The 47,474-nt window shown below is 39.1% G+C and carries 39 protein-coding genes; 11 read left to right on the top strand and 28 right to left on the bottom strand.

All coding sequences use genetic code 11. The features are described 5' to 3' along the window. From PHV30_03275 to PHV30_03245, 7 genes are all read right to left on the bottom strand, one after another. Window positions 1-1,205: fibronectin type III domain-containing protein (locus PHV30_03275; GenBank protein ID MDD5456037.1), on the bottom strand; the 1,205-nt coding region annotated here is incomplete at its 3' end. A gap of 10 nt (window positions 1,206-1,215) precedes the next feature. Then, a complete protein-coding gene (locus PHV30_03270; GenBank protein MDD5456036.1) occupies window positions 1,216-4,338 on the bottom strand; it encodes a thrombospondin type 3 repeat-containing protein in 3,123 nt (1,040 codons plus the stop codon). A gap of 295 nt (window positions 4,339-4,633) precedes the next feature. Beyond that, window positions 4,634-5,749 carry an exodeoxyribonuclease VII large subunit gene (gene xseA / locus PHV30_03265; protein ID MDD5456035.1) on the bottom strand — a complete coding sequence of 372 codons (1,116 nt, stop codon included), beginning with the start codon at window positions 5,747-5,749 and terminating at the stop codon, window positions 4,634-4,636. Beyond that, window positions 5,746-6,876 carry a glutamine-hydrolyzing carbamoyl-phosphate synthase small subunit gene (gene carA, locus PHV30_03260; protein ID MDD5456034.1) on the bottom strand — a complete coding sequence of 377 codons (1,131 nt, stop codon included), beginning with the start codon at window positions 6,874-6,876 and terminating at the stop codon, window positions 5,746-5,748. The genes xseA and carA overlap by 4 nt, the downstream gene beginning before the upstream one ends. Beyond that, window positions 6,876-8,147: a dihydroorotase gene (locus PHV30_03255; protein MDD5456033.1), complete on the bottom strand. Its 1,272-nt coding sequence runs from the start codon at window positions 8,145-8,147 to the stop codon at window positions 6,876-6,878. Before PHV30_03255 ends, carA begins: the two co-directional genes overlap by 1 nt. Window positions 8,148-8,149: 2 nt before the next feature. After that, on the bottom strand, window positions 8,150-9,085 hold the full coding sequence (locus tag PHV30_03250) for an aspartate carbamoyltransferase catalytic subunit (GenBank protein ID MDD5456032.1): 936 nt from the start codon (window positions 9,083-9,085) through the stop codon (window positions 8,150-8,152). A 49-nt stretch (window positions 9,086-9,134) separates the two neighbouring features. Continuing rightward, window positions 9,135-11,105, bottom strand: a complete 1,971-nt coding sequence (locus PHV30_03245) for an RAP domain-containing protein (GenBank protein ID MDD5456031.1) — start codon at window positions 11,103-11,105, stop codon at window positions 9,135-9,137. Window positions 11,106-11,367: 262 nt separating this feature from the next. Here PHV30_03245 and recO point away from each other — a divergent pair, with 262 nt between their 5' ends. The 3 genes from recO (at window position 11,368) to PHV30_03230 (ending at window position 13,719) form a co-directional block, all read left to right on the top strand. Further along, on the top strand, window positions 11,368-11,886 hold the full coding sequence (recO, locus tag PHV30_03240) for a DNA repair protein RecO (protein MDD5456030.1): 519 nt from the start codon (window positions 11,368-11,370) through the stop codon (window positions 11,884-11,886). 2 nt (window positions 11,887-11,888) lie between these two features. Beyond that, a complete protein-coding gene (locus PHV30_03235; protein ID MDD5456029.1) occupies window positions 11,889-13,034 on the top strand; it encodes a glycosyltransferase family 4 protein in 1,146 nt (381 codons plus the stop codon). 70 nt (window positions 13,035-13,104) lie between these two features. Then, complete coding sequence (locus tag PHV30_03230; GenBank protein MDD5456028.1) at window positions 13,105-13,719, top strand: hypothetical protein; 615 nt, start codon at window positions 13,105-13,107, stop codon at window positions 13,717-13,719. Window positions 13,720-13,845: 126 nt separating this feature from the next. Here the strand turns inward: PHV30_03230 and PHV30_03225 are convergent, their stop codons facing one another. Then, window positions 13,846-14,115 (bottom strand): cupin domain-containing protein, encoded by a 270-nt coding sequence (locus tag PHV30_03225; GenBank protein MDD5456027.1) that lies wholly within the window; start codon window positions 14,113-14,115, stop codon window positions 13,846-13,848. Window positions 14,116-14,168: 53 nt separating this feature from the next. Between PHV30_03225 and PHV30_03220 the strand changes: the two genes are divergently transcribed. Genes PHV30_03220 through PHV30_03205 form a run of 4 tightly spaced genes read left to right on the top strand, consistent with a single transcriptional unit; the run spans window position 14,169 to window position 17,033 of the window. Further along, window positions 14,169-15,215: a hypothetical protein gene (locus PHV30_03220; protein MDD5456026.1), complete on the top strand. Its 1,047-nt coding sequence runs from the start codon at window positions 14,169-14,171 to the stop codon at window positions 15,213-15,215. A 10-nt stretch (window positions 15,216-15,225) separates the two neighbouring features. Beyond that, the gene (amrA, locus tag PHV30_03215; GenBank protein ID MDD5456025.1) at window positions 15,226-15,777 is read left to right on the top strand and encodes an AmmeMemoRadiSam system protein A; all 552 of its coding nucleotides are present in this window, start codon (window positions 15,226-15,228) and stop codon (window positions 15,775-15,777) included. A gap of 2 nt (window positions 15,778-15,779) precedes the next feature. Then, on the top strand, window positions 15,780-16,004 hold the full coding sequence (locus PHV30_03210; protein MDD5456024.1) for a hypothetical protein: 225 nt from the start codon (window positions 15,780-15,782) through the stop codon (window positions 16,002-16,004). Between the two features lie 6 nt (window positions 16,005-16,010). Further along, window positions 16,011-17,033 carry an NAD-binding protein gene (locus PHV30_03205; protein MDD5456023.1) on the top strand — a complete coding sequence of 341 codons (1,023 nt, stop codon included), beginning with the start codon at window positions 16,011-16,013 and terminating at the stop codon, window positions 17,031-17,033. A 39-nt stretch (window positions 17,034-17,072) separates the two neighbouring features. Here PHV30_03205 and PHV30_03200 read toward each other — a convergent pair whose 3' ends face one another. The 19 genes from PHV30_03200 to PHV30_03110 form a co-directional block, all read right to left on the bottom strand. Then, complete coding sequence (locus tag PHV30_03200; protein MDD5456022.1) at window positions 17,073-18,881, bottom strand: hypothetical protein; 1,809 nt, start codon at window positions 18,879-18,881, stop codon at window positions 17,073-17,075. A 1-nt stretch (window position 18,882) separates the two neighbouring features. Next, on the bottom strand, window positions 18,883-20,130 hold the full coding sequence (locus tag PHV30_03195; protein ID MDD5456021.1) for a hypothetical protein: 1,248 nt from the start codon (window positions 20,128-20,130) through the stop codon (window positions 18,883-18,885). 3 nt (window positions 20,131-20,133) lie between these two features. Beyond that, entirely contained in the window at window positions 20,134-21,177 is a 1,044-nt protein-coding gene (locus PHV30_03190) for a hypothetical protein (protein MDD5456020.1), read from the bottom strand. 137 nt (window positions 21,178-21,314) lie between these two features. Beyond that, a complete protein-coding gene (locus PHV30_03185) occupies window positions 21,315-24,038 on the bottom strand; it encodes a hypothetical protein (GenBank protein MDD5456019.1) in 2,724 nt (907 codons plus the stop codon). Beyond that, window positions 24,022-24,618: a DNA-3-methyladenine glycosylase gene (locus PHV30_03180; protein MDD5456018.1), complete on the bottom strand. Its 597-nt coding sequence runs from the start codon at window positions 24,616-24,618 to the stop codon at window positions 24,022-24,024. The genes PHV30_03185 and PHV30_03180 overlap by 17 nt, the downstream gene beginning before the upstream one ends. Before the next feature lie 27 nt (window positions 24,619-24,645). Further along, on the bottom strand, window positions 24,646-26,166 hold the full coding sequence (locus tag PHV30_03175) for a 2-isopropylmalate synthase (protein MDD5456017.1): 1,521 nt from the start codon (window positions 26,164-26,166) through the stop codon (window positions 24,646-24,648). A gap of 26 nt (window positions 26,167-26,192) precedes the next feature. Further along, entirely contained in the window at window positions 26,193-27,188 is a 996-nt protein-coding gene (gene ilvC, locus PHV30_03170) for a ketol-acid reductoisomerase (GenBank protein ID MDD5456016.1), read from the bottom strand. A gap of 75 nt (window positions 27,189-27,263) precedes the next feature. Further along, on the bottom strand, window positions 27,264-27,737 hold the full coding sequence (gene ilvN, locus PHV30_03165) for an acetolactate synthase small subunit (protein ID MDD5456015.1): 474 nt from the start codon (window positions 27,735-27,737) through the stop codon (window positions 27,264-27,266). Window positions 27,738-27,742: 5 nt separating this feature from the next. Continuing rightward, window positions 27,743-29,437 carry a biosynthetic-type acetolactate synthase large subunit gene (gene ilvB / locus PHV30_03160; protein MDD5456014.1) on the bottom strand — a complete coding sequence of 565 codons (1,695 nt, stop codon included), beginning with the start codon at window positions 29,435-29,437 and terminating at the stop codon, window positions 27,743-27,745. Between the two features lie 285 nt (window positions 29,438-29,722). Next, a complete protein-coding gene (gene ilvD, locus PHV30_03155) occupies window positions 29,723-31,378 on the bottom strand; it encodes a dihydroxy-acid dehydratase (GenBank protein ID MDD5456013.1) in 1,656 nt (551 codons plus the stop codon). A gap of 72 nt (window positions 31,379-31,450) precedes the next feature. After that, window positions 31,451-32,086: a hypothetical protein gene (locus tag PHV30_03150; protein ID MDD5456012.1), complete on the bottom strand. Its 636-nt coding sequence runs from the start codon at window positions 32,084-32,086 to the stop codon at window positions 31,451-31,453. A gap of 65 nt (window positions 32,087-32,151) precedes the next feature. After that, a complete protein-coding gene (locus PHV30_03145) occupies window positions 32,152-32,952 on the bottom strand; it encodes a hypothetical protein (protein MDD5456011.1) in 801 nt (266 codons plus the stop codon). Window positions 32,953-33,365: 413 nt separating this feature from the next. Further along, the gene (gene gcvPB / locus PHV30_03140; protein MDD5456010.1) at window positions 33,366-34,802 is read right to left on the bottom strand and encodes an aminomethyl-transferring glycine dehydrogenase subunit GcvPB; all 1,437 of its coding nucleotides are present in this window, start codon (window positions 34,800-34,802) and stop codon (window positions 33,366-33,368) included. Then, entirely contained in the window at window positions 34,792-36,126 is a 1,335-nt protein-coding gene (gene gcvPA, locus PHV30_03135) for an aminomethyl-transferring glycine dehydrogenase subunit GcvPA (protein MDD5456009.1), read from the bottom strand. The genes gcvPB and gcvPA overlap by 11 nt, the downstream gene beginning before the upstream one ends. Then, window positions 36,127-36,516 carry a glycine cleavage system protein GcvH gene (gene gcvH, locus PHV30_03130; GenBank protein ID MDD5456008.1) on the bottom strand — a complete coding sequence of 130 codons (390 nt, stop codon included), beginning with the start codon at window positions 36,514-36,516 and terminating at the stop codon, window positions 36,127-36,129. Between the two features lie 220 nt (window positions 36,517-36,736). Then, the gene (gene gcvT, locus PHV30_03125; GenBank protein ID MDD5456007.1) at window positions 36,737-37,795 is read right to left on the bottom strand and encodes a glycine cleavage system aminomethyltransferase GcvT; all 1,059 of its coding nucleotides are present in this window, start codon (window positions 37,793-37,795) and stop codon (window positions 36,737-36,739) included. A gap of 133 nt (window positions 37,796-37,928) precedes the next feature. Further along, window positions 37,929-39,026: a histidinol-phosphate transaminase gene (gene hisC, locus PHV30_03120; GenBank protein ID MDD5456006.1), complete on the bottom strand. Its 1,098-nt coding sequence runs from the start codon at window positions 39,024-39,026 to the stop codon at window positions 37,929-37,931. A gap of 81 nt (window positions 39,027-39,107) precedes the next feature. Beyond that, a complete protein-coding gene (locus PHV30_03115) occupies window positions 39,108-39,740 on the bottom strand; it encodes a hypothetical protein (GenBank protein MDD5456005.1) in 633 nt (210 codons plus the stop codon). A gap of 57 nt (window positions 39,741-39,797) precedes the next feature. Beyond that, window positions 39,798-40,829, bottom strand: coding sequence for a hypothetical protein (locus PHV30_03110; protein MDD5456004.1), 1,032 nt, complete (start codon window positions 40,827-40,829; stop codon window positions 39,798-39,800). Between the two features lie 431 nt (window positions 40,830-41,260). Between PHV30_03110 and PHV30_03105 the strand changes: the two genes are divergently transcribed. Further along, a complete protein-coding gene (locus tag PHV30_03105) occupies window positions 41,261-44,086 on the top strand; it encodes a hypothetical protein (GenBank protein MDD5456003.1) in 2,826 nt (941 codons plus the stop codon). Window positions 44,087-44,095: 9 nt separating this feature from the next. Here PHV30_03105 and PHV30_03100 read toward each other — a convergent pair whose 3' ends face one another. Further along, the gene (locus PHV30_03100; GenBank protein MDD5456002.1) at window positions 44,096-44,671 is read right to left on the bottom strand and encodes a hypothetical protein; all 576 of its coding nucleotides are present in this window, start codon (window positions 44,669-44,671) and stop codon (window positions 44,096-44,098) included. A 239-nt stretch (window positions 44,672-44,910) separates the two neighbouring features. Between PHV30_03100 and PHV30_03095 the strand changes: the two genes are divergently transcribed. The 3 genes from PHV30_03095 to PHV30_03085 form a co-directional block, all read left to right on the top strand. Then, window positions 44,911-45,759: a hypothetical protein gene (locus PHV30_03095; GenBank protein MDD5456001.1), complete on the top strand. Its 849-nt coding sequence runs from the start codon at window positions 44,911-44,913 to the stop codon at window positions 45,757-45,759. Between the two features lie 4 nt (window positions 45,760-45,763). Further along, entirely contained in the window at window positions 45,764-45,970 is a 207-nt protein-coding gene (locus PHV30_03090) for a hypothetical protein (protein MDD5456000.1), read from the top strand. Window positions 45,971-46,099: 129 nt separating this feature from the next. Further along, window positions 46,100-47,474 (top strand): hypothetical protein (locus PHV30_03085; GenBank protein MDD5455999.1); only part of this gene is annotated, 1,375 nt, incomplete at its 3' end.

Genomic DNA, 47,474 nt, shown 5'->3' with positions numbered 1-47,474 from the left:
TAGTTCAGATAGGCGGAATATGTAGTTCCGTTTGCAGCGTCAACATTATTAATACTCATATTAATTGTAGAATTTCCAAAATTCGGAGCTAATGTATCGTCGTATGTCCAATCATAAAATCCCCAGAGATTTATATTATTACCGTCTTCAAAATTTTCCAGCATGGCTCCGCTGTTTGTGGTAACAGGGGGCAGGGCTACAGCTGATGCCGTAACACCCGGAGCATAAACAGGCGGAATTCCGCCGTTAAAAGCAAACAAGGCATAATAATAAGTAATACCCGCAGTAAGACTGGTATCGATAAAGCTGCTGCCGTTCCCCTGATAAATTGTCGCTCCATCGGTTACTGAGGCCGGGAAACCGGTTACACTTCTCCTGATCAATGTTCCTGCATTGTTAGTGCTATTTGATGGCGTCCAGCTAAGGGTTATCTGCCCTACTCCGGATACCGCGCTAACACCTGTAACGCTATTAGGAGTCGTAGTATCGTTGCCTGACGGACTGATGGTCGATCTGCTTAAAGAAATATCCGCGGTAGATTTGTATACTGCCGTTTTGGACATGTCTCCGCCGAACCCGTCGTTTGCCGACCAGCCGTAAAAGGTAATCATATCTGAGTTTAACGCTACGTTAAAAGCTGCGCCGGAAGAATCTACAAAGTTATTATTGGTAAAATATTGCATATCATAAGGTGTTGTAGAAATACCCTGATTATATAAACTGACCAGCGGCATGCTGACCGAGCCGTTGCTGGTCTTGGTAGCTTTAGCAAAAACAATTACATCATGGGTAACTTGTAGCGCTGTCTGATAAGCAAGCACATTACCCAGATATGTAACACCGTTAGGGGCCGAAAAGTTGGCCTGCGATGTCATGACCGGGTAAAAATTGCCACCGTTATTGTCTAAGGTTGAACCTGACTTGACCGCTATATAATAGGTAGTAGCAGGATTAAGTCCGGTTATAGTAACATAATGAATCTTATCCGCGTAGGAAGATCCTCTAACATCTGTATTTTCCGTAACAACATTGGTTGTTGTTGTTCCAATATAAACACTACCTGTTTCCACGGTATTGGAATACCAAACTACTGTAAAGCCGTTCTGATTATGGTTAGCCGTAGTAATAGAAACGGGAGTGCTCGCGAGAGCACCCCCGACTAGGATTACCAGAACAAAAGCAATACTAGATAGTTTTTTTAACACTTTTTACCTCTTATTTCGCCGGATGCCAGTTCAGGCTGTTGGTAAGTTTCAACATATATCCGGTAAGTTTTTCAATGTTAAAGTTGGTACCAGTATTGGTAGTGAAATCATAGAATATCATTGTTCCGTTTTGCAGGGTCATAACTCTTTCGAGTATGATACCACTACTATTAATTTCCTGTCCAAGCTCTTTTACTGTATATGGCTGACCATGTGCTTTACCTATACCATTCCAACCTGAAGCCAAGTTGTAGATTTTATCGGTAGCCATAGGCCCTTGAGGTACATAAAAGCTGACCACACTGCTGTTCACCCATAATGCCTCACCATAATTTACATTAAAGTTCGTTCCAGGATAAACTTGCCATAAACCGTTCGTCATTTTCCAAACTTCGGCAACGTTACCACCCTGAGCGTTAATAGAACTTACTATCTGGCTAACTGTGTAATTACCGGTTAAACCTGTATGGATTATATTCCAACCGATCTGCAGATTGATTGTAGACTGCTGCGGCTGAACTCCTGTTACATAATAGTCGCCATATTTAAAGGCATTGGCTGCAATATTCTTTGTCAGTAATATGGAAGCCATTCTGATATCAACGTTACCTGTCGCTATTTGACTGATTACATCAAACAGGATCATAGCTACACCCGGATAGTTGGGCGCTATAGGCTGGAAATCCTGAACACCGTTACCGACCTGGCTGGTGCTGAGCTTCATAGCAGATACAGGAATATAGTATGTATGCCAGTTACCTGTGTCGGGGAAATTCAGGTCCATAGAATACTTGTCTGCTCCACCGGCTATAATTGCGAAGGTAGGAGTATCCTGATCAATAATTGACAAGGACAGTTTGTCGCCTGGTTTGCCATCGTTACGCAAATCAACCTGAATATACGCATATGGTGTCCAATCGAACAGATAGCTGCCTACATATTTGTTGTAGTTGCCAACATAGTAATTTACAGCATTGCCTAAAAGATTTACGTTACCGGTAGTATATACAGCTCTTAACGTATTGGTTGTGCTCCAGCCGTTAACTGTGGGCATAAAGTCTTCAATGGTTGGGAATGGATATCTTACATTGGCTGAAAGGCCGGCAAAATACTTGTCAATATTGGTAATACCATCGCCCGCGGGCATGCCGTTAGCGCCATTATTACCTGACGCGCTATTGGGGTCCAACCCCTGGGCAATTTCCCAGACGTTTGGTAAACCATCACCGTCAGTATCGTTAGAAATATTTTCTGTAGAAGCCTGCAGATTGTCAAAGTACAAGCTTATGGACCCGGTAGATGTACGGCTTATCAAGGAAACTCCTACTAAATTTAAACGGCCGTTATCACCATTGGAAGCCATATTCATCAGGCCATCACCTGTGCTGTCGGCAGTACGGGTGAATTTGTTCAAAAGTACTGTAAAGTAAGACCACTGATTTTTGTTGTTAAAAACCTGTTCAAATTCCCATTTATCAATTCCGGTATTGCAGGAAACCTGCAGCTGAATTTTAATTCTGTCGCCGATCTGACCCAGGTTCTGCGCAACAAACTTTAAGCTGTTATAGCTTTTATTGAAGTCTATTGACCCGTCTTTTACCCAAGCGCTGGCAAAACCGGCATAGTAATTTACCGCGTTACCCATAAACTGGATAGATTTGGCTCCGTTAGCCGGTACTGATGTATCGGTTGTGTTTACATATGCAGTTCTTAAGGAATCTGCTGTAACCCATGTATATCCGTGACCTTCAAAATTATCTATTACTGGAAACAGATTGGCGACCAGAGGACTGGTACCATAGGTCATTTCTGCATAGTTACTAATTCCATCAAGGTCTGTATCCGTCAAAATATAATTGGTTGTAGCTGTGCTGAATCCGTAAGAAGTTTCTACAGCATCCACAACACCGTCGTTATTCACATCTGTCCCATAGGACAAATTGTTTACAAGATGAATCTCGTCAACCAGTATGTTCATACTACCGGCAACGGAGCTAGCAATAAAAGACATTCCTAACATAAGAACTCCGGGATAAATGTTGTTGGTTACAATCTGGTTTGGATTAAATATACCATCCACATTGCCACTGACTTTCTTCAAAATAATATTATTGATCGGGATATATACTTCTTTCCATACATCCTTTTTAGTTAAGTTCATGGTTACTTCATAAATTTCAGCTGTATCAGCCGAATATGTTTCTTTGTCATTGTCATAAACATCAATTTTTACAAGACCGCCAATATTGCCGATATTTTTTAAGGCAACACGTACATACTTGTATTGACCCCAGTCCATAAACTGACCGTCATAAATATATCTGGAAGCATAGCCTCCGAAATAGTTGCTGGCGTTATTGATCTTAACCTGCATACCATTTGCGCCCCAGAAAGCGTTGGTAGTAGGAATTAAATTCAATGCACCGGATGCTGTCCATTTGTTTACTCCAGTTGAAAAATCTTCAATAACCGGGAAAATATTGGGAGTAATAGCATAATTTGCTGTTGCTCTGCTTAAAGGAAATCTTAACTGATCTGAAGTCCCGTCCTGTTTAACACTGTTGATAACAAGAAAATCGGCGTTAGTATAAGTAAAAATAGCGCTTAAATCCTGTACGCGAAACTGACCGATTTCTGCCTGCCAGCCATCTACCTGTATTCCATTGCTTTTAACTGTGTTGGCAAGTCCGCTGCGCAGTTGCGATCTGTTTTTATTAACGTCTTCAAGATACATAGTATAAAGTACATCAGAAGTTACAGTCCAATTTCTATCAAAAACACCGCCAGCTTTTAAAGTCCAATCACTGTAAAAAAGAGTGGGCCCTGTTTTTACAGTATAATTTCCAGAAGAAGTGGCTCCGGAAATTATCGCGAAATTATAAGTAGTGTTTGGGTTGGAAACAGGGACTTCCACGTAATGCAAGGTATAGTTGCCTTGCCCCCTGAGATCACCAACTCTTGTACCCAGAGCTACTGTGGTACCATAGTTAATAGTCCCCGGCTCAGAGGTACTGCTGGTCCAGGACACACAAAACTTGGTGTCCGTGACATTTGTAATCTGTACATTGGAAACTGTTGACGCATAAAGTATCGAAAACAAGAGAACGCTAGCGATGATCCATAACTTCTTCATTTTAACTTTCCTCCTTAATATTGTCTGTCGGAAAGGCATCTGTTTATTTTATCATGGTTTATTTTTTTTACCATTCACAAAATGCCTACTTAAAAATATCGTGCGATTTTTTGTATGTATTCAGATATTTAACACCTTATTACATTCTTTTTTTTTAATGTGTTGCTGCCCTGAAAACTTTACGACCATCCAATTTTCCCGGGCAAAAAAATTATAAGTTGTAATGATTACACCAAAAAAAAAATCAAAAACAAAGTGCCAATAGTTGGTGAAAATTGGTGTAAACAGTCTGGAATTAACGAATAATGGCGCTAATATCACCGTCATGAAAGCTAAGAATGACGGAATCGTCAGGATTAATATCCTTTACCGATTTGATTATCTTGTTGCCTTTACGAACTAAGACATAACCTTTATTAATGGAAATCATCGGATCCAGGCCTTTTAATCTTGTGCTTAATATCAGCAATGTTTCTTTTCTTCTTTGAATAATAAGTGATATTGCGGAAGAAAGATCATAATTCAAGTCAGCAAGGAACATTTGCTTTTCCTGCAATTTATTTATCAAAATATGCTTTATTTTTTCTTTATAACCTGTAAAGTATTGTATATATTCATCCTTGGATAAAGAAACCATTACAGCCGCGGCAGTGGGTGTAGCGGCCCTGACATCAGCAACAAAATCGGCTATTGTAAAATCTACCTCATGCCCGATAGCCGATATAACCGGAAGTTTTGAATTAAAAATAGCCCGCGCGACAACTTCTTCATTAAATGCCCAGAGCTCCTCTATGCTGCCTCCACCCCTGGCCAGAATGAGCACATCCAGGTCGCCATAACTATTAGCGATTTCAATACCGCGAACAATACTGGCAGCGGCTCCATCACCCTGCACTACAGCGGGAATAATAAAAATCTGTACAGACTGATTGCGCGACCGTATAGTGGCTACTACATCATGCAAAGCCGCTCCGGTAGGTGATGTAACAATAGCAACACGTCTGGGATACAGTGGAATGGCTTTTTTGTATTCCTCGTTAAATAAACCCTCTTTCCCCAGTTTTTGTTTTAACTGTTCAAAGGCTATAGCCAGCGCACCAATGCCTGAAGGTTCGAGGTAATAAACCTGAAAAGTATATACTCCCCGCTTTTCATAAACAGATACTTTTCCCCGGGCTATGACCTGCATATTATCTTTAAGTTCGAAGGAAGGGTGATATGATGAAAAAATAACGCAACTGATCTGTGCCGATTCATCTTTTAAAGTGAAATATAGCTGATTACCAAACTGATATGATCTGACATTGGATACTTCACCGAGTATCCAGAGGCTTTGCAGCTGAGCGTCTTTTTCAATTGAATTTTTTAAATAACGGGTAATTTCCGAAACCGTAAAAACTTTTTCGGTCATCTGGTTTTCATAAGTTCGATAAACTCGTCAAAAAGATAGTCACTGTCATGAGGCCCGGGAGACGCTTCAGGATGGTACTGCACAGAAAACAAAGGATATTTTTTATGATATAACCCTTCCACTGTCTGATCATTCAGATTGATATGCGAAATAACAGTGTCTTTATCTACTGTATCGGGATCAATCGCGAAACCATGGTTTTGTGAAGCTATTTCGACTCTGCCGGTTGCCATATTTTTTACAGGTTGATTGCCGCCGCGGTGACCGAATTTCAACTTGAATGTTTTCGCGCCCAGCGCCAGACCTATGATCTGATGCCCCAAACATATTCCAAAGGTAGGGATACTCTCTTTGATCAACTCTTTAACATTTTCAATGGCATAAGAAACTGCCGCCGGGTCGCCTGGGCCGTTCGACAGGAAAAAACCGTCCGGTTTGTATTCTTTAATAATATCCTGAACTTTTTTCTGCGCTGGGAAAATTCTTAGCTCACAGCCTCTGTCATTAAGCTTTCTTAATATATTTCGTTTGCAACCATAATCATAAACCGCTACTTTAAATTTGCCTTTAGTTTTAACATCAGGATAAGCCAACAAATTACAGTCAGACCTATCGGAAAAACTATATTCCTTGCTCACGGTTACATCTTTGACCAGATCCATACCGGTCATCTTGGGAGCATGTTGCAACTTTTTTTGTAATACTTTAGGGTCAGTTTCCAGAGTGGATATTATTCCCAACATGGCGCCTTTATCACGGATATGGCTGGTTAGCGCCCGTGTATCTATACCCTGAATGCCCATTACTTTTTGCGATTTTAAATAATCGTCCAAATTTCCGTCAGCACGATAGTTAGAAAATGATTTGCTGTATTCTTTGACAACAAAACCGCTAACCTGCACTCCGTTTGATTCCACATCTTCCTTATTAACACCGTAATTTCCAATAAGCGGATAGGTCATGCAAACTATCTGATATTTATAGGATGGGTCAGTAAGCACTTCCTGATATCCTGACATACAGGTATTAAATACGACTTCTCCGATTACTTCTCCGGTTGCGCCAAAACTGCTACCCTCAAAGTATCTGCCGTCTTCCAGCACCAGTATAGTCTTTTCCTGTTTCATTATTCTCTCCAAACTATGTTCCCGTTAACTACGGTCATTACAGCCTTTCCTGTTCCTTTCATTTTAATAAAAGGAGAGTTTTTACTTTTGGAGTAAAACATACTTTCTTTTATTTCCCATTTTTTATTGGGAGAAATAATTGTTAAATCGGCTACACTTCCTTGTTTTATATACCCGCTGTTGATACCGATTATATTTGCCGGGTTAGTGGAAAAGCATCTGACAACTGTTTCCAAAGGAATTTTTCCTTCCCCTACCAGAACCTGCATGGCTAGCATGACAGCTGTTTCCAGCCCGATGATCCCGAAAGCGGCAATATTAAACTCTTTATTTTTGTCATCCAGTGTATGCGGAGCATGATCAGTAGCAATTACATCGATTGTACCATCCTTAATACCCTCAATAATAGCAATACGATCAGCTTCCGTACGCAGGGGCGGGTTCATTTTGCAATTGGTATTATAGTCTTTTACCGCTTCTTCGGTGAGTGTAAAATAATGCGGCGCTGTCTCAGCTGTTACCTGAATACCACGCTGTTTGGCCTGACGGATTAATTCTACAGACCCTTGGGTACTCACATGAGCGATATGAATCCGACCGAAATATTTTGCCACTTCCATACTCTGAGCAATTGCTGCTTCTTCGGATGACCGGTGAATACCTGGCAAACCTAAAATTGTGGAGTACTTTCCTTCATTCATGGCACCTTCATAACTGAGCAGTTTGTTCTCGCAATGTAGAACCAATACTTTATTATAAGGTTTAATATATTGCAGGGCCCTTCTCAGAACCAGCATATTTTCAACAGGCTGACCGTCATCGGAAAAAGCCACCGCTCCGGCTTTGACCATAGAAGCCATCTCGCTCAGTTCCTGACCTTCCAGCTTTTTGGTTATGCTGCCGATCGGGTAAAGCTTGGCCTTATTAATCTCCCAGGCTTTATCAATCAAAAATTTTATAAAATGTTCATTATCTATAACCGGATTGGTATTGGGCATAGTGCAGACAGCCGTAATGCCACCATGTACTGCCGCGGACAGACCGGTTGCCAGAGATTCTTTTTCTTCATGACCGGGTTCGCGCAAATGCACATGCATATCTATAAAACCGGGGCAAAGATAAGCACCTTCAAGATTTATAACTTCGTAGTTCTTTTTGACAGCAATTTCGTCGGCAATTTCCAGCACTTTACCTGCGGAAACAAGTACATCTTTTTTGCTTTGGCCGTCAGGATTGACTATAACAGCGTTCTTAAACAGTATATCTGACATTTTTATAATCCTCCCATGAGCAGCAAATATAAAACCGCCATACGAACGGAAACCCCGTTTTTAACCTGTTCCAATATTACATTATAGGGACCGTCTGCCACTTCTGTACTGATCTCAATACCTCTGTTCATAGGCCCGGGATGCATCAGTATAACGTCATCTTTGGCTTTTTTCAAACGCTGGGGGGTTATTCCATATTCCCTGTAGTATTCACGTACGCTGGGGAAGAAATTACCTTTCTGCCGTTCGAACTGTACCCTGAGTACATTGATGAAATCAGCGCCATCAATGGCTTCTTCCACTTTATGTGTAACCGTAACTCCCATGGTTTCAATACCTTCGGGAATTAGCGAAGGCGGACCGCAAACTACTACTTTAGCACCCAATTTGGTAAGGCCCCAGATATTGGACCTGGCTACACGGCTGTGATAAATATCGCCTATAATCGCTACTTTTTTCCCCTCAATATAACCTTTTTCTTCGATCATGGTAAACATGTCCAGCAAGGCCTGTGTGGGATGTTCGTTAAAACCGTCACCGGCATTTATAACCGAAATGTTAACATTATTGGCGATCAGTTGAGCGGCTCCGGCCATATTATGCCGGACTATAATTCCGTCAATACCCATGGATTCGAGGTTCTTAACTGTATCGATAAGTGTTTCGCCTTTGGAGATGCTGCTGGTCTGTACTGCAAAACCCAGCGAACCTGCCCCCAACATTTTCATAGCCATGTCAAAGCTGGCCTTTGTCCTGGTGCTGGCCTCATAAAACAGCGGAACAAGAACCTTGTTTTGTAAGGTAGGGAGCTTTTTAACTGGCCGATTAAAAATTTCTTTGAAAAGAGTTGCCTGTTGAAGAATATTTTCTATGTCCTGACGGGATAAATCTTTAAGACCGAGTAAGTTTTTCTTTTTGTTGGTTTTACCGTAATTCACGCCAGAACATTATTTTAATCCGTAATTTATGGAATGGCAAGCGGGATTTCTAGGGTTTATCTATTTCATAAAAAGGAGCCATCAAGTTCAATAAAAAAAATTCCTTATCTTCAGCCTCCAGCCAGTCGGTAACATTAATTCGCGCTACTTTCCAGCCCATAAGGTTCAACATCCTGTCCCTGAACAAATCCCTACCTACTATATCACCGTTCTGCATATGATGGTAGACGCCGTCTATCTCGATGGCAATTTTAGAATTTATATCCGCGCAATCAATATAGAAACCGTGCATAAAATATTCATCATTATGCACAATGCCAAGATTAGTGAGGCTCTGCGAAATAACCTTATGTATTGCGGATGATTGCGGAGCATCCAACTCCTGCGCTATCATCAGTTCATCGATTTCTTTTACTATTTCCGTACGCAGACTGCCACGCCAGTCAAATCCGTTTAATTCCAGATAATGCAAAAAATAATATACTCTCAATAATTCTTTGCTTTTGAAATGTCCCAGTTCATTTATACGTCCGATTATTTTTTCAGTAAGCCGGGGGTCAAATTCATCGTTTAACAGATTGGCCTGGGCTAATATAGACAAAGACTGGGAATTAAATTCTTTAATTGTCTTCAGGGCGTACCTGTTTATTTTTTGTATCAATTCTTTATTAACTACACCCAATGTACCATAAGCCAAGCTCAAATTAGCCAGTTCTTGAGGATTAAAGTCTGCCATCTTCAAATCTGACTCCCGACCTATTAAGGTTAATAAATTCTCGTCTTTAATCCTGAATTTGGCCATGGACCAGGCGATCAAAGAAAGTCCCTGCGAATTAAATTCTTTTATTTTCAGTCTACTTTGTTCTCTGATCAAATCAAAGAGCTGTTCATTATAGATATCGGCCCTGGCAAATGCCCAGGCCAGCAAAGTCAATTGACGTGCCTCATATAAGTAAATCTGCTTGCAGGCGATATCAGCCGATCTATAAAACAATTTTGTGTGTTTGGTCCCCAAAGTAACAAAAGATTTCAATATTCCGATGGTACTATAGGGATTAAGTTCATGAATCCTCTCGCATAGATCATCACCTGCTATACGGAACAACTCTTTGTCCACTATACCGGCTAGCGCAAAACCTGTTAAAAGCGCGGAGATACTATGGGTTATAAATCCCTGAATATTTTTTTTTGCGTAATCGCTGATTTTCTGGAACAGGTCCGGATCATTACATTGAGATTTCGCGAAAGCCCAGGCAATATTGGACAAACCATGAGTTGAAAATTCATTTATTATTTTTACCGCTTGTCTGCCGATCTGGTTAAAAAGTTTGTTATCTTGTATTTCTAATTTGGCAAAAGCCCAGGCCATAGCAGCCAAACTTTGTGCCCTGAATGTATTGATGGTATTTTTTGATTCTTTACTTATAGCCCTAAATAATAAATCATTATGTATATCAAGATTGGCATATGCCCAGGCTATATTGGACAAGCCATGGTCATCGAAGCTCTTTATCTGCCTGATAATTTCATTGCCGACTGTCTGAAAAAATGGCTCATCTCTAAACCCCAGCTTGCCAAATGACCAGGTAATCATTGATAAATCGCGCGCATTATAAATTTTGATATCTTTTCGTATCAAATTGCGCAACATTTGCAAAAATTTAATATCCTGTATCTCAAGCCTGGCGCAGGACCAGGATAACAAAGAAATGCTATAACTTGTCAGCCACCATTTATTATTGTGTATTTCCTTGAGCATATAATCTATTAAATCCTTATTTTTAACAGCGGGATTTTCGTTCCGATTTCCATTCTGCTGACCGGCAAGCAAAGCCAACTGGTAGAGAAAAGCGACTACATTATATGGTCCGAACTGTGTATAATATTTATTAGCAATATCCAGCAATTTCTGAATATCGCGGGTGTCTTTAAGAAGAAAATTTATCTTTTTCTGAAACTTTAAAGAATCTTTTCCGTTATTTGATTGCCTGACTATACTAACTATTTTTTTTGACAACATAGAGAACTTATCGGTTTGGTCTTCTGATAATCTCTGAATTTTTACCTCACCCCCCTAATTCTTTCTCGAATTGTTCGAAAATAGTAATTGGTCATTGTGAGGAGCGTTAGCGACGTGGCAATCCACATATCTAGAAAAGCAGATTGCCGCGCTTCGCTCGTAATGACATTGAAGTCTCCTTTTTAGGATAATACTGCCGATGAAAACATCAAGACAGAACCCTTAGCGTATGGTTTCTATATAAAAGTGATATAATATAAAGGTGCTTATTAAACTTGATGCAATAAATCTGAAAACCGTACCCTATAGTGACAGCAGCCTGATCGTGATCGTGTTTTCCAAAGAGCTGGGTAAACAATCGCTGCTGGCTAAAGGGGTAAAAAAATCCAAACGCAGCTATGGTGGCAAATTACAGTCTTTTATGCATAATATTTATACAGTTTCAAAAAAGACAGGTATGGCATTCATAACATCTGTGGATACGATAAACCCCTATATCCAGATTTCCACCAACATCAATAAACTTTCCTGCGCTTATGAATGCCTTGCCATTACATATCATACAGGGCAATTCAATAACCCTAACCCGGGAATATTTGACCTGACCCTGAAAACACTGGAACAAATAGAAAAAGCCGAAAAAGCACAACTGGCTTTGATACTGGAAAATTTCAAAAAACAAATTTTATTCATAGAAGGTATCTTGCCTCGTGATGAGAAAAAATATAATATGGATAATCTGATTAACCAATATATTGAACATGATCTGGTAAAATTTTAATCATGAATATAGCATTTTTTACTGACACATACCTGCCTCAGATAAACGGAGTCGTTACTTCCATAGAAATCTTTCGAGAAGCACTGGAAAAAAAGGGCCATAATGTTTATATCTACGCCCCGTATATAGGAGGCAAATCGGCCTCTGCTGAGAAAAACGTTTTTCGCTTTAAATCAGCAAAATTCATATTCCAGCCGGAATATCGTATATCCCTGCCCTATTCGCGATCTTTGAACAAATTTTCCAAACTGGATATAGATATAGTTCATTGCCACACTCCTTTTTCTATGGGCCTTCTGGGTATTTTTATGGCAAAAAAATACAACAAACCTCTTGTCCATACCTATCACACAATGTTTTCGGAATATGTTCATTATCTACCCATACCAGGAGATTACGCTAAAAATTTCGCCATCTGGGCCAGCAAATCTTTCTGTAACAGCAATCACCTGGTGATCGTACCCTCGATTAAAGTTAAAGAAGAACTTATCAATTATAATGTGACGACACCCATTGAAGTAATTCCTACGGGTATTGTGCTGACAGACTATCATAAGATATTCACTACAGAAGCTGAAAAAACATATAATCTTAGTAAAGACCTGATTTACATCACAACAATTTCCAGGTTGGGAAAAGAAAAAAATATACCTTTTCTTCTGAAAACCTTTGCTGTTATCAACTCCAGTCTGCCGCAGACACGCTTCATTATTATCGGTGACGGCCCGGAAAAGAAAAACCTTTTAAAAGAAGCTGAAAAATTAGGCATTCTGGATAAAATAATTTTTACCGGCTATATTGAGCGGAACCTGATCTTCCCCTTACTGAAAATGTCGAGGGCCTTTATCTTCGCATCCAAAACAGAAACCCAGGGCCTGGTAATTTTAGAGGCCTTATCCATGAAGGTCCCGGCCGTGGCTATCGATGCCATGGGAGTGAGCAGCATTCTGGAAGACAATTTGGGAGGTATGCTGAGCACTGAAAACGAACAGGAATTTGCCGACAAAGTGCTTAAGCTGATCAGCGACGAAAAACTTCATGAACAAAAATCCAATGAAGCTTATAAAAAAGCTTTGTCTTTGTCCGCGAACAAAATGGCCAGAAAACTTATTGAATGCTATCGAATTTTATCGCCAGATGGATGCTAATTTTTTTCCTATAACGTCCAAATGTTTCTGGAATTGTCTGAAATGCAAATTCCCCGAACCTCTGAGCGAAATGGCCATAAAAAAAATAATAACAGCAGGTAAAAAAAATACGTTAAATATTTTTTCTCATTATACAAATAGTACCAAATCTTTATCAGAATTTATTCAGTATTCAAAAGCAAGAAAACAAAAAAATGCCATAATCTGTCATGGAAATAATTTTAAAGAGCTCAGTAATCTCGACCCGGACTTCCTAATCTTCCCGCTCTTTTCATTAAATAAAGAAACACATAACGAATATTCTGGTAGCGATTCATTTTACACAATCATCAGTGCCATAAACCACTTGCCGCAAAAGACCCAAAAAATCGTGATGTTTTTCATAAATAAAGATAATTTCTCAGAATGTACCGAACTAGATTCTTTTGCTTACAGCCAGAAGCTGAAAATCTGGATTATTCCCCTGCAAATTTTTTCCGATAAGGATTTTAATAATGAAGACATAAGTTATCTGAAACGTCTACGGGCCTATAAAACCCTGCATATTAATCCACTGGATTTATATATCCTCAAACATAACTTAAAACAAACAGGGAACTGCCATTTATTAAGTTCTAATTTGAATGCGGATTCTTTGCTATTAAAATTTCAGGTAAAGAGATTTTATCAGAGGTTGTTTAGGTAATAGCAAATGTCATCCCGACTGGAGCGAAGCGCAATGGAGGGATCTTTTATATAGAAAATGCTATCATTTGTTAACTAAAGATTCCTCGACTTCGCTCGGAATGACATCATTTAATAATGTGAGGTGCTAAATAAACTTATAATGTTTCTTTATGGCTTCCAACACTTTCCATTTGCAACTTAAACCGGCAGGAAAAGTTACATAATCACCTTTTTTAATTTCGATTTCTCCCTGAGGTGTGACCACAATAACCCTTCCTTCCAATATGTATGCCAGTTCTGTGCTGTCATAATGCCAATCAAACTCACATACCGGTGATTGCCAGGTAGGCCAGCCCGGCACGCCCAGAGCATTTAATTCTTCAGGCTGAGATGGGTGTTCGATTTTTATTTCCATGAACAAATCCTCCTTTGACTTTTTATCCTTCATCTTATTATAATTGAAATACAATGCGGGCGAAATATTTCTTCTGTTTTTTTATCCTTTTTTCTTTTGTTTTTCCCCTGGATTTATGGTTAACCCTGGATAAAGGACAGGAAGATAAAATTACACCTATTTTGCAGCAATACTTTCCGCAGGCAAAAATCCGGATAATCTACTGGGATAATGCCTTTAAAGAGATTACTAAAAGTTTCAAAAACAAAAAGCTGCCGGATATACTGCTGACCGGGCACACATACATTCCTTTTGTAGCGCAGTATTATTCCAACTTTTACAAAGTAAAACCGTTATTCTGGGATATACGAGCTTTCTATGTATGGGGTGATAATCCTGCCATACCTGTGCGGACATGGACCGATACATTGAATTATTTACAAAATCATACAAATTTGATGTCCTTTCCCAATAAGTGGCTTGCCAATGATTTTTATAATTTTCTTTCGTTTTTTAATGATCAACTTCCATTCTGGGTAAGCCAGTCACCCTTTTCCACACAAAACATGCTCTATACTGTTAAATTGCTGGCTACTCTTAAGAAAATATATCCCGGTATGTTTAAAGATAATCCGGTTGAGGCTTTTTTGAAACGTGAGGATTATTCAATAATTTCAGGTCTATGGATGTACAATATCCTGAAAAAACAGGAATTCGCGTTTTCGGTTTACCCGGTACCCCAATCTCAAAACGGTATTCAGGAATTTAAAGGAGCATACGTAGGTATTTATTTTAACCAGAGGAATGAAACCATGAAGGCTGCGAACGTTCTGAACTCCTACAACTTTCAAAAAGACACCTGGGAAATACTTAATCTTCTACCATCCAATACCCAACTGCAAACGGAATTAAAAGAAGACCCGGTTCTGGAGCAGTTAATACAAATCAGCGAACAGTCCAGGTACGCCAGCGCCATTGATCCGGCTGTATTGCAGAACCGAATAGATGTATTGAATTATCTCCTGAACAAAAAGGGCTTACTGGATAAATTTGATGATAAAAAAATTACCAGATTATTTAATAATAAGTTGTACTTTTCAATAATGAAATGGTTTAATTAATAATAAGATTATGGAAATAAAATTAAGTCACGAAGAGAAACAATTTTTATTATCTATAGCCCGTGAAACCATTGAAAATCATCTATTAAGCGACAAAATTCATTTGATTGAAAACAATTATCCGGCATTGGATCAGGTAACCGGAGTATTTGTGACCTTAACTGTTAACCATCAATTAAGGGGTTGTATCGGCAATATAATAGGACAATATCCGTTATATATAGGAGTTCAAAAAATGGCAATTCAGTCTGCTTTTCACGATCCGAGGTTCAATGCGTTAACCAAAGAAGAACTACCGAATATTCACATAGAAATAAGTGTCCTTTCACCTTTGCTTCCCATTAACTATAAAAATGTAGTGGTAGGCAAACACGGACTGCTGGTGAGTTACAAATATTCATCCGGAGTATTATTGCCGCAAGTGCCGGTTGAACAAAAATGGAACCAGACGCAATATTTGGAAGGAGTCTGCAACAAAGCAGGTCTTCCCTCTAATTGTTACCTGCAAAAAGACTGTGAATTAAAAGCTTTTACTGCCCTGGTTTTCTCTGAAGAGCAGTAGCTATGGTAGAAAGCATCCAAGGTTTCCAGCCAGTAAATTTTGCCGCTTATTATAGTAATGAAACAAACACCAAACCACTGGTAAAACCTTCGGAAATGTTTTCGCTGGACATTGTATCCGCCACGCCTGAAATTGGTAAAAATAATTTTCATGATGAATATGTTACAGAAACTGCTGTGCAGGAACAGCTGAATAATATTGGAAAAATCCTGGACCGGTACGCATAGAATAGTATGACTTTAAGCCTGCAACAAAGGATCCTTTTCGCCATCTTCCTGCTGCTCATCACCATAAGTATAGGTGTAAGCGGTTATCATATTTTCGCTCCAGGTTCTTCATTTCTTGATGCTTTATATATGACAGTAATAACGCTGACAACTATCGGCTATGGGGAAATAATTGACCTCAGTCATAATCCTCAGGGACGTATTTTTACCATGATCCTGATCATGTTCGGTATGGGCAATATCATGTATGTTGCTTCTACTATAACTTCGGTTATCACAGACGGCGAATTAAAGGAGATACTAAGGAGGAGAAAGATGCAAAGAATGATCAATAAACTAAAAAACCATATTATACTCTGCGGGGGAGGAGTAATGATCAAAAAAATCATTGATGAACTGTACAGCACCAAAAATGACTTTGTTATCATCTCCTCTGATATGAATGAAATAAATCAGCTTACCCATCAATACAGAGATTTAATGTATATTTACGGCGACGCTTATCATAATGACAATTTGCTTGCCGCGGGTATAGAAACCGCTTCGGGTATCATCACCACTTTGGATGATAAAGATAATCTGTTTGTTATCGTCTCGGCCAAAAAGCTCAATCCCGGTATTCGTATAGTATCCAGCGCTAATGATCCGGAAGCCATAGACAAGCTGAAAACAGTAGGAGTAAATTCCATAATTTCACCGAACCTGATCGGCGGTTTGCGTATGGTCTCGGAAATGATCCGGCCTTCTGTCACAACATTTCTGGATATTATGATGCGCGATACTTCCAGTAATACCCGTTTCTCTGAAGTAACAGTGCGTAAGGGTTCGGATCTTATCAAGCATACCATAGGCAGTTCCAAAATCAGGGATTTTACCGGCCTGCTTATCCTTTCGCTGAAAAAACCAAATTCGGACAGCTTTGTTTACAATCCTTTCCCGGATGAAGAATTGCCCGAAGGCACAGTGATGATTGTTATTGGCAGTACGGAAAATGTGGGGAAACTGAAAAAGCTGGCCAATGATCTATAGTTGTTGAAATGTTGAGCCGTGTAATCGTATTGTGGAAGGTCAGATCTTTTTTAGGCAGTCAACAAATTCCTGCTCAGCTTCTATCTTTAGCCGCAAACAGTTAAGCCTGGCGCCTTCATCACATGAAGACAAAGCTAAATCGGCAGCCTTTAGTGATGAAACGAAACTCGAAAGAACCTCTATGGCTTCATCAAAATATAAACTTTTAGAATAGATCTGGTCGTTATGTTTATATTTGATTTGGACCTGATTATTCTCGAACTGTAATTCCAGTTCATTTGCTTTAATCAAATCTTTTAATTTTTGATTATTCATCAGAAAATTATTCCAGTCTGCGGCCCTAATTACAGAATATCTGCTGATATTGCTTAACAATACAGTAAAAACCGCCGAGACCTGGTTGCTGTTACATGGAGAAGACGGCCCACGATCATATCTGTCCAAAACCAAAGCCACCTCGCTTAATATTCGGATTGCTTTATCCACTGAGACTTTACAATTTTGAGTAGAATAACCAATGGTTATCCATTCTCCATCGGCTTCCAGTCGGAAACGATTAATATTACTTAATAAATCTCTAAAAGAAATTTTTGAATGCGGACCTATCTGGTCCAGAAAGCGTCTCCATTTCGGAGATTCAACGGATGTTATGTTTGGCGTACTTCCCAAGTGCGTTTTAATGGTTTCAAAAAGATGCATATTTGCGGTCATTACCAGACCACGGCAGAGAGGATCATCTTTAAAACCGAATTGATCAATGATTCCAATGTATTCACTTAAAATCTCAACGGCTTCATCTGTATCAACTCTACAGGCCTGATCATTAAACCCTATAGTTACCACATCATTATTAATCTCAACTACAAGGCTGTTGGCTCTGCTTGTCAGGGTTACCAAATCGCTCACTGTTTTCTTGGAGACAGGCATTACCTGATTTAAAAAATTCTCCCATTTTTCCAATTCAGAACTTTTAATCTGATCTGTCGATCTTAAATGATTTACCAAGTAATCATATCCGGCGCCAAACTCTTCCGAATATACAGCATCATCTTGAGCGTTATCCGCTTCGTACATATATTCCGCGTATTTTGCTAAAATATTCGCCGCGGTGTTAACATCAAATGTTTTTGAATAATTACTATATTTAATGGTGACCCGGCCATCTGCATACTCAAGTTGCAGGTTTGATTGCTTTTTTAAGATATCCTTATATTTGACATTGGAATTACTATATGTTTGCCGTAAAAAAGTATTCCAAAAACTTTCTTTACACTCATGACGACCAATATTTCTTTCCAACTGAGTTAAATTTTTAGTTGATATATATTCAGATAATATTCGGATAGCTTCATCAACAGATAAGGAGGAACAGCGATGATTAATATGGGCCAAACTTACCAGGTCGTCATGGAACTCGATGCGCAGCGCAGGATGACCATCAAGCGCATCCTTATTTGAAACATTGCTATCGGACGCTTTTTGGTTTAAAAATGCTTCCCATTTTTTCTGCGGAGTTGACCTCAATAACTCTAAGTCACGTACCATCCGAGGCTGAATAAACCTATACTTCTCATCACTCAGGTTAAGCAGACAACTCTGGATTGACCTCAAAGCTCTGGCTTTTACGTCATCATCAACATTTGAATTGACCATTCTTGATATGATCTTAATCAATTTATCTACGATAATCGGCCACTCCTCTGCTGAAGAGCTTTTTTTATAATCATAAATTTTAGCCAGGACCTCGGGCACCGGCAACTTTAGCTGCCCGGATTCCAAGTCCAGACAGAAGATTATGTCTGTTGGAATATTTATTTGATTATCTGTTGCTATTACTTTGTTAAGCATATTAACCTTTCAGTTGATTTATTAATTCTTCAATTGCTTCTCGCTGCAACCTGAAACCGCTCATAACCTGGCCCTCATCATACGAGCCAAGTGCTTCATCTATATTATCAATTTGCCATGCCAGTTTTGATATTATTAGTCTGGCTTCATCTATCGGAAAAGAAGCTGAATATGTTTGCTCATTTTGAGTATATTTAATCTCCACCTGATCATTAAGTAAACAAGTATGTAAATCTTTTAGGCGCCCTAATATTTCACTAATCTTTCTATTTGTCCCCGCACTACTGCTGTTTAGAAAATTTTCCCATATTTTAGTATAGTCAGAACCCTTTCGAATACCATCAAGCAAACCCGAATGAGCTCTGCCCCATTCTGTCTCCGCATAACTGTCACCAGACATATTGAACTCATTCATATTTAATGCGTATTCACCCAATATCTCTATTGCTTTATCAATGTCCACTATGCATTCTTCACCTGAATATCGAATAGTTACCCGGTTATCTTTAATTTCAATATTCAGACCGGGAGTTTTTAGTAAGTCTCTGAAAAGGGCATTGGATTTGCGGGCTTTTTGATTTAAGAATTCCTCCCACTTAAAAGATATGGCATCTGTTGGTTTTAGATAGCTCATTAGAAAATCATATCCTTTTGCAAATTCAAGCATAGAAGTGCTTTCACTTGAAGATTTATCGGATTCATTCATATGATAAGCAAACATTGAAAGCGCACCGATTGCCTGCTCAGGGCTCAGATTACCTTCAAAATTCCGATATTTTATTTTTATCAGGTTTTTATTGACCTCAACCAGCAAGTCGCCGACGTTACTTAAAATACTTTTTATAGCAATGTTGGAGCCATGACATGGACTGTTTAAAAATTCTTCCCATTTTTCCTGAATCTCCGTATTAATATCCTTAATATTCAGTTTGTTTAAATCCCGGTGCAGCTTATCTTTAACTGTCTCATAATTCTTATCGTTCAGGTTCAACAAACATGATTTTATGGACTTAAAGCAGATAGCTTTTACCCCCTTGTCTACATCCTCCCCAACTCCCATCGAGATTAAATTCAATAAATTTTCGACAATGAACGGCCAGTCTTTGTCAGGTGTTTTTTGCTTATAAATAAATATCTTACTTAATATCTCCTCCGCAGAACTTCCCATGCGCCCATCTATGAACTCCAAACATTTCTGAATATCCGCCGGGACAATATATTCTTGTTCTGAGATGATTTTATTTTTCATACTCTAACCTAGCTCCGGCAAGATGCCATGACCTTCAAACATCGGATAGAATTTTCCATCTCCCAGCATTTCGGAATATGAGTAATTGCCAATCTTGAATCTCAATTTTTTGTTCTTTTCGTCTATTTGCAAAGATAAATAATAATGGTTTGAACCTCCACTGCCGAAATTCTGAGCATCTATAGTATGTTTGATATCTATTTCTCCTTTTTCAGAAATGGTTATATTATCATTTATACTTATTTCTCCATCGTATTTTTTTTCACCGTTAGAATAATTCCACTTAATAACCCCTTGTTCGTAGCATAACGTAAAAGTGGCAGTGTCGACAGCAAATTTAAGCACATTATTTGAATTTTTATATTGTTTGAGCAAATCCACAAGCAGTTTCAGGGCTTTATTTTTAGTAATGAAAATTTCGAACGACTTGTCATCGTTTATACTACCCAGTAAAACTCGCGCCCTGGCTTGTACCCATGTTGTTTGTCTTTCAATAATCATGTTTAATATAGGTAAGAGTTTATCCTTATTACTAAAATCAATATTTTTTTCTATCAATTCTGTTATGGAACTAACCGGAGCCCCTTCATGCTCATTAATTACTTTTTCCAAATAAGCCATCGCCTGCTCAACGTTTTCATTTGCTATAATATTGGCAACTGCTATATGGTTTGCATCATAAGAAATTTTATCGTTCGCAGAAACAGCTCGCTTAATAAAACCGAGGATTGTAATATCCCTTAAAAATTTCTTTTGAACAGCATCAAAATTATTCGCTCCGATATTTAATAAACAAGCCGTAATAGATTTTAAAGGATTCATTTTATCCTCAGCGGGAACAGAAGAGCTTATTCGTATGAACTCCACAACCTGATTTACATATGCCGCCCATTTGACTTTATGTTCAGGATTATCCGCAGGACCTTTAAGCACAATAAGTTTTTCTAAGAATTCTTTAACTTTTTCAGGCATTACGCTATAAATCCATTTTGTGGAAAAAAATTCCCGGAACAATTCAATATCTAAAGAAATAATTTTGGCGCGCACTTGTTACCCCTTATGAATAAATATTCTTATTAAATATATCGTATATTAGAATACTATTTCCCGTTTTTTTGGAACTACCCTCACCCCTAACCCTTCTCCCGCAAGCTGGAGAGGGGTGATATATATCCGAAAAAAACCTAAAGGCTGAAAAAGAAGATCAGATTGAAACTGGACTTAGGGGTGGTAGCCACACCTATCCCGATGTCGAGAGGGATAAGGTTAGAAAAAACATTTTGCGCGTCGATTAAATAACCTACACTAAACAAAGGAGTTTGGAAAAGATTTGTTCTGCTATCAGTATCGGCGAAATCCACAAAAAATGTACCATAAAGCTGATAGGTGTAAAAATTAAAGAATGTTAAATCATCGATACGGGCCAGCGGATATTTATATTCCAGGCTAAATTTCGCCAGATACGGACCGGACTTTGTATCATTATATCCATAGCCGCGCACAAAATAGGTATTGGGAAATCCTCCGACTGTGAAACTTTCATTCTGACTTCTGCCCGCGGTAATATTCAATTTCAGAACATGATTAAGAGCAAGGCCCGGGATATAAAGATTCAAATCATCCAAAACAGAAGTATAGCTGGTGTTATCCCGAATTTTAAAAAAGAACAGATTGGCAAAACCTTTTTCAGGCGATATTGAATAGTTATAACCACGATATGAACGAATATTATGGGCAAAAGTAAAATACTGCGCCTGATTGTTGGGGCTGGTCGTCTGGTTTTGCAGCCCAGCGGAAAAATCAAAATATATATCTTTTTGCATAAACGGGAAAAGCAGACTGGTCGTAAAAGCCTGGGTGTCGTTTTCTTTGGAAGCGTTCATCTGCAAGAAAGGATAAAGCGCTGTATTCATATATTGGAATTGATAATTCTCGAAACCATAATTATATAAATAGTACATTTGGAACTGGTGATATTGCAGAGGGTCAGTCATTAGAGAATTGAAGCCCACATAACTGCCGTAATTACTGATGGCTAGAAAGGGAATGAAATACAGCAAATTAACATTAAACATATCATAAGGCTTCGGCTGTTTAGGATACTGCTTTTTAAAATAGGTAGCGTAAAAGTTTGGTGTTATCTCCTTTTTAATATTTAAGGAAATTGCCTGGAAGGTCGGAATAGTCGGGACAATTTCATCCGGTTTCGGTATTTTGTAATTCACAGATACTATGCTGTTTGCCAGATTATCAATGTAACAAATATCATAACCTTTATTGGTGAGTGTAGAAAAAAGCAACCGGTTCGCTTGCACTGAGGGGTGATATACTCCCGTTAAAAGATTGGTAAGACGATGAAGAGAACCTTCCCTTGTTTGATAGGAATAAAGCTGGCTGTAGCCGTCCCAATCGGCAACAAAATACAGGACATCACCGGTAGTATCAAAGGACAAGTCGCGAATATTGCCTTCATACAACAAATTTTCCTGTTTACTTTTCAGGTCCAGAAAATAAAGCCCGTTTTTGGCCTGATTTCTTTTAACATAAGCCAATCTATAATGCAGACTGTCATAAGCTAAAAAATCCAGATATTCCGCTTCAAGAAGTTTATTATGTTCCAGACTCTCAAAATTTACTTCTGAAAGGACATCTCCGGTTACCATGTCCTGGACCATAAATAACCGGTTGTTTTTTACAATAAAGTTCCTTACATGCTTTTCCAAAACTTCTTCCCTATTATTGGTCAGGGAATATCTATATAGCTGCAATTGAGTTTTATACAGGTCCTGATATTCATATTTAATCAGATAAAGCGATTCGTCTGACAACTGGAAATTACTCATCAGATAGGGTTCCCTTAACATAGTACTGCTCTTTGAGTTTTGCAGATCATATTCAAAAAAACCCGGGTCCTGCTGCAAATCCGATTGATAATAAACAAATTTATTTTCTGTCAGCCAGGCTGGATATTGAGCATAGCCGTTTGCTGAAATAACTATATTATATGAGGTTTCGGTTTTTTCTTTTTCCATGTAGGTATTAAAAGTTTTTTCCAGAAATTCATCATAAAGCACTTCAGCTGATTTATCGTAAGCCTGATGTATGGCCTGTTCGAAGCCTGATAAATAGAAATCTTTGGCAAAATCGTGGTAGGAATCCAGCAGCCTTTGTATACCATACTGATCGGCCAGATAATCGATAAATTCAGCTCCGACAATATAAGGGCCATTTCCCTGTGGCCAGCGTAGCATACTGCGATTAGCCAATTGACTTAATTTAGGGAAATCATGGTATTTGGCAAAAGCCATCATATATTCATGGAAATAGGAATTATAAAGTCTTCCGCCTCCGGCCAGAAGTTTCTCGTTATAAACTGCGTACCCTTCAGCTATATATTGAGGATATAAAAACCCTTTGCTGGTCAAACGTTTTGTTAACCTGTACAAAGCTTCGGAAGAATAATTCATACCCAGATGAATTATATGAGTCAGTTCATGCGTAATAATATTGTAGAGCGCGCTCTTTTTAAAAGGCCCCAGTTCGTTGGTTGGCGCCGATGAAACCTCTATGACAATAGTTTGTGAAAAATAATCCGCACTGCCATTCGCAAGATCGCTCAGGTCAGAAAAAACCAGCTCTACTTTATCTCTGGGTGAATATTTTAGTTCGGTCGATACACTTTTATAAATGTCTTCAACAATGTCAAAAGCCTGGTCAGCTACATATCTGGTCTTGTCATTAAAATAAATATTAAAATGTTCGGTTTCATAAACATTCCACGTTTCGTAATGAGGAAACGGATAAGCGAAACACGCTCCGGACAAAATTGACAGACATATAGTCAGGAATACATTTCTAAATGTTTGCAATAAAAAGCTTGCAGGTAAAAATCTACTTGACCGAAACATATTCATTTCCTTTTATATAAAAACGATAAAGTTTTTTGTTCTCTTCTTTTATACCGATACGAGGTACCTGTACAATGTTAATTTTAACATTATCTGTTCGATCATGATATATTCCGATATGGCCATTCTGCAAATTAACACAGTTATCTTTTCTGGTAATATCCAGAGCCTGGCAAAGCATGCCCGGTCCGCTGGTCAACTTTTTTATATTATCTGTCTTGCGATTTTTTTTCATTATGTCTTCGCCGAATAACGGCTCCAAGGACCTGATAAGTATTGCGCTACCGACGCCATCCAGGCCGGTTACTACATTAAAACAATGATACATTCCATATATAAAATAAACATAACTTATCCCGCCTTTTCTGAACATAGGTTCATTCCTGGGGGTCTGGCCACGATATGAATGACTTGCGGGATCATCCTGTTCATAAGCTTCACTCTCAACTATCATGCCGCCAAGTACCTTACCGTTATTTTGAACTTTTATTAAATATTTACCTAATAATTGCCTGGCGATTTTTATAGTGTCCTGCAAAAAAAAATGTTCCGGCAGAATTTGCAGGTCCTTAAAGTTCATAAATACCAATCCTGCGGAAAATCAAATTCAGCGATTGTTATAATAAAACAACTTGTTTACTGCAGATAAAAAGGCCTGCGCGCTGGATACCAGGATATCGGTATCCGAACCTCGTCCGGTGTACACTTCACCGTTTTCCTTGATACGAACCGTAACTTCGCCTAGCGCGTCCGTGCCACCCGTAACAGCGTGAACTATATAATCCTGCAGATTTATTTTCCGACCGATGAGTTCTTCAATAGTATTATAAATTGCGTCAACCGGACCAGAACCCAACCCTGCTTTCTCCAGTATTTCTCCGGCATTGGAAACAAGTCTGACAGTGGCTGTCGGTTTAGTAGTATTCCCTGCCGTGACCTGAACGTATTCAAGTTTGTAGCGTTCTTCAATCTGAATAGACTCCTTGGCCACAATTGATTCTATATCTTTATCCGATACTACCTTTTTTTCATCAGCCAGAATTTTAAATTTTTCAAAAGCATTTTGTAATTGTTCTTCATCTACATGGAAACCCAATTCCTGCAGACGTTCCTTAAAAGCATGACGACCTGAATGCTTTCCTAATACCAGGGCCTGTTGTTTAAGCCCTATTATTTCGGCACTCATAATTTCATAGGTCGCACGATGTTTAAGCACCCCATCCTGATGTATACCGGCTTCGTGCAAAAAGGCATTTTCACCGACAATAGCTTTGTTGGGCTGCACCATAATACCTGTTATCCCTGTTAACAATTTTGATGTGCGATAAATTTCTTTGGAATTAATATTGGTTACAGCCTTAAACAAATCCTTGCGCGTATAAACGGACATTACTACTTCTTCCAGAGAAGCATTTCCTGCGCGTTCACCAATGCCATTAACAGCTACCTCAATTTGTGAGGCCCCGTTTCTAATAGCAGACAGACTATTGGCCGTAGCCAGTCCCAAGTCATTATGACAATGAACACTTATATCTACTTTATCAATACCCTCTACATTCTCTTTTATGCTTTTAATAAGCTTTCCAAATTCTTCCGGAATAGCATATCCAACGGTATCGGGAACATTAATAACTGTTGCTCCGGCTTTGATTACTTCAGTAAATATTTTGAACAGAAATTCAGGTTCAGACCTGGATGCGTCTTCTGCGGAAAATTCCACATCTGCGCAAAGAGATTTGGCAAACTTAACCATATTAATGGCAATCTGTAAAACTTCTTCCGGCGATTTCTTCAGCTTGTATTCCATATGTACGGGAGAGGTAGCTATAAAAGTATGGATACGAGGTCTGGCGCTATGTTTAACAGCTTCCCAGGCTGTTTCTATATCCAGCTTTACCGCTCTGGCCAGACTACAAATTATCGGCCCTTTAACCTGTTGAGCGATAGTTTTTATGGCTTCAAAATCACCTTTGGAAGAAATAGCAAAACCGGCTTCAATAATATCCACATTAAGATAGGCAAGCTGTTTGGCCATTTCCAGTTTTTCGTCAATGGTCATGCTGGCTCCCGGAGCCTGCTCACCGTCTCTTAATGTGGTATCAAAAATCTTTATAATCCGTTCGCTCATTTAGCAAAACCTTTTCAGGCTAACAACTAGTCTTTCTTAATCCAACTCATCATACCGCGCAACTCTTTACCTACTTTTTCGATCAGAGAATTCTTCATATCTTCACGATATTTGGTCATTTTAGGTTTCCCGGCTTTACATTCATCCAGGAATTCCTTGGCAAACTCTCCGCTCTGAATTCTTTTCAGCGCTTCTTTCATGACTTTCTTGACTCCATCATTGATAATTTTGGGACCGACAGAATAGTCGCCATATTCAGCTGTGTTAGATATAGAATCTCGCATTTTGGCAATACCACCTTCGTACATTAAGTCTACAATAAGCTTCAACTCATGCAGGCATTCAAAATAAGCAATTTCCGGCTGATAACCTTCGGCAACCAATATGTCAAAACCGGCCTGAACCAAAGCTGTGGTACCTCCGCAAAGCACGCACTGTTCACCGAAAAGATCGGTTTCTGTTTCTTCTTTATATGTAGTTTCCAAAATACCAGCCCTTGTACCGCCGATACTTTTTGCATAAGCCAAGGCTATGTCTTTGGCGTTACCGGTAGCATCCTGATGTACTGCCCATATACAAGGAACGCCGAAACCTTCTTCATAAACTCTTCTGACCATATGTCCCGGCCCTTTGGGGGCAACCATAATTACATTCACATCTTTGGACGGAACTATTGTTTTAAAATGAATATTGAATCCATGCGCAAAGGCCAGAGTTTTACCGGCAGTCAGGCCAGGCTCAATTTCTTTTTTATAAATATCAGCAGCGAATTCATCCGGTACCAACATCATAATAAGATCGGCTTTTTTCGCGGCTTCCGCTGCTGTCATGATATTCATTTTATGCTGAACGGCTTTCTCGTAATTGGGGGTACCCTTGAGTTCTCCAACCACAACATTTAAACCGCTGTCCCGATGATTCAGGGCATGCGCATGCCCCTGAGAACCATAACCGATAATCGCTATGGTTTTACCTTTGAGTATATTCAGATCTGCGTCCTTGTCATAATATATTTTTGCCATTCTTTTTCTCCTTTCAAAACTCACCCGCTGTCCTTTTGTATACAAGGTGGTCACTCAGTGACCGGAGTTTGAGTATTATCCTCTTTGTATGGCTATCGAACCTGTACGTACCAGTTCGACTATTCCGAACTTCTTGATTAATACCAGAAAACCTTCGATCTTGTCCTGATCCCCGGTAAGCTCAATCACCAGATTCTTTTCACTGACATCAATAATTTTTGCTCTGAAGATATCAGCAATTTCTATAATTTCCGAACGGGTACTGGCCGTAACACTGATTTTTACCAGTGCCATTTCCCGCTCTATATGTGTTTGTTTGGTTAGATCAATAACTTTATAAGTATCTATCAATTTATAAAGCTGTTTAACTATTTGTTCGATAATAATATCGTCACCATGCACCACCAGAGTAATTCTGGAAAAATCCGGATTTTCCGTAATTCCTACAGCCAGACTGTCGATATTATATCCTCTGCGGCTGAAAAGTCCGGCAATTCTTGCCAGTACACCAGGTTTATTTTCTACTATTACTGAAACAACATGTCTCATGTATTTTATGTCCTTTCCGAAAACAGCATTTTATTAAGTACTCCGCCGGCCGGAACAAAAGGATATACGCTTTCCTCACGATTAACAACAACATCAACAAATACCGGGCCGTTATGAGAAAAAGCTTTTTCCAAAACTTTCTTTAGTTCGGAAGGTTTCTCGGCTCTCAAGCCCAGGACATCATAAGCTTCGGCAATTTTTACGAAATCCGGTTGTTTGCCCTCAAGGTCAACATGGGAGTAACGTCCTTCATAAAAAAGTTCCTGCCACTGCCTTACCATGCCCAGATAACGATTATTAATAATAATAACTTTAACAGGTAGTTTGTAATAAGCAACTGTAGATAATTCCTGAATATTCATCTGAATAGAACCGTCTCCGGCAATATCGATTACCAGTTTGTCAGGGTTGGCAACCTGTGCGCCGATGGCTGCCGGGAAACCGAATCCCATGGTGCCCAGTCCGCCCGAAGAAAGAAAATGACGCGGGTGCAGATGATTAAGGAACTGTGCCGCCCACATCTGATGTGTGCCAACTTCTGTTGCAATAATAGCCTCACCTTTAGTCAATTGATTGATGGTTTCCATTACAAACTGAGGATAAATTACATCGCCTGTCTGCTTGTAAGACAGCGGATGTTTTTCCTTTAAATCCTGAACAATCTCCAGCCATTCTTTTTTAGGTTCTACTGGTGTTTCCTTAAGCAGTTCGATCATGTCTTTTAACACCTGTTTGGCGTCTCCGACTATGGGAACTGTGGGCTGAATACATTTACCTATTTCTGCGGGATCAATATCAATATGAATAATTTTCGCTTTAGGCGCGAAAGTTTCCAGTTTGCCGGTGATGCGGTCATCAAAACGCATACCAATTGCTATTATCAAATCCGAGTCATGAACAGCGTAATTGGCATATGCCGTACCGTGCATGCCGGGCATCTTCAGGGATAATTTATCATTGTAAGGATAGGAACCAATCCCCATCAAGGTACTGGAAACCGGTATACCGGTAAGACTTACAAGCTCTCTTAACTCAGCCGAAGCGTTGGAGGCTATAATTCCGCCTCCTGCAAGAATAACCGGCTTCAGTGCTTTCTGCATAAGGTCTATCGCTACCTTGATCTGTTTTATACTTCCCTTATAGGTAGGTTTATAAGAAGGAATATTTATATCTTTAGGATATTCGAATGGAATTCTGGCTTGAGTAATATCTTTGGGTAAATCTATTAAAACCGGTCCGGGTCTGCCGGTCCGGGCTATATAAAAAGCTTTTTTAATGGTTTCAGCCAGATCTTTTACCGATTTTACCAAAAAATTATGCTTGGTAATGGGCATAGTTATACCGGTAATATCGGCTTCCTGAAAAGAATCTTTTCCGATCAAATTGACTGAAACCTGACCGGTAAGAGCGACCATGGGTATGGAATCCATATAGGCATTGGCAATACCGGTAACCAGGTTGGTCGCACCTGGGCCTGAAGTGGCCAGGCATACGCCTACCTTGCCACTACTGCGAGCATATCCGTCGGCCGCGTGCGCGGCAGCCTGCTCATGGCGAACTAGGAAATGATTTATATCGCTATTGTAAATTTCATCATAAATATCCAGCAAAACGCCGCCAGGATAACCAAAGATATCCGTTACGTTTTCCTGTTTTAAACTTTCCAGAAGAATTTTGGAGCCTTTAATTTTATCTGTCATTACACAAATCCCTTCCTCAAAACAGATATTAGGAAAGAATTGTAACACAATAATTGATTGCGGTTAAGTGGGAAATTGCTGAGATTTTACAGCGGAAATTTAAGATAAATCTGGGGAGACTATTATGAAGGCATTTTCGTCATTCCGACCTGAGTGGAGGAATCTGAAAATGCCGTCTTTTCTGGACTTAAGATTTCTCCACTCCGCTTCGCTCCCTTCGAGAACCTCAGGGAGCAGGTCGAAATGACAAATTAGAAAAGCTTCGTTAAGGCGTGATTTAAAATTTTATTCCAATACTGCTCCGGTACTGGCAGACTTAACCAGTTTAACATACCTGCCCAGACAGCCTTTATAGTTCTTTTTAGGCGTTTTAGCCTTCTTTAACCTTTCTTTGATCTCTTTATCGGAAAGCTTTACATTCAGTGTTTTTTTAGGCACATTGATCTCGATAATATCACCATCCTGAATGGCCGCTATCGGGCCGCCCAAGGCTGCTTCCGGCGAAACATGACCTATGGCCGAACCCTGCGTGGCTCCGGAAAACCTGCCGTCGGTGATAAGCGCTACATCTTTGTCCAGGCCCATACCTACGATAGTCGCGGTAGGCACCAGCATTTCGCGCATGCCCGGACCGCCTTTGGGACCTTCATAACGAATAACCACAACATCACCTTTTTTAATCTTGCCTTTTTTCATTGCCTCGACAGATGCGTCTTCGCTGTCAAAAACTTTAGCCGGGCCGCTATGTACACTCATTTTTTCGGAAACAGCGGACTGCTTAACTATAGCGCCTTCAGGAGCTATGTTGCCGAACAAGGCCGCAAGTCCACCGATTTTATGATAAGGATTTTTTAAGGGACGGATTACTTCTTTGTTTCTGGTCTGCGCGTTCTTAATATTTTCTTGGATTGTTTTTCCGGTTACGGTTATAAGATCGGTTTTTACCAGCTTGCCTTTGGCCAGTTCGGCAATAACTGCCTGAATACCACCGGCATCATCCAGGTCCTGCATATGATAAACGCCAGCAGGCCGCAAAGATACCAGATGCGGAGTTTTATCACTGATCTCATTTATTAGCTTTAATGATATATTCAGGCCGGCTTCATTAGCTATGGCCGGCAAATGTAATGCCGTATTTGTGGAACATCCCAGAGCCATATCTACAGCCAGAGCGTTTTTGAAATTATCAAGAGTCATCATGTCCTTGGCTTTTATATCTTTTTTAACCATATCCATAATTGCCACTCCCGAATTTTTGGCTAAAGCGATTCTGGCACCTTTAACCGCAGGGATTGTGCCGTTACCCGGCAAAGCTATACCCAGCGATTCCGCCAGACAATTCATGGAATTGGCGGTAAACATTCCGGAACATGAACCAGCGCCCGGACAAGCAACATCTTCAATATGCTGCAACTCTTCTTTGGTGATCTTTCCAGCATTAAATGAACCTACAGCTTCAAAAACATGAGAAAGGTCCACACATTTAGCGCTGTCCCCGCCAACAAGCATCGGGCCTCCGCTGACCATGACGGTGGGAATATTTACTCTGGCAGCGGCCATAAGCATGCCGGGAATTATTTTATCGCAATTGGGAATAATGACCAGGCCATCAAACTGATAAGCGTTAACCATAGCTTCAACAGAATCAGCAACAATTTCTCTGGTCACCAGCGAATATTTCATACCTTCATGGCCCATGGCTATACCGTCACAAACACCGATGGTATGAAAAAGCATTGGAGTGCCTCCGGCCATCAAAACGCCTTCCTTAACTGCTGTGGCAACTTTATCCAATAAAATATGTCCCGGAATAACCTCGTTATAAGACGCAGCTATACCTATTAAGGGACGCTTAATCTGCTCTTCAGTGTATCCCATACTCTTGAATAACGAACGATGGGCTGCTTTATCCGGTCCTTTTTTTACTTTATCACTTCTCATAGGTCGCTCCTTTATAATTAATTTGTATTATAAAAATACCACCATCTTAATAACTTATCAACTTATGAACTTTTATTTGAAACAGTCCTGAAGATTATTTGCAAGTAATCTGCTGAATTCCTTTTTCTTGATTATTTCAGTGAAAAAATTTGTTTGCTGCAAAAGTGCCTTTTTACCTTTTTTCTGAGCGCTGCCCAATATTTTTCTGTTATCCAGCAGTATTTCATATTTAGCAGGAAAATCCAGACAAACGTCATTTATTTTTTTTTCTTTATATTCAGCCAAACTTTGTTTCGCCAGGCAGGAATCAATACCTGTTTGATTTAATGTCATATTCAGAATTTCCGAGATTTTGTAATAAATCTCGAGCAAACTTTTTTGCCTGGGGAAAAAACTGAGAGGAAACACCAAACAAAAAGTAAAATCACCGGGCTTATGATACACAATGCCTCCACCCGTTGGACGACGTACGCAAACGATATTGGAAGGCAATCCCTGCTTTTCTTTGTAGTCTTCTACAATTTTTATCTGTTGATTACAGCCATAACTTATACAGTGTTCGGTCCATGTGTAAAAACGCAAATACGCCATTGCCGGCTCAGTCTCCACCTCAGAAAACATCTCCAAATCTTTTTGCATATTGTAATAAGGAGCACATGGTCCATTGTCGATAACTTGAAATTTAGTAACTTTTTGCTGATAACTCATGTTTGATAAAATTATATATAGTTTTACAAGTATTGGATATAACTGTTTAAAAGGACCAAAAAGTTCTAACCAAACAATAAACGACAATAAGCATCATAAGCTGACTTAAAACCATTGATACAAGCTGAAAAAGAACTCTCGGAATGATGCTGATCTGCCAGAACTTGTAATAATTCAAAAACACACTGAGGCACTCCTTCTTCATGCCGCACATTATAAAAACCTTCTTCAGCCATTATTTTTCTGGCTGATTGAATGATATTATCCCTGTCTGCTTTTTGTGCTATATCAAGAAAAATATTAAAAACATCTATTAATGGGGTTGGCTTCATTTTTTCAAAAAAAACAGCAAATATTTCTAAAATATCGTTCCCAATTAAATCATCTTTTTTAAATACACCCTTCCCAATGAGATGATCCTTTGTAAATTTCATCATATAATTATCCTCATGCTTCGCTATCCTTTGTTTGGCTATTGCTTTCCGCTCTTCCAGATTAAAATGGTTATTCTCAGGTAATTGTTCGTTTGCTTTGATCAGTTCCAGAATCCTTAAGTCTCTTATTAATTTGCCTTTAACCGTTTCAAAATTCTGCTCGTTAAGATTTGTTAAACAGTTGGTTATTGATTTAATAGCATTGGATTTCGTATCATCAATAATAATTTGATAACTTATAATTTTAATAAAAGCTATTACTTTATTAAAATAATCTGCTTCTGTTGCAACTTTTTTATAATTGAAAAATTTATTTAAAATATCATTTATTATAGACGGGATAATCAACAATTTGACTTCCAGGTAAGTTAATAATTCATTAATATCTTTAACTGTTTTTCCCGTATAATTTGATACGATTTTACATTTCATGGCAACTAACTCCCTGTTTTGCTTCTATTTATACCTGGAGGATTTTATGCATAAAACAGCTTAATTCTAAAATAGAATACCCTCGTATTAATATATCGAAGAAGTTACAATTTTTTCCCACATTCACAAAACCTGGACATGTTATCCGAAGCTGAACCTGGGTCATCGTTTATTATATTGAAGGGTGGATGGGTTTGCAGGTTTGGGAGTCGGTTTATTCATATTAATTAATTTTTGTCACCCTGAGCCTGATGAAGGGTGTTAGAAGTACACTTAATCATGCTCCGTCCCACCTACGCTAAAGCTTCCGTCTTCGCTGAAGCTTCGCCGAGACAAGTCGGCGCGGCAAGCAAGCTCAGCATGACGACACGAGGCATATTTTCACTTTGTTTGAATAATAAAACAGCAATATATTACGAACCGATATCAAATGCAGTTAATTTAGGTTGTTTAACTGCTTTGGTCTCATCCAGTCTTCCGACTATTCGGTTTTGCGGGGCACTTTTTAACAGTTCAGGAGTTGTTTCCGCTTCTTTGATAATTTGCTCCATCACCTGCATAAACCTGTCCATTGACTCTTTACTTTCAGTCTCAGTCGGTTCTATCATCAAACATTCATGAACAATCAACGGGAAATAAATTGTAGGCGGATGAATACCAAAATCGATAAGCCGTTTGGCAATATCCAGCGCGGAAACTCCTTTTTCCTTTTTTAGTTTCGCGGCAGATAACACAAATTCATGCATGCAAAAACGGGCATAGGGTAATTTTAACAAATCTTTCAGCCCGACGCGCAAATAATTGGCATTAATTATGGCCTGCTCGCTGACCTTGCGCAAACCCGTGCTGCCTTCCAGTAAAATATACACCAGAGCCCTTAAAACAATGGCAATATTGCCATAAAAACCATGTACTTTCCCTATGCTTTTCTGTGAAGAAAAATCAAGGCTAAAAGAATTATCGGATTTTTTGACTATCGGCCTAGGCAGAAATTGCACAAGAAAATCTTTCACTCCCACTGGTCCTGATCCGGGCCCTCCTCCGCCATGGGGTGTGGCAAAAGTTTTATGCAAATTCAAATGACAGACGTCAAAACCCATGTCCGCCGGTCTGATAAGACCAAGCAAAGCATTAGCATTGGCCCCGTCATAATACAAAAGACCTCCAGCCTTGTGTACAATGTCAGCTATCTCTACAATCTGTGTCTCAAAAAGGCCCAGAGTAGAAGGATTAGTCAGCATCAAAGCCGCTACCTTATATTTGGTTACAGCCTGACTGAGTTCTTCAAGATTAATGTTACCTTGCTCGTCTGTGGAAATCTTAACCACATCAAATCCGGCGATGGCAGCGCTGGCGGGGTTTGTACCATGAGCTGTGTCCGGAATAATTACGGTATTGCGGTCAGCTTGGCCTTTATCTAAAAAATAAGCCTTGATAATCAACAGCCCTGTATGCTCACCATGCGCTCCGGCAGCCGGCTGTAAAGTAAATTGCGCGTATCCGAAAATAGCGCATAAAAGTTCGTTTATCTTATACAGAGCTTCTAACATTCCCTGCACATCTTCATTATCCTGCAAAGGATGAAGCTGAGAAAATTCTTCCAGGGAGGCGATTTTTTCCAAAATTTTGGGATTATATTTCATGGTGCATGACCCCAAAGGATAAAAACCGGAGTCCACGCCAAAATTCAAGGTGGACAAATAGGTGTAATGTCTTACTACTTCCACTTCGCTTAAGTCTGGAAATCGCAACGGCTTTTTCCTTAGCAGGGGCTGAGGGACATTGGGATCATTCACCAAAGATCCACCAATCGGTGTTTTATAAAAAACCGGCTTGAAATTATCTGACATTTTTTATGGATTCCTTAATAAAGCCGACAAATATATCCAGTTGTTTTTCGCTCATCATTTCATTTACAGTCACAAGATAGAGTTCATCCCAGTAAGCGTTTAATTTTTCCAGTACAAAGCCACCCTGAATTCCGCTCTTTTTCAGTTTTTTGTTAAGCTCAAAAAAATCTATTTTAGCAGACTTTATAACAATCTCCTGGAAACTGAGTTCCGGGCAACATTTAACATCCAATATTTCACCGATCTTATTTTTTAAATACCGGGTTTTGTTCATTATGTCCGAGGCCAATTGCTGAGCACCTTCGCGACCAAGGAGTGACATATATACTGTAGAACGCAAGGCCATCAGTCCCTGATTACTACAAATATTGGAAGTGGCTTTTTCTCTGCGAATATGCTGTTCTCTGGTCTGAAATGTAAGTACATAACCTATTTGGCCATTTTTATCCTGCGTTTCGCCTACTATACGACCGGGCAAATGACGAACAAATTCCTTTTTAGTAGTAATAAAACCCAACGACGGTCCGCCATAAGATGGATAATTTCCAAGCGAGACAGCTTCTCCGAAAACAATGTCCGCACCAAATTCTCCGGGAGTTTTAAATAAAGCCAGAGCTAACGGGTTCAGGACACCGAAAATTATTCCTACTGCATCCTGTCTGGCTTTTTCTATTATCTGGGTATAATCGGTGAGCCTGCCGAAAAAATCAGGATACATGCATACCACAGCAGTAAGTTCTTTGTTAATTTGTACGGTTTTTATATCTTCAAAATATTCTATGTCAAATCCATAACCTGCATTGTATGTATTTAGAACTTCCTTATAAAATGGTGATATTGCTCCGATCACTGCAAATTTATGCTTCTCTCTGGCACTTATGCGTGCGGCCATCTGCAAAGACTCGGCCATAGCTGTGGCACCATCATAAAGACTGGCATTACTGATCTCCATACCTGTCAGTTCGGACATATATGTTTGAAATTCGAAAATAGCGGTTAATGTACCCTGACTGATTTCGGGCTGATAAGGCGTATAGGCAGTATAATATTCACTGCGAGAGGCTAAATAATCAACCGCTGCCGGTATATACCTGTAATAAACTCCGGCACCTAAAAAATTTTGATCAGGTGAAAAAATATTATTTTTACGACCTAAATCTTTGAACAATTTAAATACCTGCTGCTCAGAAAGGCCTTCTGGTATACTTAATTGTTTGAGACGATGTTCGTTGGGTAAATCTTTTAAAAGTTCCTCAATTGATTTTACACCGATGGCCTCAAAAATTTTCTGGTCATCAGTGTTGGGTAATCGAGGGAATGTCATTTACTCTTCTTCGCTAATCATTTCCTCATATTCTTCTGAAGATTTCAGATCTTCAAGTTCGGCAGGTTCGTACATTTCAATTTTAAATAACCAGCCTTCATCATAGGGAGAAGAATTGACCAATGCAGGATTTTCAACAACAGCTTCGTTTATTTCTGTAATTCGGCCGCTGACCGGAATATAGATATTGCTGACTGTCTTAACGGATTCAATAACCCCCACCTGGTCCATCTGAGCGAAATCTTCACCTACCTGTGGCAGTTCCACAAAGACCACATCACCCAAAGCATCTTCCGCGTAATCTGTAATTCCTACAACTGCGTTTTTTCCATCTACTTTTACCCATTCATGTTCATCGGAATAATAGAGATTTTCGAGTATCAAGCTCATATCTAAACGGACCCCTTTCTTAATATACTCTTAGCAAAATGGTTTGCGACTTTGTTGCCTTTGTCGCTCGCTCCTCTATGTGCCATTAGCACACCTCCGGGGCTCGCTTCTTGGCGCCTCGTCGCAATTCCATTTTGCGTCGAGTAAATTCTTTCTAAATCGTAAACCGTTTTGACATTAGTATTTATTTTAAATCATCAACAATATAGCAAATAATTTTTTAATTGTTAATACCCTTTTTTTTAATAAAAGGTAAATTCATAACTTGCCCCTGATATTCTTTTTCCCTGATCTTCAACCAGGCTGTATCTTTATCAGTTAAATCCCTGTTTGCTAAAAATAAAGCGATTGATTTATTCAGAGTAGGAGAAAAAGTTCCACTGGTTACCATACCGAGATCTTTAACCTCGCATCCTTGGCGGGGAACAACCCTGTCCTTAAGTGACACACCATATAAACGTCTTCGCCTGGGGACGCTTTCCAAATATTTTTTACCTACAAATTCCGGTTTGGAAAGCTTCACAATCCAGCCGTAACCTATATCAAAAGGTGTAATCTGGTTATATATTTCCTGACCGTATAACGGTAATCCCGCCTCAATACGCAGGGTATCTCTTGCTCCCAAACCAATCGGAGCCGCGCCTTTGCCCAGAAGCAGATTCCAGACCATTTCCGCCTGCCCGTTATCAACAAATATTTCATAGCCGTCTTCGCCGGTATATCCGGTGTGGCTCACAATTACCGGAACAGCATTAATTCTCCCTGTGGTTACTGTAAAACTTTTTATCTGACTGTCGAATTCACAAATCGACATTAAAATACTCTTCGATTCAGGGCCCTGCAAAGCTATAATGCTCAAATCATCACGATGTTTTAACTCTGCTTGAAATGCTTTGGCAGACTGATTTTTTTTCATCCATTCAATAATTTTTTGGAAATTGCTGCAATTGACTACCAACCTGTAATAATTTTCGAAACGGGTGAGGATCATATCGTCAAGCACCTGTCCGTCATTATTCAGCATCATGGTATATTGAGAATCATTGGGTTTTAATTTGCCGACATCATTGACAGTCAAATATTGCAGATAATTAAGCGCAGCAATACCGGTGATATCGATAACCCCCATATGGGACACATCAAATATTCCGGCTTTTTGACGAACAGCTTTGTGTTCTTCGATAATACCCGAATAAGATATCGGCATTTCCCAATCGTGGAACACTATCATTTTGGCTTTCAATTTTTTGTGAGCTGAATTTAACGCGGTTTTTTTCATAACAATTCTCCTTTTTTATTACGGGCATCCACAACTGCGCCTTTTGAGCCTTTCTCCTGTTAAATTGTGGAGAAAACAGATCAGTTTAAAAAGTTACACAGCGTTTTTTATCAAATGAAAAGATTGCAACTCTTCAGATACTCAAACACTTCAGTACTTCATTCAAACTCTTAATAAAAATTTGATTTTCCTCGGGCAAACCTACGGTCACCCTGATTGCGTTGGGAAAACCGAATCCTTTCATGGGTCTGACTATAACACCTTTTTTTAGCAATTCCTCAAATATTTGCTGGCCTTCCTGCTTAAATATTATAAAAATAAAATTTGATCTGCTGGGAAGAAATTCCAAACCTGATTTTTTTAATTCCGTATATAAATATTTTTTTTGTTCTTCAATTTTCTTTCTGATATCATCTTCCCATTCTTTTTCCTGAAGCATAGTCAGGGCGGCATCCTGCACCAGGGCATTAACATTAAAAGGTTGTCTGGCCTTGTTCAGAGAATTAATAATGACCTCATCGGCAATTCCAAAACCCAATCTTAACCCAGCGCATGACCAGATTTTGGAAAAAGTGCGCAGAATAATGAGGTTTTTATAATTTTTTAAATAGGCGCAACTTTCCGGATAGTCAGTACCGCTGGCATATTCGTAATAGGCTTCATCCAAAACAACCAGGACGTCTTCCGGAACTTTCCTGATAAATTTATCAAACTCACCGGCTGTAAAATAAGTACCTGTAGGATTATTGGGATTACAAATAAAAATAACACTGGTTTTTGCGGTTATTTTTTGCAGGAAACCATCCAGATCATAAGTATAATTTTTCAGGGGAACAACCTTATAAGGCGCATTTACTAAAAGCGTGGAAAATTTGTATTCGGAAAAAGTTCCTTCGGAAATAATTACTTCTTTATCAACGTTCAGATAAGTCAGGGCAATTAGCTGCAAAAGCTCATCCGAACCATTACCAAAAATAAACTGCTCAGGTTTTAAACTGAATTTGTCGGCCAAAACCTGCCTCAGCCTGAACACAGACCCGTCCGGATAAAGATACAAATCTTTGATCTTTTGCTGAAGTATTTTGATTACATTTTCCGGCAGTCCCCAGCTGTTTTCATTACTGGCCAGTTTGACAACTTTTTTCAGGCCCAGTTCACGCTGAACTTCTTCTATGGGTTTGCCCGGAATGTAGGGATGAATTTTTGCGATATTCTCGTTGAGTTTGAGCATAATGATGAAGAATTATCGCATAAAACAGTAAAAAAAACCATTAGATGATGATGTGCCGGAATCTGTATCTGAAAAAAATAATTATTTCTTTGAATTAGATTTTGGCCTGCTGCTGTTCGAAGAATCAGAACTGCTTTTTGCATTATCAGAATAGGTTTTATAAGCTCCGATCAAAACTAATATGCGCATATCAACTGCCGAACGGTCTTTAATATCTATATTCCAGTTGTCCCTGAAAATATTTATCCAGGGTCTGTCGATCGTCGCTATTTCTTTGCCTGACGGATTATATAAAGTAATGCCGGTCGCCCCGAAATCTAATTTTTTTGATTTGGCGATTTCATTGCCATTTGAGTCAAGAATTTTATAAGAAGTATATCTTTTAAATAATGACTTCAACACTTCTTCCCTGATTGTGCCGATTTTATTATTCTGTGAGTCATAAACATCTATCCTGGTGCCCCATGAAACCAAGGCTTTCTTGCCAGTAGCCACTAAATTATCGCTTTTGTCTTTGAATTCGAATTGAGTGCTTAGATTAAAAAATTTTGCTCTTACCGAGCCATGTTCGCCTGCATCGGAACTTACACTAAAAGAGGTAGTTAATGTAAGCCTCTTCTCACAAACGTTAAATTTACTCGGTATACCGTTGTTTTTGTTATACGCTGTTACATTGCCTGTATTTTTGCCCGAAATTAATAGGTCATTTGCCATTCTTTGCTACCCTATAAATATTTATTAAAAAAACCGACCTTATAGTTTGTTTCGACCTTATCTTAAGGAGTAAGGAGTAAAGAGTAATAGGGTATATACATCCTGCATATTTACCCCTCTGATAAAATTGATAAGTTCTTGCGCGACCGGATAAACCCGGCGCAGGTTGGACAGTTTAACTAAGATTTCGCGTTTGTAATCATTATATGCGGGGTCATTCTTATCAATTCTGATAGTGGTATGCGGATCTTTGGGATTAACGGACAATTTGCCGGTCCTGACATAAATAGTCCCGGTCTTTAAATCAAAAAATAGATTACGGAATTGATCGGAATTTGTTTCTCCGACCACACAGCAATAATGTGTTTTCGCAGGGTCTGCTGTATTTGTGGTAGGATTATAAATAGGATGATTCGGGTCTGACTCCATTTTTTTTCCTGTTGTAAATGATGTAGTATGTGGTGCCCTCTCCGAAATTATAAAATTATGTGGCCAGAAAGAATGCATGGTCATATTTTTCATTAATTCTGCGCGTGGAATTACCGGAAATACATATTTAAAATTTTTCTTCATGAAGGAAACCAGATTATTAATCTCAGGATTTGCATTGCCGGCTACGGTTTTCAACGCACCGATCATACCGTCAAAAAACGCTATGTATTCTTTGCTTCCGGGTTGATATTGATAAGTCTGGATATGGTCGCCACCTCTCTCACGATAATAAATATTACCTTTCTGTAAGTCCAGGAAGTAAACAAACCCGGTGTGAATAGCGCTCTGATTGCCAACCGCAATACAATAATGACTATTTGTCGGATTATGAAATAAACCGTTGGGATCGCTATCAAACGCAACATTACCGGTTGTGGCTTCCAGATGCCCTGACGAACCCCAATAAGGACCGTTAAACATTTTCCCCTGAAAATCGGGCAGCTTATTTCTGGCTTCTTTAAACAAAGGAGTTATCAATCTGGCGGGTATGGCCGGATAACCATCTACATTGGATGCGGTATTCACCGCTGATACTCCTTCTGTCCTGTTGGTCATTACTAACGCCCCGTCCTGTGTTCTTGTTACGATTATAGCCATTTTTTTGCTCCCTTCTAAAATTTATGCCTTTATTAATATATCGAACAAATTAATAAAAAAATTATTAAATTTTATTGAAAATCTGAATGAATCGTTAAATTTTTCAATTAAGATAAGAGCATATTCCATGTGGACAACCTTAATTTTCAACAAACTATTAGCTGAAATTTTATTGATTCTTTTTCGATAATTGCATAGGAAGGTTACGCATAGCCTCTACCTATATTGGTACGACAATGGCACAGCAGGTTATCCGAAAATGGAGACTTTCAAGTCATTGCGTGCGAAGCGCGGCAATCTACATTTCCAGACACGTGGATTGCCACGTCGCGAACGCTCCTCGCAATGACAAAACATGTATTTTCGGACATCCTTTATTAAATTGTCGTTAGAAAAATAGATTCTTTAAGGAAGCAAAAGCAAAAATAAATATGAAATGTAAATTAATTGCCATTCAAGCGGATATAGCGCCTCAAGATAGCTATCTGACACGGTTAGCCAGGCTAGGGGCCAAATTTTGTTTCAGTTCCGGCACAAAAAGTGCGGCGCTTAAACTTATGGAAGCCAAGCCGGATTTTCTGAACCACAATATTCTGGATTCAGACCCCAACGGATTTATTATGGATGTACTTCCGTTAAGCTTATACACTGTTTACTACTACAGAAAGCTGCTTCATACCACAAGACCGCTGGAAATGTTAAATCATTTGCGCTCGCTGATGAAATTTATCCGTGATAATCACCGATATACAATGCCTTTAAATACTTCGCGTATTTTGGTCGCTCTTATAAAAGAAGCACTTAAACACGACCCTGATTCTGCTGAAAGGATGAAGTACCTGGAACAATTTATTCAAGCCTCAGAAGGCGACCCCAGGGTCATAAAAAAGCTGTTACGCCTGAATAATATGATAGAACTGCCGGAAGGAATTGCGCTGCGCAATATCGGTGCTGCCTGGGATGACCGGGTTCATGACATTTCAGCCGGAGGCAGAAAGGAAACAATCCAACTGATTTTGGATGCTTATATGAAAGGCTTATCCAAAGTGAATTTATCCTATAGAAACTCCCTGCATCCGGTAGAGCAAATTTATTATGGACTGATTGCAGCTGAAATCCTGGAAATGGATGTAACTTTTTCAGTGGAATTTAAAATCGGTAAAGCAGGAGATAAAACCACCTTTACAGTATATTTCCCGGTATGCAAGTCTCTGGACGATTATTATGAATTTTTTGAACATGAAAAACTGGACAAACTTTATTCGGTAATTCAGGAACACTTTAAATTACATATAGCCAGTATTCATAATCACATTGATATTTTTAATAAAGCGCTGCATTTCAGCCTGGTGGACGCTACTCTGAAAGACGCACAGACTTGCCTGACACCCATAACATTCGCCAATGCCCAGGATGTTTCCAAGGAAGGTTATCTGGACAGAATACATCTGGGAATAATCTTGTATAATATCTATAAACCTATTCTGGAATCCAGGATACTGAAACTAAGGCACGAATTTAAAGAGGCCGAGGATGCCTGGAGGAAAGGCGAACTTCAACATTCACAATATAAACGCCTAAAAAATCAATTGGCAGAAATGGAAGAAAAATATGGCAATCTTAATCCCAGACAATTAAGAGATCAATACTTTTCACACGCGATTGTGGATTACGACGCTTTATTCCCGGATGAATACCCTCTGTCAGCAGCACTTAATGACATCAATGACCTGGGCGGAGTAATTGTAATAAGCAGGCCTCTGGAAATAGGACTTCAGCAAACACTGCAGCACATCGTGGAAAACTTTCCGGCAATAAAAGCTGTGGAACTTTATAATACTCTGGACTGTTTCGGCAGAAAATCAAACGAAATAAAAAAACTTCATGAAATGATAGAAATACTAAACAGCAAAGACTTCAACAGAATCTATTCCTTATTGAATGAATATCATATACCTTCTGACACAAGTGACCGGTTCTTATTAGAATTCCTGAAGTCGGAATTAACCATAAAATTTACAGTGAGCAGTGATTCTACAGGTTATTACCCGGAAATACCCGGTATGGGTTTTTATGACCCGACCAACTCCAAAATCTCCGCTAAGATTCATCGCAGAAACATAAAGGGTAAAATATCCTTACCCATAAAAAATACTTTTAACATCAAAAAAGATGACATTCCCTGTAACTATTTATTTTGCGACAAAATTCCCTTTCATATAACTCCGGCCGGCTTGCATTCGGAATCTATTCACAGCCTGGGAAAAGAAGGTCAGTTTAAGTTTAATACTCTCGGTGAAAAACCCAGATTCCCCTATTCCTACCTGCTCAAATATCCCAGACCACTGATAAAAAACAGCGGACTGGTGGCCATGGGATTTTTAGTGGCATTGCATCATCCGGTCCTTGCTATCGGCCTGCCTTTTACTACGTTATGGTTTTCCATAACTTTTTTAAGAAATTATATATCAGATATGTTTTCCAGAGCCGGGACAAAAATTCGAGACTGGGGATTTAATAACTTCGACATTAATAATGCCTGTAATTCCTTATTCTGCACAGGATTTTCCATCCCGCTGCTGAAACTGGTTGATATGCAGGTAAGCGGACTTTTGGACTCAATGGACATTAGTATATTTACCAACAAATTGCTGAGGTTTATCAGCCTGTCCACAGTTAACGGAGCTTATATTTTTTCGCATAATATGATACGCAACATGGGCTTTCCCACCGCAAGAATGAATTGTCTGCGGACAATAATCAGCGCTCCCTTTGCTACTCTCGGTTCTTATGTGCTGGACCCTGTTCTGCCCAAAGTAGTTCAATCCAAATTCTGGGGTGATACTGTTGCCGGATTTGTAGTAGGATTAGGAAAATATAGAAAACTGAAAAAATACAGGGATGACGACTATAAAAAATTATTCGATTCATTTTCCAGCACTGAAAATTTCAAAGAAAAATCCGTCAATTTTCTGGATATCCTGTTCATTTGGGCCAGACAGCCCAGAGGTAAAAGCCGTCTCAAGGATTACTTAAAAAAATACAGCGAAGCTGACCTGCGAAATCTGTTGGAATTTTCCAATCAAAGCCAGATGTTTGGAATATTTGACAACAACAATCTGCATCCGCGATATCAGAATATTAAGGCATATCTGCAAAATAAAATCCCGGATTTTCAGGTATTCTGTAAAAAAATACTGGATCAAAAACAAGCAGTTTTAAAAATTTCTCCCGGTATTTACAATGAACCTTGGTGATTTTGATTTTTAATAGCCGGTGGGCATATCAAATACACCCAGTTTCGCAATCTTCTCTCTCACGGCAAGAGCTAACAGATATTGAATTCTGGCTGATTCCTGAGCAGAAAAATTCCTCAGGTCCAAACGTATTACCTCATTGTCGTTGAATTCTCCACGGTTGCAATCACAAATCAATCCGATAACATACATCTCATATTCCCTTGTTCTCCACGGGTATGTTTCGTACGCAACAGTTACACCAGTTGCCCTGACCAGGCTTTCAAGCTTTTGCCGGAGCGGATTAATAAAATCTCCGGCGCTATTCGCTTTCTCCAGAGCTCCGGGATGCATGACATCGTATACGGTGATCTGCGATCCCCCATCCAGATAAATCCAGGTACTTAACAAAGCGCTAAAATATTGATCCCTTTCTATAGCGGTTAGTCCCACATAGAGTAAATCATTCATGAAGACGGGACCGATTTTACCTGCTTCCTGAGCAGCTTTAATTTTTTTAAGCGCATCCATACCCGGGACTTGCATGAGCAGGTTTATTGCAACCAAGTCTACCCCCTGTGCATTGGCAATAATTTTGTTTAACATGTATAACCTCCAACTTTAAGCTTTATTATTTTCATCTAAGTTATCGTTGGAATATCAGAATAGTTGCAAGCGATATGCTGCGGATGTAACAGGTTTAAAAAATTGAGTTCCGGGCATATATATAAACAAGAACTCATCCCTGCCCTTCTCTTACAAAGAGAAGGGTGAGAGGTAAATCCACAACGAACATTCTCCTCTCTTATCAAGAGAGGGGCCAGGATGCGTTAGGCGGGGGAATTATGAATGAACTTTTAAATGTAGAAAACAAACAACTGAATCAGGCGCAAACTGCAAAAAGCACAGATAAACAATTTGAAGACAAAATTAATAATTATCTGAAGTCAACCGGCAGAGACAGTATACCGCCACAGGATATCAAGCAAAACCTGGGACTTTTAAAAGCCCAGCAGTTAACTATAAAAGATTTCTGCAAAAACCTGCTCAACTCTACTAATACCAATGACCTCAATACTATAAAAACTACAGCTGAGGAGCTTCATTTTGATTTCATCATGGATAAAACTCAACTAACAAATAAAACTGATATTAAGAATAACTCACCACTGCAAAATGCTGCCCAGTCTAAAAATATTGAAACTCAAAATAACCTGAATTTTCAGGCACAGATTAATATCGTTCAGGCAAAGGTGGGCGATCAGGTGCTTTCGGGTCAAATAATCAACCTGATAAATAACGGCAAACCCAAAGAAGCGCTGGCCCAACTGGGGAACAGGGTCGACCTGCTGGAAGGTATGCTGGAGTCCCTTATAAAAATGAACCAGCTTTCCACACAGCAATTGCAATCTGTACTGGCGTTTATTCAGGAAGCAATTACTGTATTTACACCTCAATTGCCCGAGCTGGCAGAACAAATAAAAAAACAATATGATCGTTTCAGGAAAAAAATTGAAGAAAATGACAAATCAGCTTCAGTTGAAGATTCTTCAGAAATTTCTAACGAGGCTCAGGAATTTATAAACGAATTCAAAAGCGTCACATCAAAACTCAATCAATGGGATGGAAAAATGCCGCAGGACATGGCTGAGTCTTATGATCAACTGTTAAGCCTGTTGGGATTTGCGGAGTAAAAATATGGCAATGGATGACAAGCACAGAGCAATTGTAGGAGAAATTCAGCGACTGATACAGATATACTATACCCTTCCGCCGGAAGTAAAAAAAGAAATAATGCGTTTTTTGAAAACCCCGGAGATGCTCACGGAGATCCGCTTTAAAAACAGTATGGCCAAAAACAAAAAAAACCTGAACATGAAAATCATTAATTATTATGTGGTATGAAGGTGCATGAGTGTATATGTTGATGAGTTTGTAGGGTAAGCGGTAAACTTATTCAGTATTTCAGCTGTCCGAAAATATATTTCTACCAAGTTTTTGAAAATTCCGCGATAAAAATCCGATAATTTAGATATGACTATTAAATTCCAAACCAAATTAGTGGCTTTAGAGCAACTATCAGGGCCTTTCTATATTGAGCAGTTCATAAGGAAATTCGAAATAAATCCGGGAACATTATTTATAATGCCACTGGTCAATATGTATGATATTTCCACAGTCATAGCAGATTACGCGGTCAATGGAAGTGATGAAATCCTGCAAAGGAAAGACGGAAGCCTGGTAATTTTGCATTATCCGCGGGGCTTTCAGGTGCTGGATAAAAACTATAACGAAAAAGAATTCCATTATGATTACCGTATTTACTTTGATAAGACACGAAATAATCCTGAATGGTGCTGGTATAACGGAACTGATTTTTGCCTGGACCCGGAAGAGAATATAATTGCCCGAAGAAATCATTTTGCAGAAATAGATATTCTGGATAAAAATTTCAAATACAAAGGCACTGTGCCATTACCTAAAAATCATACTTTCAAAGATATGCTTTACAGAGCTGTTGATAATAAAATATATGTACTGGCCAAGAATAAACAGAACAACAAATATTGCCTGCTCAGCTATGATTATGCCGCTTTCGAGCCTATTCTGGCCGCGAAAAGAAACCCGGATTCCACAAAAATAAAAAAAGCTTTGGAAAAAAATAAAATACCTATATGCCGGTTCAAAATCGCTCCTGACAGTTATATGGAACTGCCTGCGAATAAAAACGGGGCGCCTGATCTGAATCAAGACTCAGCCGGCAACCTTTATATAACACTCAATCATAACTGCAGCTGCTATATTCCCGAAAAACAGCAACTGCAATTGATTGTTCAACTGAACAAACGTAACTTCCTTTCCGGGACAAGGATCGAAAATGATCAGCTATATTTTTTTCAGTGCAGGAAAGAATTATCATCGGCAGCAGAATTGATCGTCACCGATTTAAGCGGGAACGAGATACAAAGGGTGGATCATCCCTTGTTTTCCACCACGAATATGATCAGGACCTTTGGTAAATATACCGGCAGGTACTGCGAATTGCTGCGCTTAGATCCGGCCGATACACATTTGAAGCATTTTTATAATGAATGCTCAAAAAAATACGGGGTCAGGGAAACAATAGATTTTATTGACGAACTAACGGAGCTGATAAAAGAAAACAATTCAGCATTTTCCATGGCTAAAGCTATAGAGATTGTTTTTCCCCTGTTAAATGTTGTATATAAAACAAATAACTTAAAAATTATTCTGCAGATTTTTAAACTTTTTTTCCCGGCATTGCTTTCCAGTGAGGAACATTTAAAAAGAAATTTTTTCATGTTGAGAAAACTTTTATCCTGGAAAAATCTGGATTTAAATGAACTGCTGCCTTATCTGCAAAGATTTTGCAGGGAGGCAGGTCAAA

Source organism: Candidatus Margulisiibacteriota bacterium (assembly GCA_028715625.1).
Taxonomy (GTDB): Bacteria; Margulisbacteria; Riflemargulisbacteria; order GWF2-35-9; family GWF2-35-9; genus JAQURL01.
This window is presented reverse-complemented; position numbering and strand designations above follow the sequence as displayed.

Coding starts and splice junctions, on each gene's coding strand:
- ilvB (MDD5456014.1), bottom strand. CDS start 29,437: ATGACAGATAAAATTAAAGGCTCCAAAATTCTTCTGGAAAGTTTAAAA.
- PHV30_03115 (MDD5456005.1), bottom strand. CDS start 39,740: ATGGCAAATGACCTATTAATTTCGGGCAAAAATACAGGCAATGTAACA.
- gcvT (MDD5456007.1), bottom strand. CDS start 37,795: ATGAAAAAAACCGCGTTAAATTCAGCTCACAAAAAATTGAAAGCCAAA.
- ilvD (MDD5456013.1), bottom strand. CDS start 31,378: ATGAGAAGTGATAAAGTAAAAAAAGGACCGGATAAAGCAGCCCATCGT.
- carA (MDD5456034.1), bottom strand. CDS start 6,876: ATGAAACAGGAAAAGACTATACTGGTGCTGGAAGACGGCAGATACTTT.
- PHV30_03255 (MDD5456033.1), bottom strand. CDS start 8,147: ATGTCAGATATACTGTTTAAGAACGCTGTTATAGTCAATCCTGACGGC.
- PHV30_03270 (MDD5456036.1), bottom strand. CDS start 4,338: ATGAAGAAGTTATGGATCATCGCTAGCGTTCTCTTGTTTTCGATACTT.
- PHV30_03210 (MDD5456024.1), top strand. CDS start 15,780: ATGGTAGAAAGCATCCAAGGTTTCCAGCCAGTAAATTTTGCCGCTTAT.
- PHV30_03205 (MDD5456023.1), top strand. CDS start 16,011: ATGACTTTAAGCCTGCAACAAAGGATCCTTTTCGCCATCTTCCTGCTG.
- PHV30_03105 (MDD5456003.1), top strand. CDS start 41,261: ATGAAATGTAAATTAATTGCCATTCAAGCGGATATAGCGCCTCAAGAT.
- xseA (MDD5456035.1), bottom strand. CDS start 5,749: ATGACCGAAAAAGTTTTTACGGTTTCGGAAATTACCCGTTATTTAAAA.
- PHV30_03110 (MDD5456004.1), bottom strand. CDS start 40,829: ATGGCTATAATCGTAACAAGAACACAGGACGGGGCGTTAGTAATGACC.
- PHV30_03185 (MDD5456019.1), bottom strand. CDS start 24,038: ATGTTTCGGTCAAGTAGATTTTTACCTGCAAGCTTTTTATTGCAAACA.
- gcvH (MDD5456008.1), bottom strand. CDS start 36,516: ATGAGCTTGATACTCGAAAATCTCTATTATTCCGATGAACATGAATGG.
- amrA (MDD5456025.1), top strand. CDS start 15,226: ATGGAAATAAAATTAAGTCACGAAGAGAAACAATTTTTATTATCTATA.
- PHV30_03100 (MDD5456002.1), bottom strand. CDS start 44,671: ATGTTAAACAAAATTATTGCCAATGCACAGGGGGTAGACTTGGTTGCA.
- PHV30_03090 (MDD5456000.1), top strand. CDS start 45,764: ATGGCAATGGATGACAAGCACAGAGCAATTGTAGGAGAAATTCAGCGA.
- PHV30_03245 (MDD5456031.1), bottom strand. CDS start 11,105: ATGTTGTCAAAAAAAATAGTTAGTATAGTCAGGCAATCAAATAACGGA.
- PHV30_03195 (MDD5456021.1), bottom strand. CDS start 20,130: ATGAAAAATAAAATCATCTCAGAACAAGAATATATTGTCCCGGCGGAT.
- PHV30_03235 (MDD5456029.1), top strand. CDS start 11,889: ATGAATATAGCATTTTTTACTGACACATACCTGCCTCAGATAAACGGA.
- ilvC (MDD5456016.1), bottom strand. CDS start 27,188: ATGGCAAAAATATATTATGACAAGGACGCAGATCTGAATATACTCAAA.
- PHV30_03180 (MDD5456018.1), bottom strand. CDS start 24,618: ATGAACTTTAAGGACCTGCAAATTCTGCCGGAACATTTTTTTTTGCAG.
- PHV30_03145 (MDD5456011.1), bottom strand. CDS start 32,952: ATGAAATGTAAAATCGTATCAAATTATACGGGAAAAACAGTTAAAGAT.
- PHV30_03175 (MDD5456017.1), bottom strand. CDS start 26,166: ATGAGCGAACGGATTATAAAGATTTTTGATACCACATTAAGAGACGGT.
- PHV30_03220 (MDD5456026.1), top strand. CDS start 14,169: ATGCGGGCGAAATATTTCTTCTGTTTTTTTATCCTTTTTTCTTTTGTT.
- PHV30_03200 (MDD5456022.1), bottom strand. CDS start 18,881: ATGCTTAACAAAGTAATAGCAACAGATAATCAAATAAATATTCCAACA.
- ilvN (MDD5456015.1), bottom strand. CDS start 27,737: ATGAGACATGTTGTTTCAGTAATAGTAGAAAATAAACCTGGTGTACTG.
- gcvPB (MDD5456010.1), bottom strand. CDS start 34,802: ATGTCAGATAATTTCAAGCCGGTTTTTTATAAAACACCGATTGGTGGA.
- gcvPA (MDD5456009.1), bottom strand. CDS start 36,126: ATGACATTCCCTCGATTACCCAACACTGATGACCAGAAAATTTTTGAG.
- PHV30_03150 (MDD5456012.1), bottom strand. CDS start 32,086: ATGAGTTATCAGCAAAAAGTTACTAAATTTCAAGTTATCGACAATGGA.
- PHV30_03230 (MDD5456028.1), top strand. CDS start 13,105: ATGGCCATAAAAAAAATAATAACAGCAGGTAAAAAAAATACGTTAAAT.
- PHV30_03225 (MDD5456027.1), bottom strand. CDS start 14,115: ATGGAAATAAAAATCGAACACCCATCTCAGCCTGAAGAATTAAATGCT.
- PHV30_03095 (MDD5456001.1), top strand. CDS start 44,911: ATGAATGAACTTTTAAATGTAGAAAACAAACAACTGAATCAGGCGCAA.
- hisC (MDD5456006.1), bottom strand. CDS start 39,026: ATGCTCAAACTCAACGAGAATATCGCAAAAATTCATCCCTACATTCCG.